Source organism: Polaromonas sp. P1_F6 (genome assembly GCF_056405695.1).
The window spans coordinates 911,942-966,714 of record NZ_JBFUBQ010000001.1 but is presented as its reverse complement, the minus strand read 5'-3'; the positions used below and the strand labels follow the sequence as shown (position 1 = coordinate 966,714).

Below are 54,773 nucleotides of genomic sequence, written 5' to 3'. Positions count from 1 at the left end.
GGCCCCACTTTGTTCTGGCTGGGTTGAACTTGAACTTTTTCGCGCCGTCGACTGCGGCCGCATCCAGCGTGGCAGAACCCGAGCTTTGACGGAGCCGCACCTCGCCCGCGCCGCCACTCGCAAGGACCTGCACCCGCAACCTGACAACGCCCTGCTCTTCAAGGCGCCTGGCATGCGCCGGATACGCAAGCCTTGGTGAATCGACCTGGCTAGCAGGCTGCACAATTTCACCCGTGCCAAACGCACAGGCTGTCAGCACCATCGGCACCAGGGAGATAAAAAAGACGCGGAAGACGCGAGATAGGTATTTCATTCGGAACAAGGTACGGGTTGCAACTGGACAAAACTCAAACGCCTGCCAGGCAGCCAAAAAGCCTCACAGATCAAGCCAGCTTAGGACCTGGCTGAAAAATACCATGGGAATCCTGCAAGCAAGACTGTTGTGCAACCCAAACCAACTGCACGCAAACCAGCCAAACGGCATGAGCAGCATCAGCAAGATGAAAGCGTCAGTCAAATAGGCGAAAGGCCGTCTCTTTCGGATCTGGATGATGAGATCGATCAGGAACGCGCCCAGCATGATGAAGGTCATGAAACCAAGAAGAATGGCGATCCCCAGGCCAGTATCTCCGTGACGCTCTTGTGTGCGTGCGTACTCGAACGCTCTTTGTGAATACAGTTGCAAAAAGAGTAGTGGCGCTATAAATGCCAGGAGCCGAATGGCTACCGGTAATGCGTAATTTCTCATTGAGGCCTGAGTTGGGATGGAGGTGGCGCTGAAGGTGGTCGGCACTCAGTGGCTGGTTATCCACCCTTGACCTGAACGTTCGACATTTTGAGCGAACCAACGGCAGACCGGGCGGGCTTATCTGTATCAGGTGTGTTTGGTCCGCACCCTACTTCACCAACCCCAGCACATCCCTGAACACCTCATGCTCAGCGGTGCGCAGCCACTCAAACGCCACCATCTCGGTCGTCACCAGCTCGGCGCCGTTGCCGGCGAGGCGGTCAAACGCCGCATCGCGGTTGCGCTCGGTGCGTGAGCTGCAGGCGTCGGTGACCACCCAGACCTCGAACTCTTCTTCGAGCAGGTCCAGCGCGGTCTGCATCAGGCAGACGTGGGCTTCGCAGCCGGCGATGACGATGGTGCTTCTGCCCTCTTCCGGTTCGGGCGCCGGCTTTTGCAGGTGTTTGGGCAGGCTGCGGGCGTTGCCGCCTGTCGGCGCCTTGCGCACGGGTGGGCGCAGCATGTCGCCCAGGCCGTCGGCCACGGCGCTGAAGAACATCTTGTCCATGATCTTGCCGCCAGCGGCTTGAATGGCAGCCTGCACTTCGGGCACGGTGGCGCCCAGGCTTTCGGGGTTTTCTTCCGTACCCCACACCGGTACATCCAGCAATTTGGCCATGCGGGCCAGCTTCACGGCGTTGGCCATGACCAGGCCGCCTTCAAAAATGGCGGGCATCAAAAGGGTCTGGTAGTCGACCAGCACAAGTTGGGAGTCGTCGGCGTCAAGCAGCATCGGGGGTCCTGGGAAATTCTGGAGGAGTTCTCGGAAAGATCAGGCCGGACTGCGCTGCAGGCGCTCCACCAGGCCGATCACATAAGCATCGAACAGCAGCGTGGCGTCCTGCCCGAACATGCGGATGCGACCGGTATGTTTGAGGAGCAGCAAGCCCATGCCATGCGCGAACAAGGCTGTATTTTCGCGCAATGCGTCCTCAGCATTCAAACCCATGGCCTTCAAGGCCGTTTCGCAGGGCCGCAAGGCGTCGTGAAGGCGGTCGTTGAGCTGCTGGTTCAGCTCGGTGCCCAGGCCGCGCGGGCGCATGCCCTGCATGAGGTAAAAACCCAGGTCCAGGTCGCGCGGGTTGGCCGCAAAAAAACCAAACCAGGCGCTGGCCTTGGCTTCCAGCACCTCAGCCGGGCCGCCCCGCGCCTCACCCGCAGACGCCACCACGCCATTGAGGCGCTCCAGGCACTCGGCCAGCAAGGCTCCGTAAATGGCTTCCTTGTTGTCAAAATAGGAATAGATGGCCCCAGCGGTGTAGCCCGCCTCCTTGGCGATCTCGCGGATGCTGGCGCCGTCGATGCCCAGGCGTTCGAAGACGGACCGGGCGGCGTCCAGCATCAGGGTTCGGCGTAAATCACTTTGGGCTTGCTGGCGGTCTATTCGGGCTTGCATCAATTGAATATAGGCGGAAAGACCACCCGCCCATGGCGCCATTTTTGGTAAAAATTAACGCTTGTTCTAAAAATTGAACATTGTTTAAATTTAAAGAATGACGCACAGGAAGCACTGATGCCCTGCAGGCGGATGACCAGCCGGTCATCGCGGTATTGGCCTGCCCCACCGCCGGGCAGGCCAGGCCAGCCGGCCCCATTAGCTATTAATTTGATAGCTTCTTGCGCTCGCCCACAAAGGGCTGGAGGCCCATTTAATTCAGATCCAGCCCCACACCGTTATTCRGGCTCGATTCCCGCAGCCTTGATGATCTTTCCCCACTTCAGCGTTTCTGCCGCCTGGAACTTGCGGAGCTCTTCCGGGTTGCTGGTGAAGATTTCAGTGCCGCTGGCCTGGTAAAACGGTGCGGCCGAAGGGCTGCGGGCCGCCTTGACCAGCATGTCGCTCAGCTTCGCCACCACGTCCGCGGGCGTGCCGGCGGGCGCGTAGGCGGCAAACCAGTAGGTCATTTCATACCCCTTGACGCCGGCCTCGGCGATGGTCGGCACCTCGGGCGCCAACGGTGAACGCTGCCGGGTGGAAACACCCAGCGCCTTGAGCTTGCCGCCCTTGACCTGCGGCAGGCCGGTCGCCATGTCGGTGATCATCATGTCGATCTGGCCGCCCAGCAGGTCCGTCACCGCGGGCGGATTGCTCTTGTACGGAATGTTCAGGATGTAGGTGCCCGTCATCTGCTTGAACTGCTCGCCCGCCACGCGGCTGGACGAGCTGCCGCTGCCAAAAGACAGCTTGCCGGGTTTCGATTTGGCCAGCGCAATGAACTCCGCCACGCTGTTGACCGGCAGTGCCGGGTTGACCACCATGATCTGGCCGCCGCGGCCCAGCGCGGTCAGCGGTGCGAAGTCCTTGACCGGGTCGTAAGGTAGCTTTTTGAACAGGTGCTCATTGGCCGACTGCGTGGTGTTGGTGGTGATGAACACGGTGTAGCCGTCGGGCTTCGCCTTGGCGGCTGCCTGGGCGCCGATGAAGCTGTTGGCGCCGGGCTTGTTGTCGACCACCACGCTGACCTTGGTGTCGTTGGTCACGGCCTGGCCGATGGCGCGTGCCAGCTGGTCGGTCGCGCTGCCGGCCGCAAACGGCACGACAAAGGTGATCGGCTTTTCGGGAAAGCCCTGCGCCTGTGCCGCCATGGGCACGGCGAGAGGCGCGATGGCCCATAGCGCGGCGATGCCGAGCATGGCGGGGCGGATGCGGCTGTGGACGAATTTTTGAGTGGCGGTTTTCATGTTGTCTCCTGATGTTGTGATGAGGCGTATCTGACGTTGTTGATCTCGTCTTGGTGTCCTGGTGTCCTGGTGAATCGGCTCCGTTAAAAAGCGTGGTCTCCTCCGGCCAACAGGCCTGCGAGCGCCGCGGGAACCTCGATGGGTAGATCCAGCAGCCAGAATGAAAGCGACTTGCCGTGCGTGTCGAGGTTGAGCGCGTCATTCACGCCACCATCCAGCACGTCGTCAAGCACAAAATTCAGCGCGCCCAGCAAGGGCAGTTCAAACCGCTGCACACAGCTGGGCTTGCGGTGGGCAAAGTGGCGCGCCACTGCGGCTTCGCTCAGTTGCTGCAAAAGAACGGGATAAAGCTCAGCGTGCCAGGCAATCACGCTGATGTTGGAACGGTTGCCTTTGTCGCCGGTTCGCCCGTGCGCGGCGCGGTACAGCGGGACCGTGATCATGGCCTGGCTCATGCGGCCTCCCCTGCGGTAGCCAGCGCTGCGGTATCGAGCATCCTGAACGACACCTTCACAGCGTCTCGGGGCACCAGGCAGGGCAAGGTGTTGAGCCTTGGTGTCAGTGTCGTGCGCACGCCGCCGCCGCCGGCTGGGCCGCAGCAGTACAGGGCGGTGACTTCCCGCGTCAGCCGCTCGGCCTCAAGGCGGTCAGTGTGTGTGGCAGCCACGCGCAGGCGTATGTCGCGCGCGTCACCGGGCGGCGTTGCGGCGAGCAGGTTGCCGGCATCGTCACCCATGACGCTGAGTGCGCCGACCAGGTCCACCCGCAGCGCCAGGGCCGGCAGGCGCCGGCGCAGCACATCGGCCGCCAGACGGGCGCGGGCCTCGGCGCGCGGGCCGGCGTAAGAGATTTCACCTTCGGCCAGCCAGCCGCCCTCATGGCAGAGGTTGACCTTCAGGCTGGGAGGCCGGGCATGGCCGCGCACACCGCTCAGCGCCACGCGGTTGGGGCCGGCTTGTTCAATCTGCGCCGTGGTGATGTCCGCCACAACGTCGGGCGTGAGGTAGGCAGCCGGGTCATGCACTTCATACAACAACTGCTCCTTGACGCTGGCAAGGTTCACCAGCCCGCCTGTGTTGGCAGCCTTGCCGATGATGCAGTTGCCGTCGGCGCTGATTTCGGCAATCGGGTAGCCGACGGCGTGCAAATCGGGAACGTCCTTGTAGCCGGGGTCTGCAAAATAGCCGCCGCAAACCTGCGCCCCGCATTCCAGCAAATGGCCGGCCATGGTGGCGCGTGCCAGCAGGTCCCAATCATCGGCACGCCAGCCAAAGTGCGACATGGCAGGCCCGACGGCCAGCGACGGATCGGCCACGCGGCCGGCCACCACAATTTGCGCGCCGGCGTCCAGCGCAGCGGCAATCGCTTCAGCGCCAATGTAGGCGTTGGCACTGACCATGCGGATGCCGTCCATCGCGCTGCCCAGCTGGGTGCGCAGCAGCTGGCGGTGCCGCTCTTCCGAGAGGTCGTCACCTTCGACCACCGCAATACGCGGTGCAGCCAAACCCAGCTCCCGGGCCATGGCCTGAATATGCCGCGCCGCGCCCATCGGGTTGGCCGCGCCGAAGTTGCTGACGATGCGGATGTTGTGCTGCAGGCAGCGCGCCAGCACGGGGCGCAGCATGTCGTCCAGCAGCGGCTCGAAGCCGGCGCCGGGGTCGGCGCGGCGGCGCAGTTGCGCCAGGGCCAGCGTGCGTTCGGCCAGCGTCTCGAAAATCAGGAAGGCCGGCCCGCCCCGCGCGATCAGGGTGTCTACCACTGGGCCGGCCGCGTCCACACGGTCACCCGAAAAGCCGGCCGCGCAACCGATCAGCAGGCTGGCGGGCGGTGTGGCGGTACGGGCGGCTGCAGCGGCGGTGGTAGAGGTCATCATGGCCAAGCGTTGAATGCCACGAATTTAAGCCCCAACCTTTTATTTGTAAAATGCAAAATTCCTATTGATTGACTTGAAAATCAGATTAATGGCTGCGTCCACTACCACCCCGAAAAATGCGGCCCGCCCGCCTGCACGCAGCCCCAACCTGTCGACGCGCCAGCTGCGGGCTTTCCTGGCGCTGGTGGAGCTGAGCAGCTTTACCCGGGCCGCGGCCGCCTGCCACCTGTCGCAGCCTGCGTTCAGCGCCCTGATCCAGACACTGGAAGCAGAGCTGAATACCCGGCTGTTTGACCGCGACACGCGCAGCGTGCAGCTGACAGCGGAGGGAAGATTGTTTGAAGCGCCGGCGCGGCAATTGCTGGGTGACTTCAGCGCCGCGGTGGGTGAACTGAGCGATCACGTCGAGCGCCGCAAGGGACGCGTGCATGTTGCGGCCCTGCCCTCCCTCGCGGCAGGCTGGCTGCCCTCCATCTTTGCGGAATTCAGGCTGGCCTGGCCCGGTATTGACCTCAACCTCAGCGACCTGCTGTCTGACGCTTGCATTGAGCTGGTGCGCAGCGGCAAAGCCGACTTCGCGCTCGCCTCGACAGGCGCCACGCACGCGGGCCTGACCACGCAGCTGCTTTGCACCGACCGTTTTCACCTGGTCTGCCGCACGGACCATCCCCTGGCCGCAGAAAAAGTATTGACGCTGAAGAAACTGGCGGCCTTCCCGTTTATCCACATGTCGCGCAACAGCAGCGTGCGACAGGCGCTGGACGCAGCGCTGCACCCGTTGCAGACCCATACGGTGCTGGAAGTAGACCAGCTGGCGACGGTGACCGGCATGGTCGAGGCTGGCATCGGCATCAGCGTGGTGCCGGCGCTCACGCTCTTTCACTTTGAGCGAAAGAACCTGCTGACGCGGCCGCTGGCCACGCCTGGCCTGTCACGAAAAATTTATGCCGTGCGCCGGCAGGAAGGCAGCCTTTCGGTGGCGGCACAGGCGCTGCACGACCTGGTCATGGAGCGCATGAAAGCGTGGCAGCCCGGGCTGCAGCAGCTCAAACATCGCAAACCCGGAAAGCCTTAGGGCTTCAGGACTTTTTAGGGCTTAGAGCGAGCCCAGATCCTGCACGGCATCCACCACCATGCTGGTGCCCAGCGCAATCAGCAAAATGTCGGTCGCGACACGCACATATTTATGGCCCGAGGGCGGAGGGCCCAGACGCACCACCACCGATGCAGGCACCGGGTAATACACCACGCCGGCAGGCAGCGGTTGCCCGATGGCATACTTTTTGGCCTGGCCGGGGGGCATGCAGCCGTTGTTTTTCTTGGCAAGGCCCGGAGGGCAATGGCCAGACTTGAATTGCTTGCCGTAGTAGTCCTGCAGCACCACACGTTGCTCGGGAACAAAATAGCCGCCTACCCTGACGTCTTCGTGTTTCTTGCCTTTGGACTTCTTGTCTTTTTTACCGCCGTGATCGTCCTGGTCTGACTGCTCCACCTGGCTGTGCTTGCCGCCCTTGTCCTTGTTCTTGCCGCCGCCGGCCCATTCGGGTTTCTCGGCAAAGCTCGCGGAGCACATCAGCGCGCCTGCCATCAAAAGTGCCAGGCTGCGGCTGGTCAGGCGCAAACCTGTTGTCGGTGTGTGTGTTGTTGTCATCGTGGTTCTCCAGTGGTTTTCAGTACAGGGCTCGCCGGACACAGGCAACAAGTGCACAGCGTCCCTTTTTCAACGGCGGCCTGCGGTTGCCGTTGACAGGGCATTCACCTGCCGCGCTGCACGCTGCGGGCACGTCCGCACGGGCGTGCCGCTACACGCAGAGCTGCACAATTCTGGCGGAGAAACACAGCATGGGGATGTAAGGAAACAAGCTGTTTCACAGTCATACGTTGTCACGTATCTGAAGGTCTGGCGTTTTCTGCCGGCCACTATTACGACAGGAGAAAAACCTTATTGCTATATTTTTTATAGCTGCTCGCGCTTGTTCCAATTGGCCTGCAGGCATTTAAGACCTGCAAAACAATCAAACCTCAAACCACCGCGCTATTTTTTCGGCTCGGCAAACTTGAGCAGGCGTGTGGCCAGCAGCGTTTCAGCCAGGAAACAGACCAGCGCGAGAAGAAAGCACACCACGCCCGACAAAAAACAGACAGTGGCAATGCGCAGGGTCGGCAACTCACTCGTCTCACCCAAAAACAGCAGGATGATGGTAGTGCCGATCAGCATGGCGCAAAAGGTCAGAAAGGCGATGCAGATGTTGACCAGCCAGCCGCGCTGGCGCAACTCGCGCAGTTCGGCATACATGCGGTGCGCGCGGGCCTCTTCCACGCCGCCGGTCTCCAGCCGGTTCTCCAGGAAACGCGCGCGGTCGATGATGCGTGCCAGCCGCCCGGCGACGGCGGCGATCATGCCCGACACCGCGGTGAGCAAAAACACCGGCGCCACTGCCAGTTGAATACCGTGGGTGACCGTCGCAAGGTCGGGCGCAAAGTTCATGCGGAGCTCCGGGGGTTCATGAAATGGGTATTGTCATGCAAACATCAGGCCATCAGGCCTGCCGGTCGCCTGCCTTGCTGACGATGCCCTACACAGATGTCGTCGCTGTCCGACATGTCCTGCCGTTGACGCTCTCCACAATGAATCAGACGGCAAGGTTGCGACCGACATCGGCGCCCTGATTTTTAGATCAAGAGCCATGCCACACCGCTCCCCCGCACACATACCAGCCAAAGGATTTCCCATGCTCCCCAACAACGAGGGACAGCGCGTCCCCGACGTCACCTTCAAAACTCGCCAGAACGACCAGTGGGTTGACGTGAAAAGCACTGACCTGTTTGCCGGCAAAAACGTCGTGGTTTTTTCGCTGCCCGGCGCCTACACGCCCACCTGCTCTTCCACCCACTTGCCGCGCTTTAATGCGCTGGCCAACACCTTCAAGGCCCATGGCATTGATGACGTGGTCTGCGTCTCGGTCAACGACGCCTTTGTGATGAACGAATGGGGCAAGGCGCAGGAGGCCGGCAATATCACCCTGATCCCGGACGGCAACGGCGACTTCACGCGGGCTATGGGCATGCTGGTTGACAAGAGTGATCTCGGCTTCGGCAAGCGCTCCTGGCGTTATTCCATGCTGGTGCGGGACGGCGTGGTCGAGAAGATGTTCATTGAACCTGAAAAGGAAGGCGACCCCTTCGAGGTTTCGGACGCCGACACCATGCTCAAGTACCTTGCACCGCAAGCCGTGGCGCCCGAGCCCATCACCCTCTTCAGCAAGCCGGGCTGCCCGTTTTGCGCGAAAGCCCGGGCCATGCTGGACGAAGCAGGTCTTAGCTATGAGGAGATCATCCTGGGCCAGGGCATCACCACCAGTACGCTGCAAGCGGTTGCAGGCGCGGGAACGGCGCCACAAGTATTCGCAGGCGGGAAAAAAATCGGCGGGTCGGAGGACCTGCAAGCCTGGTTGAAAGAGTCCCGGCCACAGCCGGAACCGCGCCAGTTTCTCAGCTAGCCGGCTGCGGCGCTTTTCGCCCTGCGCCGGGCGCGCCAGCTGACCACCGCCTCGCAGGCGTCAAAGTGCTTGAGCAGGTTCTGCTTTTGCCGTTCGAGCAGCGAACTGGCGGCAATCATCTGCGGCCATGACTCACACGCTTTTCCCACTGCTTCATTGAGCACGCCGCGCACGCGCGTTTCAAACATGCCCGTGGCGTTGCAAAAACTGCGCAAGGTCTTGGCGGTCAGCCTGGCCTGTTTTTCTCCGCCGGGCACAAAGCGCAGCGCGTGGCCCCTGCCGCCCAGGTAGGCCGCGTAGGCCACCACGTCGTAGGCCGGAGACAACTCGGGTGTGCGGCCACCCGGGTACACCACACCGAAGTTTTTGACGTGAGCGTCATAGTTTCCGAGCATTTCATTGACCATCACGCGGCGGATCAGTTCCTCTGCAGCGCCCTCGCCCACGTGCGCATCCAGGCTCATGCCTTCGCGCAAAGTCCGGGCCATGGCGGCGTAGGTTGCGGCGGGATGCGTGTATTTTTCTTCCGGCTGGATGCGCAGGATCTGCGCAAAGTCTTCGCAATGAATGTGCCCTTCAGGCCCGCGGTCAAAGCGCTTGACGGCCAGGAAATGCCGGCTTTCGCCAAGCACAAAGGGTTGCTCGGCGACGATCTCGTCCATGGGCGCCAGCCAGGCCTCACAGACGTTCACGCCGGCTGCCCGCGCAAGCCGCAGGGAAAGCTCTTCCACTTCGGGCAACAGGGCAAATTCGGCCGTGGGCAGCTTGGCGATGATGTGGGTGCCTTGCGCGTCGCGGGTGCGCGCCACGTAGCGGCCCGGCTGCTGCACCAATGCCAGCTTGGGCTGCACGCCCGACAGCGATGTCGCGTCGGGCAAGGGATCGGCCGTGACGGACATTTCGAGCGCATCGTTGTGCTGCGTCACCACCCCTGCCAGCGCGTCGGCATCAAGGTGCGCAGGGTAGGCATACACATTGCCCGGCAAGTCTGTGCCGCAGGCGGCCAGCATGTCGAAATGGTCGTTGGGTCCGCAACCGCGCAACTGCTCCAGGTGGCGGCGCAGCGGCCCTTCGGGCAGCAGGTTCTGGAAGAAGGCCGGCAGGCGCCCGCCTTCGGCATTGAAGAACGGCGTGTTCACATAACTGCGCCAGAAAATCTCCCGGCGCTGCGGGTCGTCGTCGGTAGCGGCCCAGGAGAACACCGGCGAATCGGGGTTGGACCAAAAAACCTCGTCTGGAATGAAACGTGTGAGCGCGCTGCTGCCCGTGCCGTACTGGAACAGCAGGCCGGCACGCAAGGTGCCGATATAAATATCGAGCGCCAGAACGTTCATGGATCAGGGCCTGACGTTCTTGATGTTTGCCGCAGCGAGCTGGGAAGTTTCGGCCACGATGCGGTCCACCCGCGACAAGGCCGGCGCCGGCCCTTCGGCGGCTTGCGGCTGCAGCCCTGCAGCCACCCGCTTGGGCAGGAGCAGCACCTCCAGCCCGAGCTGGTCGGCAATGGCCATCAGCGTGGTCACGCGCGGCGCCGTCTTGCCCTGAAGGACGCTGCGCACCGACAAAGGCGTCAGCCCTGTGCTTTCGGCAACGGCCTGGTAATCCAGTCCCAGGCGTTGGCGCTGGCTTTCCAGGCTGGCAGCAACTTCAGACAATGTTTTCATAGATAGAAAAATATCGTTTCTTGTTAAAACGATAGTATTTTATCTAATTAAGTCAGATCAATCAATACTAAACTAGCGTTTTATACAAAAACAATAGTTAAATATCGTCTATCAAGGACTGACTTCTTCTTTTAATTCCTGTAGCGCTGCCACATACATGGGACAGCATCCACAGCTAGTCGGCATAAACACCGGCCGCCTTGATGATGGGCCCCCACCGGGCAATTTCGTTGCCCAGAAAGCTGCGGTGCCCGGCCAGTGTGGCACGGTCATCTTCCACAACCTGTATGCCTGAGGCAATTTGCGCCTGCCTGAAGGCAGGTGTTTTCATGGCCACCCGCAGCACATCATTGAGCCGCTGCTGGATGTGCGGCGGCGTGTCCTTCGGCGCATAAAGGGCAAACCAGATGCTCAGTTCGACACCCGAAATGCCGAACCGTGCCATGGTCGGAACGGCGGCGAGCGACGTGCCGGTCAGGGGTTTGGCGGAGGTCACGGCAATTGCCTTGAGCTTGCCGGCCTGGATATGGCCGACCGTCGTAGGGGTGGGGTCACAGATCATGTCCACATGCCCGCCAAGCAGGTCTGCCACTGCGGGCGCGCTGCCACGGTAGGGCACGGTCGTAATGCTGACTTTCAATGAAGACTGGAGCAGCAAGCCGCACAGGTGCGATGACGAGCCCACACCGGCGTGCGCGAGCCTGACCTGCGGCTGCCGGGCCATCCACCGGATCAGGCTCACCAAGGAGTCCGCAGGCACCTGCGGCCGTGCAACCAGCACCAGGGGCGTATCGACCACCACCCCCAGCGGCGCGAAATCCACATCCGGCTTGAAGCCCAGGTTCCGGTAGAGCGCCGGCGAAGTCGCCATGCCGATGTGCCCCATCAGCAGCGTGTGGCCATCGGCCGGAGCCCGCATGGCGATGACCGTGCCGAGGTTGCCGCCGGCGCCGGACAGATTCTGAACAACCACAGGCTGGCGCAGCTGGGCCTGCATCGGCACGGCAAGCTCCCTGGCCAGTTTGTCCATGGGCCCCCCGGCCGCAAAGGGCACGATGAGGGTGACCGGTTTGGTGGGATAGGCCTCCTGAGCGCACGCAGACGCAGCGCAGAAGGCGAGCATGAAGGCAATGCAGATGGCTCTGGTCATAAATCCCCTCGGGTTGGTTAAACGGATACGGATTGCGTTGCCAGGCCCCCGGCGGCAGGCGGCGGCCTGCGCGATGCGTCCACCTCGCGCGCACCAAAAGACAGGTGTTCGTTCACATCAAGCAGCGCATTCACTGCGGCTTCGTCCAGCCCGCACTGCAAGCCCACCAGGGCAGCCGCTATCGATACGCCCTCCACCCTGGACTCCTGGCAGGCACGGGCAACCAGTTCATGCGCGCGGTTCAGGCCGATGCGTCTGGCCAGCGCCATCTGCACGGTCTCGGTGACGATCGCCCCGTCTGTGAGGGCGACGTTGCGCGCCATCCTTGCGGAGTCCACCACCAGCTCGTCCAGCATGGTCGTGGCCTGCACCAGAAGGGCTCCCATCAGGGAGAAGCACAGCGGCACTGCATGCAGCTCGACATACCAGGCGTCCAGCGACCTTTCGTTCTCCACGATCGCCGCGTCCAGCATCATCGGGGCCGTGTGGAACAGCATTCTCGAAAGAGCGACGACGGACGACGCCGCGACCGGATTGTTTTTCTGCGGCATGGTGCTGCTGGCGCCCCTGTCGGCGGCAAAAGCCACTTCACCGACTTCCGTGCTGGAAAGCATCAGCAGGTCCCGGCCGATCTTTCCGAGCGTCGCAGCGATCTGCGACAAAAGAAGCACCGCCTCGGCCGGGCCGTCACGCATGCAATGCCACGCAATATCCGGTTCGTTCAACCCCAGCTTCTGCATCAGGCGCCGGCGTGTTTCATGCCCCGCGCCGGAGAATGAAGCAAGCGTGCCCACAGCGCCACCCAGTTGCCCGGTGGCCACGCGCGGCACAGCCTGTGCAAGCCGGTCCATCTGCCGCAGCACGCCGGAATTCCAGACCGCAGCCTTGAAGCCGAAGGTGACGGGCAACGCATGCTGCTGATTGGTCCGGCCGGCCTGAATGGTGCGCTGGTGGGTCGTGGCCAATGAGCCCAGCGCCCCCGAAAATTGCGCCAGCGAATCGCCGATCAGTGCGAATGCCTCCTGCATCTGAAGCGCCAGTGCGCAATCCATCACGTCCTGGGTCGTTGCGCCATAGTGGACATACTGGCCCAGATCGCCGCGGCACAGGTTGACCACCTGGTTCACCAGCCCCACCATGGGCAGGCCGACAAGGCGTGTCTTCTGCTTGAGTTGCGCAAAATCGATGTTTTCGACGTGGGCAACGCGACAGATTTCATCCGCCGCATCCTGAGGAATCACACCCAGTTCAGCCTGCACGACAGCGAGTTCACGCTCGAAACGAAGGCAGCGGTCGACAAAATTCCGCTCCGAAAAGATGCCAGCGATGGCCCCGCCGTCATGCAAATCACTGAAGAGCTGGTTCATTCGTCAGGCCCTTTGCGTTGCCACAGATGTTGCTAGGTGAAACAAACTGTATCTAATATGATGTCTCTGTAAAAACGATTTGTTGTGATCCCTCCGTTCTCTTTTAGCGATGGGTTGACCATGAATGTTCTGGGCCTGAAAACGTTTGCCGCCGTCGCCAGCCAGGGCGGCATTACCTCTGCCGCGCAAACGCTGCACACCGTGCAATCCAATATCACCCAGCGCATCCGGGTGCTGGAATCGGAGCTGGGCCTGGCACTTTTCAAGCGCCACAGCCGCGGCATGGAACTGACGCGTGCGGGCCAGCGGCTGCTGCCCTATGCCAACCGCATCGTGGCGCTGATGGATGAAGCGCAGGCCGCGGCCAAAGGGGAGGAAGACGCTCCCGCCGTCCTGACAATCGGCTCGATGGAGACCACCGCTGCGGTCCGGCTGCCCTCGCTGCTCGCCGCATACCGCCGCGTGCTTCCGCAGGTGGCCATCACGCTGGAAACCGGCCCGACCGCGACACTGATCGAGGCCGTGCTCACGCGGCGCCTGGATGGTGCGTTCATCGCCGGCCCGCTCAACAACCATGCGCTGCTCAGCCTGGTCGCGTTCGAAGAAGAACTGGTGCTCGTCTCGTCTGCCAGCTGGGTGCGCTCCAGTGAGCTCGGCAGGCGCCTGGAAAACGGCGCGGCGGCGATCATGTTCAAGACCGGCTGCTCTTATCGCCAGCGGTTCGAACAGCTTCTGAGCGAGCGCGGCTGGCCCAGGTACACCCGGCTTGAAATGGGCACACTGGAAGGCATCCTGGGCTGTGTAGCCGCGGAGGTCGGCATCTCGCTGCTTCCACGGTCCATTGTCGAAAACGCTGCCAACAGGTCCGCCTTACGCTGCCATCCATCGACGGGCAAGAAATACGCCGTCAAAACACTTTTTATCCGCCGGCGCGACGAGCATCCCGGCCAAGCCTTGCAGCAATTCATGGCCTTGCTGTAAGCCGCGGCCTGGCAGGCCCTAGCCGAACTTGCGCGCTGCATCCAGCGCCAGCCCGGCACCGATGCTGCCGAAACGGTCACCCTCCACACTGCGTGCCTGCGGCAGCAATGCTGAAATTTGCTCGCGCAGCAAAGGCACCCCGCTGGAGCCACCGGTGAAAAACACGGTGTCAATGTCGTCGGCGTTGACAACCGCGTCCTTGACCAGTCCCATCACGGTACGCGCCACAGTGCCGACCAGCTCATTGATGGCCGCGTCGAAATCGGGCCGGTGCAAGGTGAGCGTCTCGCCCGGCGCAATGCGCCCCAGGTCCATGACGGTTTCGGGTGCATCGGACAGCGCAATCTTGGCCGCCTCGACCTGCATGGCCAGCCAGTGCCCTGCCCGTTCGCGCACCAGGTTCTGCAGGCGGTCCAGCTTGTCTTTCTCGATTGCGCCACGCCGGATATCGCTGATCTGCGTCCACGACTTCTTGCTGTAGGCCTGGTTGATGGTGTGCCAGGTCGCCAGATTGAAGTACTGGGCCGACGGCACCTGCAACCCGCTGTGAAGCAGGCTGCCCAGGCCCAGCGTGGGCATGACGCTGGCCAGGCTCAGGTATTTATCGAAGTCCGTGCCGCCTATGTGCACACCGCCGCTGGCCAGAATATCGTCGCGCCTGTCGGCCTTGCGGGCCCGCTCGGGCGACAGGCGCACCAGCGCAAAGTCCGACGTACCGCCGCCGATGTCGACCACCAGCACAAGCTCTTCGCGCCGGATTTGCGACTCATAGTCAAACGCCGCCGCAATCGGTTCGTACTGGAAGGCGATGTCTTTGAGGCCCACTGCATGGGCGATCTCGGCCAATGTGTTTTCGGCTTTCTTGTCTGCGGCAGCATCGTCGTCGACAAAAAACACCGGGCGACCCAGCACGGCCTGCGTGAAAGGCTGGTCGGCGGCTTTTTCAGCGCGGTGCTTGAGCTCACCGATGAACTGCGCCAACAGCACACGAAACGGCAGCGCGCGGCCGGCGACTTCGGTGTGGTCGTCGATCATCGACGTGCCGAGCAGGCTTTTGAGCGAACGCATCAGGCGGCCTTCATAGCCGGCCAGGTAGTCGGCCAGCGCCGCTCGGCCATAGCTCACATGCGCGTCCTCGGCATGAAAGAACACCACCGAGGGAAGCGTGGGTTTGCCGCCTTCCAGCGCCAGCAGCGCGGGAAGCCCGGGCCGGCTCCAGCCTGCCGTCGAGTTGGAGGTGCCGAAGTCGATCCCGCAGGCGCGGGGCGTGCTCACCGCCCGGCCGGCTTGGCGAAGCCGCTTTCGGCCCACGCCACGGCGCTGGCGCGGGTGAGCTTGAAGGACGGCGCCACGCGCACCTGCGCGAGCTGCTCGCCCGCTTCGTCGGCGGCGCTGAGCAGGCCGTGCGGGTTGTCTTCGTCCGGAATGATGTCGAGCGAAACAGTGATGCGCGCCGCATTGGCCGTCACGGTGATGCTCTGGTGCAGCGTGGCATGCAGCTGCTGCTCATGCCGGCGCACAAATTCGGAAGCGGTTTTGACCAGCGTGCTGAAGGCCGGGCCATCCAGCGGCTTGGGGTTCTTCTTGTCGCGCCCCATGGTCCACGGCCCCACCAGCGCGGGCTCGGGCTCGCCGTCCTTGATCATGGCGACAGCCCAGCCGTCGTCGTCTTCATTCTTGATGACCTTGGCCGTCCAGCCGTCGCCGCACCAAAGCCTGGGTTCCTGGATGGGCTGGGTGTCGTTGGGGGATTCATCGGCCAAGCCGGCCGGCGGGGTGTGGGAGTCAGTCAAAACGCGGTCACTCGGGTGGAGCGCCCCGGCAATGAGCCGGGGGCAAATTCAGGTCACGCACCGCCTTCAAACAACATCAAACAACACGGTGCGCAGGGGGAGCGGATTTTACAGCCCTCCCCAAACCCCTCACAACCCAAGATCGCTGAGGCCCGGATGGTCATCGGGCCGGCGCCCGAGCGGCCAATGGAACTTGCGATCGGCGGCCTTGATGGGCAGGTCGTTGATGCTGGCGTGGCGCACGGCCATCAGGCCGTTTTCGTCGAACTCCCAGTTCTCGTTGCCGTAAGAGCGAAACCAGTTGCCCGCATCGTCATGCCATTCGTACGCAAAACGCACGGCAATGCGGTTGCCGCCAAAGGCCCAGAGTTCCTTGATGAGGCGGTAGTCCAGTTCACGCACCCACTTGCGTGACAGCAGCCCTGCGATTTCTTCACGCCCCGTGACGAACTCGGCGCGGTTGCGCCATTTGCTTTGCGGCGTGTAGGCCATAGCCACGCGCTGCGGCTCACGCGTGTTCCAGCCGTCTTCAGCAGCGCGGACTTTCTGCACGGCGGTTTCAAAGGTAAAAGGGGGAAGCGGCGGCCGTGATTCCATGGGGATCTCCTGGGGTTGAACAAAATGGGCAAAAACCAGATGTAGACAGCTTTGTCTACCATGACGAAATTCTGGCACATGTAGACAAACCTGTCTACATGACGTCTACAATGGCGCCATGGATGTTTCCACCCTCCCCGCACGCGAGCGCATCCTCGTCACGGCACACGAACTTTTCTACCGTGACGGCCTGCGCGCCACCGGCATCGACCGCATCATTGCCGAGTCGGGCGTGGCCAAGCTCACCTTCTACCGACACTTTCCCAGTAAGGACGAATTGATCCGCACCTTCCTGGACTACCGGCATGAACGCTGGATGGGCTGGTTTGTCGACGCGCTGGGCCGCCATGGCGCGCAACCCGGCGGTGGGCTGGCGCCGCTGGTGCAGGCCATGGCCGAGTGGTTCGCCGACCCGGCGTTTCGCGGTTGCGCTTTCATCAACGCCGTGGCGGAAGTGGGTGGCACCCTGCCGGGCGTGGCAGACATTGCGCGCCGGCACAAGCAGGACATGCAGCAAGTCATTGCCGATTTACTGCCACACGGCGCGGGCCAAACCGAGGCGGCGCGGGCCGCCGCGCTGGCAGTGGACGGCGCCATCGTGCGGGCGCAGATGGACGGCGCCGATGCGGCGCTGGCAGGCCTGCGCCTATTGCTGGGCGGGCTGGACAGCCCGGCCGGAAAAACGGGTAGCCGCTAGGTTTTTCCAGGCCGGCGCGATTTTTCTTTGGGCCGCGATGCGAGCGCGACGCCCGCACGCTCAACCACCTTCACGGCCGGGCGTTTGCCCGACGCCACCCACTCGCCGTAAAAGTCGATCTTGCTGTCCAGCAGCTTGAGCGCCAGCTGCCATTCGGCAATCATGTCCTTGACCTGCGCGCGGTGCGCGGCCAGCAGCGCCTGCCGCTGCCTGAGTGTGCTGCTGCCCTGCTTGACCAGCGCGGTGTACTCCCGCATTTCGGCAATCGACATGCCGGTGCGCCGCAGCCGGTCCATCAGGTCCAGCCAGCTGATGTGCAGGTCGCCATAGACGCGTCGGCCGCCGGCGTCGCGCGTCACGCCGGGGATCAGGCCCTGCGCCTCATACCAGCGTATGGTGTGCACGCTGCGGCCGGTGCGTGCGGCAAGCTGCCCGATCAGAAAACTTTCAGCCATGCCCGACTGTATAACGGCTCAGGCGGCCAGCGCGGGCGCCTCCAGCACAGCGCTCACCAGGGCGGTGTCGAAGTACTCCGTCAATTCTTTCATCTGCCCGCCTTCCATGCGGCAAACATAGCAATAGCGGTTGTTGTAGGCCTTGCCGGCATGGGTGGTAACTTGCCCGCGGAACTCGATGACGACCATGTCGCCGTCGGCCATCACGCGCCCTGTGGTGCTGACATAGGGCGTGGCGAACTGGGCAAACAGCGGCCGCAGCAGCTCGGTGACGACCGCCTGCTTGCCGCGGTAGGTGCGCGACCAGGGCGTGCTGCCCTCAAGGGTCCAGCAAAAATCATCTGCCATGGCGTCGACAAATGCCTGGCCGTTGCCTTTGTCCAGTTCAGCCATGACCTCCTGCATGCGCTGGCGGTTGGCGGCTGTGATGTTGTTGGTGGATGCTGCACTCATGATGAAACTCCTTGAAGGCTTCTTCGCACGGAATGCGAAGTGGATGGAGGCCGGCAACATTGCCGGGGCCCTGAAAGGATTGGAATACCTTGAGTGCACTCAAGGTCAAGCCCCCGGGGCCGGGTGCCGGAAAATTCACCATAAAATCGGCCGCCGGCGCAATGTGGGAAAGCGCAAACAGCTATTCTTTTAATAGCAAACCTACAATGGCGCATGAACCCCAAAAAGCCTGCAACGAGTGAATGGGTCGGCAAGATGCTGGCTGTACTGAAAACCGGCAACACCCCGGCAGCGCTGGCCCAGATCAAGGCGACCACCAGCAGCAAGGACTTGCAGCAATTGCACGCCGCGCTGGAAAAAGCGCAGCTGCTCAAACAGCTCAAGCCTGTCGACATTGCGATTGCCGACCAGCTCCAGGCGCTGGCCTCACCGCGGCTGAGCCGCTCTCCCTGAACGCTTCAGGTCCGCTCCCTTTCAGGCCGGACGAATTTCAAACTGCGCGTCGCCCATGTAGCGGTTGGGGCCCAGCGCCGCCGTCACGGCGGCCAGCTCGGCTGCCTGCCATTGGTTGAAGATTTCCATTTCGTCGCCTGACAGGACATCTTCGGCCGGCGCTTCGCCATACGTCGCCACCAGTTTCATGTAGGCCGCATACACCGGCCAGACCAGGCTTTCGTCTCCCAGCTCGGTTTCCAGCGCCGTCCTGAAGCGTTGCTCGGCGGCCTGCAGTTCTTCTGCGGAGGCGTCTTCATAGGCGTAAAGCCTGAGGCGGTAGCTCACGGTTGTTTCTCTCAAGGCAAAACGGACAAGGATCAGGGTGTTTGCGGTTTCACCGGTGCAGGCATGCCCTGCGTCAGCTCGATGCGGCGCCGCAGCTTTGCCGCTTCCTGGGTGTCGCCACCCTGCTCTGCCCGGCGCAGCTGAACGCCCAGCCAGGCCAGCAGCGGCCGGCGCCAGCCTTGCACAGACGCCGTATCAATCGCCTGGGTGATCACCGCAGGACTGGCTTTACCGGCCTGCAGCAGCACGCCGGCAGCCACCAGTTTCGACAAAGGGTCGGCAATGACCGCCACAGCGCCGGCGTCGCCGGCCGCGGCACGGCGCTGCGCTTCAGGCAACAGCGCGATGCCCTGCGGCTGTACCTGACCCTTGAGGTAATCAGCGTAGGCGCGCTGGGCATCGGTGGCGTCTTCACGCAGCTTCTCAAAGCCGGTGCACGGCTCATCAAGCACCAGGCTGGCAACCCGGGTGGCGCAGTGCAGCAGCTCGGCAGTGGCTAACAGCTCGGCCCGGCCGGAGCGTGTCAGCTGGGTGCGGGCACGCCCGAGTTCGGCCATCTCGACACGGCTGTTGCCTTCCATGTAGGCGGCCACAGAGCGGTCCATCGAACCTTTGGCCTCAAGTTGCCAATCGGGCGGTTGCGGGCCGCCGGCACAGGCGGCCAGCAGCAAGGCCGAAGTCAGCGTGGCGGTATGCGTAAAGGTGTTCTTCATGGCAACTTCATTTCCGCATCGCGGGCGTCTTTGGCGAAGGGCCATTTGCGGCTGATTTCGTTGATCAACCCCTCAACCTTGCGCAGGCTGGCTTCCACGTCGGCGCGCAGCGCGCCCAGGTCGTCAGTGGCATCTTTGGCGTTGCGGGTGACGGCCTGGGCGTCCTGCAGCAATGCATCCACTTTCTTGAGGCTGGTGCGGGCCTCGCCCAGCATGGCGTTGAGCTGAACCACGGTGGCCCGGGTTTCTGGCATCAGTCCCTTGTCGCCGAACACCTGGGTGTCGGTCTTGGCGGCCAGCCCGTCGAGTTTGGTGAGTAGCGAGTTGGTGCGCTCCAGCGTGGCAGCAAACTTTTTGGCCTCTGCCTCGCTGCCCAGCAATACCGTCAAGGCGCCGCCCGGCCCGTTCAACCGCTCCGTCAACGTCTGCAGGTTGGCCAGGCTGGTGCCCACCGCACCGCCGCTTCCCGTGAGGGTGTTGAGGTTTTCAATCAGGTCCTTGGCGGCAGCGATCACTTTGGGCACTTCGCCGGCCGCATCGCCCAGCAGCACGGTACGTTCCGCGCCGTCGGGCAGCGGCGGGTCGTTCAGCAGGCCGGTGTAGGCACGGATGTTGGTGCCGCCTACCAGGCCGCGCACCAGTGTGAAGACGCTGGTGGTGCGCAGCCAGTGGGCATCCTTGGAGGCGACATCCACCAATATGCGGGCCTTGCCGTCGCTGGCCAATTCGATGCGCTTGACGCGGCCTATCGGGAAACCCGAGAAAGTCAGGTCCATGCCAACCACCACGCCTTCGGAATCCTCCGCAATGAGTACCAGGCTTTGCGTGGACTCAAACGCCCCGCGCGCATACATCACATAAAGGGCCGAGCCCACCACCAACAGCAGCATGAAGAGCAGCAGCAGCCGGGCCTTGAACTCCAGGCTGGCGATCTCCGCCGGCGAAGACTCTGCCTCGCGCGCCGGCTGGAGCGGATCCGGCCGGCCGTGCTCCGGGGATGAAGGGTCGTGGGGTGAACTCATGGTTTGTTTTGGTGTTGTTTTTGGTATTTTTTTAAGCAGGTCAATAGTAGTTGCCGACCAGCGAAGCCACTTCAATCAGCAAAATCACGGCGAACATGCGCACGAGGCCGCGCATCTCGGCACTGGTGCGCACGCTGGCTTCGCCCATGCCGTAAAGCGCCGAGGCCATGGGGATCAACGACACGGCCAGGCAGAAGAACAGGGTTTTGAGCACAAAGATCAGCGTGACGGAAGGGCTGAAGACCTGGCCGAAGAGCCGGGTGTAGGCCGCCAGGCCCGACAAGGCAAAGCCGTAGGTCGCCATATAGGCCACCACCAGCGCGACCACACAGCTGAGCGCAGCCAGCGTGATGCCGGAGAACATGCCCGCCACCACGCGCGGCAGCACCTCGCGCCGCACCGGCTCGATGCCGCGCTCGCGCATCTCGTCAAGCTCACCGCTGGCCTGCATGGCCGTGAGTTCGGCGCCATCAGGGATGGTGCAGCGCAGCGCCACAAAAAGCGCCGCCGTCAGCGGAATAAGTTCAAGCACCAGCACACGGATGACCACCTGCAACGCGTACTGCGACAAGCCGTAGCTCAGCGCAGTCACCAGCACGATACGCGTGAGCACCACGGTGACCAGCGCGCACAGCAAGGTAAAGCCCAGAAGGATGGGCGCCGTGTTGATGTAGATGTGGCGGGACAGCACCGTGCGGCTTTGCGGGCTGTAGCTGGAAGGCGAGAGGGTCAACACCAGGATGATCGCGCCCAATTTCACCAGACGCCACCATTCGATCAGCCAGTGCTGGGCGGTGCGGCGTGTTTGCGAGAGGCGGCCTTGCCAGGATGATGCTGTTGAAGCCATTGGGCCATGATACCCGCGGGCTATTGCCTGTCCATGTAGGATGGCAGGCTTTCGCCCGGTGCGGGCGCCCTCTCCTCTCTCCCTTTTCACCACCGCTTCATCATGGCCATCGACACCTGGACCGCTTACTTCCTCGCCTCAATTCTGATCGCGCTCTCACCCGGCTCGGGCGCGGTGCTGGCCATGAGCCATGGCCTGAGCTACGGCATGCAGCGCACGCGTGCCACCATCGCGGGCCTGCAGATCGGGCTGGTGGTGATTTTGCTGGTGGCCGGGGCGGGCGTGGGCTCGTTGCTGGTGGCGTCCGAGCTGGCCTTCAGCGTCGTGAAAGTGCTGGGCGCGCTCTACCTCATCTATATCGGCTGGTCGCAATGGCGGTCATCAAACGGCATCGCGGCGGAAGATGCCGGCCCGGCAGCTGATGCGAACGGCATTTCAGCGCGCAGGCGCTTTCTCACCGGGCTGCTGACCAACGTCACCAACCCCAAAGGCATCCTCTTCATGGTGGCTGTGCTGCCGCAGTTCATCAGCCCCGCCCGGCCACTGTGGCCGCAACTGCTAGTGATGGCGCTCACGACTGTGGCAGTCGACACTGTGGTGATGCACGGCTACGCGTTTGCCGCGAGCCGCTTGCAAAAGCTCTTCAGGAATGCACGTGCGGTGCGGCTGCAAAACCGGCTGTTCGGCGGCATGCTGATGGCAGTAGGTGCGGGCCTGTTTTTCGTGAAACGCAGCCACGCTGCGGTGCATTAAGCGCATGACGCTATCAAAAAGATAGCTGCTCGCGCATATCCCTAAAGGGCTGGAGCCCTAAAATCCTCAAAATAGCAGCGCATGCCCTCAAGTCGGCCGGGGCCCAGCTTGCGCCGACACAATACCTGCCAGCTTGCGCAGGGCGCTGTCGGTCTCGCTGGAAAACGGTGAACCGCAACTGATGCGCAGGAAGTGGTCAAAGCGGTTCGAGTTGGAAAACATGGAACCGGGCGCCACCCGTATGCCCTGCCGGATGGCGGTGTCAAACACCGCCTGCGCGGACGTGCCTGCCGGCAGCTCCACCCACAGCATCATGCTGCCATGGGGCACTTGCAGCCGGGTTCCGGCGGGAAAGTGCGCGGCAATCGCTTCGGCCATCTGCTCGCGCTGCACGTTGAGCATGCGGCGCAGCCGGGCCAGGTGGCGGTCGTAGGCGCTGGAGGCCATGAACTCGGCCACGGCCAGCTGGCCCAGCATGTCGTTGGCGCGGCTTTGCGCATACTTGAGCATCTTGATGCGCGCCTGCCAACGCCCGCCGGCCACCCAGCCCAGGCGCAGCCCCGGCGACAGGGTCTTGCGCAGCGACGCGCAGTAAATCACCGAGCCGCTGCGGTCCCAGGCCTTGGCTGCCTTCAGCGGAATGTCGTCAGGCCCCAATGCGCCGTAGGTGTCGTCTTCAATCAATGCCACCTGCTGGCGCTCGCACAGCGCGACCAGCTTTTCCTTTTCGCTGTCAGGCATGACGCTGCCGAGCGGATTGTGGAAATTAGGGATCACCACCACGGCGCGTATGCGGTCGTGTGTCTGGAAGGCCAAATCCAGTGCCTCCACGGAAATCCCCAGCTTCGGGCTGGTGGGAATCTCCAGCGCGCGCAGGCCCAGGCTTTCGAGGATCTGCAGCAGGCCGTGGTAGGTGGGCGACTCGACGGCGACGGTGTCGCCCGGCCGCGCCACCGCGCGCAGGGCCACGTTCAGCGATTCAATGCAGCCGTGCGTGACCAGGATGTCTTCCGCTGACAGCCGCATGCCGGCCTCCAGCGCCCGCTTGGCCAGCACGGCATTGAGCGGTGAATCGTTGAGAAAGTCGGGCGGGTTCACCAGCAGCTGCGGGTGCTTGCGCAACGCACGCGTGGCGGCGTTTTTCAGGGCCTCGGCGGGGTACATCTCGGGCGAACCATAGGTGCCTGCCAGGTTGGTGACCAGCGGGTAAACATCGCATTTGGCGACGAAATCGGACACCCGGTCGTGGATGCCGACGTACTGTGCCGGGTCCAGCCTGTGGCCGCATTCCGGCTCGCTGGGCGGCTGGATATCCATCCGGCGACGCTTGAGCACAAAGTAGCCCGAACGCGGCCGCGCCTCCAGCAGGCCTTCGTCTTCCAGCGTGTGGCAGGCCTCCACCGCCGTCGACAGGCTGACCTGGTGCAGCCGCGTCAACGCCCTGACGGACGGCATACGCTGCCCGGGCGACAAAACGCCGGACTGGATCGCCTGGCGGTAATGGCTGGAGAGCTGTAGATAGAGCGGTTGCGACAGGGATGGCGAGGGTTGCATGTCCATAAACCGAATGATCCGTGAAGGGGAAGCGGGGACACAGCCACAGATGGGGCGAAATCAGACCATAACAGATGAATAAATAGCCATCTGTACCGATACAGAAAGGACTTGTTTGGCTCTGTCGGGATAGTGTCGGTCTCTTTAACCTTGGTGTCTCCTTCCCCCGTTTTTCCAGTTCACCCACCCATGAATGGAGCCGCCATGAAAGAGCAATTCGCCCCTCGCCACCTTCACCTGGACGCCGGTGAGTCCCTGTTTTTTCACACCCAAGCGGGCAGTGCCCTGATCAGCACCTCGGGCACGCTGCTGGTGACCGCCACCCCGCGCTGGCTTGCCGAGCAGGTCTTTCGCGACAGCATGCCGCTGGAGGCGGGACAGTCGCATACCGTCACCCAGACTGGATGGATCACGGTGACCGCCCAGCACGGGGGCGCGGCATGCGTGCTGAACCAAGCCCCGGCAAAAGCCCCGGGCCAGACGGGAAGCGTGCTTTTAAGGTACTTTTCAGGAGTCGTGAAGGCCGTGCGCAGCTGGTTGCATGGCGCCGAGGCGGCATAGCCGCCGCCGGAAATAAATCGCCTCATCATTTTTTAATTGATCTCACCATGACCACTTCCGCCTGGCTGCTCTTCATCACCATCTCACTTGTCACCGCGCTCAGCCCCGGGCCGGGCATTTTGCTGGCGGTTTCCAACGCCGTGGCCTGGGGGCCGCGCAAGACGCTGTGGAGTTCAACCGGCAATGTGCTCGGCGTGTTCGCCGTTTCTACCGCGGCCATGGCGGGCCTGGGCACCTTGCTGCACACCTCGGCCTGGCTGTTCGCTGTGCTCAAGGCCGTGGGCGCCGTCTACCTCATGTACCTGGGCTGGCGGCAGTGGACCAGCAAGACCTCCATGTTCGACACGCCCTTGCCGGCCGGGACATCCTCCGGAAAGAGCAATGCCGCACTGTTCCGGCAAGGCCTGCTGGTGGCGGTGACCAACCCCAAAAGCATCCTGTTCTTCACCGCGCTGTTCCCCCAGTTCATTCATCCGGAGGCGCCGATGCTGCCGCAATTTTTCGCACTGACCAGCGCCTTCGCTGCGTGCGTGCTGGTCTCCCACTTCACCTATGTGCTGTTGGCCAAACACACCCACCAATGGTTTGGCACGCCCCGCCGGGCCCGCATTTTCAACCGTCTCTGTGGCGGTGCGTTTGGCCTGCTGGGTCTGAGCCTGCTACGGCTCAAGAGCCCTGCCTGAAACACCCGCATTACGCTCCATCCAACTACATAAAGAGGAATTCCTGCCCATGGAAGATTCACGCGACACCCGGTTCGCCGCAGTGCAGGCCGAACTCGGCTACAGCTTTGACGGTGAGATCAAGATAGGCGGCAATTACGTGCCTGTCGTGCAGCACGGCGACCAGGTCTTTGTCAGCGGGCAGATTCCGCGCGTTGGCAATACCGTGGTCGTGACCGGCCGCGTAGGCTCGGAAACGTCTGTTCTGCAGGCCCAGCTGGCGGCAAAAATCTGCGCCATGCGCGCGCTGGCGCTGCTGCGGCAAAGCCTCGGCAGCCTGGACCGCGTGAAGCACATTCTGCGCATCACGGTGTTTGTGCAGTCGGCGCAGGATTTCACCCAGCAAAGCGAAGTCGCCGATGCCGCATCTGAAGTGCTGTATGCCGTGCTGGGCCCTGCCGGGGCCCACACCCGTACGTCGGTGGGCGTTGTTCAGCTGCCCAAGAGTGCGTCGGTCGAGATCGATCTCATTGCGGTGGCCGGCTAGGCCTGCCTGCGTTCAGCCACCGGGCAGCAGGCGTATGAGCTTGCCGTTGTTGCTGTCGGTCAGCACGTAAAGCAGCCCGTCCGGCCCCTGGCGCACATCGCGAATGCGATCACCGGCTTCAGACAGCAGCTTGCTTTCGCGCACCACCTTGCCGGAGAACGGCGACGCCAGTTCGATCCGGTCCAGGTAGCCGAACTTGAGCGAACCCACAAACAGGTTGCCGCGCCAGGACTTGCCGTAACGCTCACTGGTCAGGAACGCCATGCCGGAAGGCGCGATGGACGGCACCCAGTAATGCAGCGGCTGTTGCATGCCGGCCTTTTCGGTCAGGCCTTCGCCGATTTTTCCGCCGCCGTAGTTTTCGCCGTAGGTAATGACGGGCCAGCCGTAGTTGGCCCCGGCCCTGGGAAGGTTGATTTCGTCGCCGCCCTGCGGCCCATGCTCATGCATCCAGAAGGTGCCGTCGGGCCCCAGCGTCGCGCCCTGGGCGTTGCGGTGGCCGTAGCTCCAGATTTCAGGCAAGGCCCCCGCTTTGCCGACAAAAGGGTTGTCTTGGGGAACCGAGCCGTCCTTGTTGATGCGGACAATCTTGCCGTGGTGGTTGTCCAGCTTCTGGGCGTCGTCCTTGCGGCTGAAGCGCTCACCCAGCGTGAGAAAGAGCTTGCCATCGGGCGCGCCGTTCGATGCTGCGCGGCTTTCCACGATGCGGCAGCCGAAATGCGCCGTGCTGGCCACCTTGGGCTTCTGGCTGAAGATGATCTTGACGTTCTCCAGCCGGGTGTCGTCAGCACTCAAGCTGGCGCGTGCCAGCGCCGTGCTGTTGCCGTTACCGGTGGCAGCCGGCTCGGAAAAGCAGAAATACAGCGTTCGATTACGGGCAAAGTCGCTGTCGACCAGCACGTCCAGCAAGCCACCCTGCCCGCCGGCGGCAATCTCTGGCAGGCCCGCCACCGGCGCGCCCAGCTTGCCGCCCGGCCCAACGACTCGCAGGCGGCCGGGGCGCTCCGTGACCAGAAAACGCTCGCCCGGCAAAAAAGCCACGCCCCAGGGGTTCTCCAGGCCCGCCGCCACGGTTTCAGGACGAACACTCTGAGCCTGGGCGGGTTGAAACAGCGTGCTGGCCGCTATTAAAGATATAGCAGCTTGCGCCCGTTGGTATTGGTTTAAAGCCATATTTCACCCTAAAAAAAGCCCCCGAAAGCACATTGATCGGCCCATTCACGCCCATTTGACCGGGAAAACCGCCTTTTGATCATGTCCAAGCGGGGGCCAAGGCGGTGTAAAACATGGCATACAGGGGTAATAAATCGGGTAATCCCCTACAAATTCGTTACAAATCAATGGCTTGTCAACGTTATCAAGAAACAACATGAGTTGACGTAGGACTAATCCGTCAAGTATGCTTGGCGCCATGCGAATGATTGCCCCTGCCCTCGTCATAGCCTCTGCCGCCCTGCTGGCAGCCGGCGCACATGCGGCACCCGGCAATTCAGGCGGCGACAACGACATGGACAAACTGCTCGCCGACAAGGGCCTGCTGACCCAGATTGACAACGTCCGCCACAGTGTCACCAACAAGGCGTCCGAGCTGGTCGTCAACGCCATGGGCTTCCTGGGCGTGCCCTACAAGCGCGGCGGCAACACCGTTGAAACCGGGTTTGACTGCAGCGGTTTTGTACGCGCCATTTACGAACAAAGCGTCGGGCTGCTGCTGCCCCGCCGCGCCGAGCAACAAGCCGCCGCCACCCAGCGCATCGACAAAACCGAATTGCAACCTGGCGACCTGGTGTTTTTCAACACCATGAAGCGCGCTTTCAGCCATGTCGGCATTTATGTCGGCGACGGCAAGTTCATCCACTCGCCCAAGCCCGGCGCTGAAGTGCGCGTCGAAAGCATGGGCGTGAGCTACTGGCAGCGCCGCTTTGACGGCGCCCGCCGCGTGCAGCCGTCCAATGGGGTGGCACAAGAGGCCACACCCCGCGCGGCCGTATTGCCCGCCCGCCCGCAGCAGCCGCAAGCCACCGCGCCGGACAAGCCATCCGTTCAGGCGGCAGCCCCGCAGATGTCGGCTGCGCGGCAGGCTGAGCTGCTGATGCAGCAGGACCAATACCGGAATTAAATCGAAATCAAGGGTGCAGGCGTCGCATCGGCGCCAATCTTCGGGTCAAGCTCAGGCCCTGCACCCAGCCCGGCAATTCACCGGCCAATCCTCATTCCTTCTCTTTTCCATTGCCTGGTGACATGTCCAGCTCCACGGCCTGGCCGTTGTCGATGGCATCGCCTGCTTTGGCAGGGGTGCTCGAAACCAGAGAAGTCGTACCTTCACCGGCCAGCGCCAGTTGAAGCGTCGGCGTAGCTGCCCCTGCACTGTCAGCCCCGGCCCCGGCGTTGTCAGCCACGTTATTGCCGGCCGGAATCACGCGGTTATTTTCCGCATTGGATGAAAGTTGCTGGTTGCCCTGCGGCTTGCCGTTGACATTAACGAGGCCGCTGCCCGAATTGGTCACCTGCCCGAAGCTGCCGCTAACGCTGCCTTTTGGCGAATCAATGCTCACCTGGGCGGATGTGCCGGAAATTTGCACCTCGGTGACGGCCTCCACGGCCATGATGGGCGCGACCACGTTGGCCACCACGGTGTCGCCAGCCAGCGATGCCGAGTTGCTGGCAGTGACCACGACATTCACGTCGCCCTGCGCCTGCACCACCACATTGTTACCGGAGATGTTGCCGCTGACGTTGCCGGTGCTGCTGCTGATCTGCACATTGCCCTGGCTGGTGGTGGTGCCGCTTACGTCGCCCTGAGCCTGCACCACCACGTTGTTGCCGGTGATGTTGCCGCTGATGTCGCCGGTACTGCTGCTGATCTGCACATTGCCCTGGCTGGTGGTGGTGCCGCTTACGTCGCCTACGGCGGCCACCGCCACTTCGCTGGCGGTGACGTTGGCCGAAACGTCGCCGCCGCTGGTGACCTGGACGGCACCCAGGCTGATGGTGGAGCCGCTCACGTCGCCGCCGGCGTTCAGGGTGTTGGACTGTGCAGCGTCCTGCCCGCGCAGCGTGTGGTTGCTCAGGGCAACATTGCCGAGTGCGTCAATGCCGTAGCCTTTCACCCACAAGGTGCTGTCCAGGCTGAAGTCACTGGCCACAACCTCAAACCGGCCGAGCGCGTTGGTTTCCGTGCCGCCCGTCACCATGTGCACATTGCCGCGGGTGCTGCCCGAGCCTGCGACGAGCCGCAGCGCGCGGGCTGCGCTGCCGGCGTTTTGCACATCGCCGTTGAGCGTAATGTTGGCGCCCAGGGTTGCCAGCGTTGTGTCGCCCAGCAGGTTCACCGGGGCATTGAACAGGATGCCACCCGCACCGTCAACCGTGACGTTGCCACTGATGCCGGAGCCGCCCGCGCCGGCATTGAGCGTCAGGCCGTGCAGGGTCGAGCCGCCGAAGTACAGGTTGTAGGGGTTGTTTACCACCACGTCCTCGGCGTAGGTACCGGCGCCTACGCGGATATTGGCACCGGTTGCCGCATTGCCCATGGCCGTCCCGATGGATAGCGCCTGTGTCCCGCCGCCCAGCAGATTGCCGATGCCCACCTGGAAGTCCTGTGTGGCCTGCGCGCCGTTCCAGCCCTGAACGTAGCTGGAGCCCGCGTTACCCAGATTGACGGCATAGTCCAGGGCGTTTTGCTGCGAGGCCTGCAGCCAGGTGTACTGGTAGCTGTTGTCTGCTGTACCGGCATTGCGTACGGCAAAGTCAAAGCCCGCGATGCTGAGTGCGCCAAAGTTGCGGCTCGCTGATTCATCCTGCATGTACACCGGATTGCGTTCGGTAAAACTGTTGCTGTTCGCCACCGTGATGTTGTTCACCTGCTGGTTGTAATGACGGTTGGCCTGGTAAAGCGCCAGGCCGCCCCAGGCGTTGTTGCGGGTGGTCGAATTGCTGACGGTGACGTTGGCGCTGTCGGTCAGCTGTATGCCGGCGCCCTGCGTCGTGCCGGTGTTGTTGCCCACCGGCGCACCGTCGGCCGTCACACGGTCTATCAGCGCGCCGTCAACGCCATTGAGGTCCAGCTCGGCCCGGCCCGCGCCGCGGCTGGTGACATTGCTGATGGAGAAGTTGCGCAGCCGCGCTGATGCGTCTCCGACGGGCGCTACCTTGATGCCGTAGGACCCGGCTACGTTGGCACTCGGGCCGTAGAGCGTGAAGTCCTTGAGTGACACGTTGTCGGCGGTCACGTTGATGCCGTAACCACTGACGTCGTGTGCGTCAATCACGGTCGATCCCTGGCCCGAACCGGCCAGCGTGACGCTACGGTCGACCACCAGCGTGGAGGGCTGCACATAAGTGCCGCCGCCCACATTGACCGTGCCGCCGGCAACCACGGCATTGACGCCTCTCTGGATGCTGCCGCTGGCCTGCGTGACGTAGACATTGCCGTCCGTCCAGGTCACCAGGCCTCGCCCGGTGGTATCGAGTGCATGGGTCACGCGGTCTTCGATGGCAAAACCGTCGGCCGCACCGTCGAAGACGGCGCCGCGAGCATCAACCGCAACAGCGTCCACCGAGATGTCCTGCCCGTTGTTCTTGAACTGGGTGCCGCCGCCGATGGCGACCGTGGGCTGGCCGCCATGGCCATTGCTCATGGTTTCAAAGCGTATGCCTGTCCGGCTGGAACCCTCGATGCTGCCGCCGGAGATGTTGACGCTTTGCAAGCTGGCCGGTGCGGCCATGTAGTCGGCGCTGTCACCGGCGATGCCGCGTGTTTTGATGACCACCGCCGCAGCCGTCGGATCACCCGAACTCGCGCCAGAATTTTTGACCGTCACGTTGTCAAAATTGATCGCATTGAAGTTGTCGTATTTCAGGTTGATGTCGATGCCGGCGCCATAACGTTTATGCAGCGATGAAGATGCAGGCGCCCCATAGTTGCCGGCATTCAAGACGGTGACGTTCCTGAGAGTCAGGTTGTTCGCGGTTTCAAGATAAAAGCCCTTGAAGCTGGGGCCGTCCACCGTGACGTTCTCAAACAATGCATTCTCAAAAGAGCCCGTGGCCACCGGAGCGCCACCGACCATCTGGTAACCGTTGTAGGTCTGCACACCGATCTGTCCGCCGGTGATGGTGCTGTTGAGCATGCGGAAGTTGTCGGCCCGGGTCGTGGTGCCGTTGCGCATGCCGAAGGTGTTGTTGTTGAAAGCCACGCGATTGACGGTCACGTCGTTGGATGTACCGTTGATGCGCAAGCCGTACAGGTAGTCGGCAATCGACAGGTCGGAGAGCGTCACGTTGGAAGCATTGTTGATAGTGACCGCGTCGCCGGTGCCAGCCGAGGCGGACTGCAGCACCGTCTGCCCCACCCCCGCGCCGTCCAGCGTCAGCGACTTGGTGATGCTGACGCTGCCGCTGTAGCTACCGGCCGCCACGTTCACCGTGCCGCCCGTGACCACGGCATCCACGCCGCCCTGGATGCTTCCCAGCGGGGTGAGTACGCTGCCCTGTGCGCCCGAAGAGCCCGTGGTAGCCACCGTCACGTGCGTGCGGTTGGACGAGGTGTACGCCTGGTCCTGCACGGACCAGCCGCCATTGGCCGCGCTCAGGTCCAGCAGAGATTGCTGCTGTGACAGGGTAGGAGCGGCAGCGATGGGCGTGCTGTTGGAGACAGGGTTGGGATTCGATCCAACCATGTGCCCGTTCAGGTGCAGGTTCAGGCCCCACTCGTTGCCCACCGGGCCCTGGCTGTTGCCGGCCATGCCAATGCCGCTGCCGTCGGTGTACTGCACAGAGATGGCGCTCTTGGTATTTTCAATCCGGTTGCCTGTCACACTGCCCGTGTTGCGCCCGTCGATCAGGATGCCGTTGCGCACATCATGGATGTTGTTGTTGCTGATCGTGAAACCGGTGACGCCATTGGCCACGGCAATGCCGCGGCTGATGTTGGAACCCCACGCATAACTTGTGTAGGGCTGGTTAACCGGCCCGGCGATCTCCATCCCGGTCACCGTCACATTGTTGGCGGTAATGCTGATGCCGTTGACCTGCCCGGCATCGGGCACCACGATTTTTGCGCCATCCAGGCCTGTCAGTGTCAGGTTGGCCTTGTTCAGGGTGACCTGCTCGGCATAAGCGCCTCCGTGAACATCTACAGAGCCCCCCGCTCCTGGTGTGCCGGTCTTTGAAATGTTGACGGCGTCCTGGATACGTGCCCCGCTGTACACATCGACCTGGCCTGCATTGCCGCTGACCTGGGTTGCGTCCAGTGCCGACTTCAGCACCACCGTATGGCCGTTGACAACGATGGCATTGCTGGCTTGCTGAATGCCCTCCAGGTTGATGACGCCGGACAGCAGATTGGCGGCATCGCCCACGCCCAGCAAGAGGGTCGCGCCGTTCAGGCTGGCATGGTTCATATTGGACACGCTCAAACCCGTTGCACCGCCCGGTATGGCGAACTCATACAGCCCGCTGTTGAGCGACACCGTGGTGACCGTGGCGGCGGTCGATCCGGCCAGGGCAATCGTGCCGCCGGTGGCGGTGATGCTGCCGTGGTTGGTGACCGACGGCGCGACCAAAGCCACCAGGCCGGCATTTTGCGCGGTGATGCTGCCATGGTTGGTGATACTGCCGACGGCCCCGGTGATCTGTGCGCCGCCGGTGTTGATGAAGTTGTTGACGTCAATGTTGCCCGTGGTGGCAATGAGCGAGCCCACATTGATCACGGCGTTTTGCCCGAACATCACACCATTGGGGTTCATCAGCATCACTGTTCCGTTGGCCGAAAGGCTGCCCAGTATTTGGGAAGGGCTGGCGTCGCCTGTCACGCGGTTCAGCATGGCCGAGCTTGCGTTGGGCTGGTTGATCTGCACCATCTTTCCGGGGTTGATGTCGAACGAGCCCCAGTTAACCACGGCGCGGTCGGTTCCCTGGTTGATGGTGAGCTGGTTGCCCGACACCGAGCCTGAGGCCGTGCCGGAAAACACCGTGCCGTTCTGGGGAAGGCCTGCGCCACCGGCGATGTCAACCGGCCAGCCTGGCGGCGAGAACAGCATGGCGACCGCCGCCGGAAGGGCTTTCAGCGCAAAAGATCGCCGGCGCCGGACGGCAGGAAAAATACGCGGGGGGTTCAGCTTAGCGTTCATGGATCACCTCTTGAGGCAAAGAAAAGTCATTGAACAAATCATCAAAAGCGCACCAGCAGCGTGCCCAGTAGCCGGGGGTCTTTTCCGTGGGGCTGATAACTCGCGATGGGTTTGGTCAGGGGCCAGGCGATCTCGACCGCAGCCACCACGTTCCTTGGAAGGAAGAGGCGAGTCCCCAGCCCTGCCGATGCCAGGCTCTGGCTGTTGGGCATGCCCACACAAGTACAGCCCACCGTCCAGACCTTGCCGATGTCATAAAAGGCAAAGAGCTGCCATGACCTGAAGCCCGCGAAGTCCGAGGAACCGGAATAACGAGGTTCGGCGCGAAACGCCAGCCCGCGCTCGCCCACCAGTTCAGCAGGCTCGTAGGCCCGCCCAAACCGCCGGCCGCCCACCGCATACTGCTCGGACGAAAGCAGGGGGGTGTTGGCCCACTGCCCGCTCAGGCCCAGCGTAAGTGCAAGGTTCGAAGCAAGGGGCTGGGTACGCTCGTAATCGAAGGTAAGTTTGTTGAACACCCCTTTGGCCCCTGCCCGGCTTTTGAGCGGATCGGATTCCCGGGTGCCACCCAGTCCCTGGCTGAAATCCACATCCAGCGAGTTCTGCCCGCCCAGGCGGTCAAGCACCCGCCACCCAAGCCCCAGGCGCAGCACACGGAGATGGTCTTCAATCACCCGGGTGCCCAGCACGTCGGTTTGCACGTCGGTGTGCTCATACGTTGCCCGTGCAGTCACGCTCTCATTGCGGGTTCGAAGCAGCGGATACGCAGCAGAGACCGTCATCGTGTCCGCGTTGCCACGCATATCAAACGGCGTCAGGATGTCGCCTGGACGTGTGCGAGCCCTGGACACGGCAGCGGACAGTTTGAGACCCTCTGTCGTGACTACCTGGCTATAGGAAATTTGTGCATAGGCCAGCTCGGAGTTGCCGCTGCTCATGCCCCGAAAGCGCCACTGGTCGTTGACGCCCAGCAACTGGTTGATGTTCACTTCCACGCCGATCTCGGCGGGGCCGAGGTATTTCGACCCATAGTTGTCGGCGGCAGCGAAGCCCTCGACTTTCTTCACGCTGGCGATCAGTGTGAGGTCAGCCGCACCCGGCGCATGCGCAGGGGCCAGCACGCTGCGCAACTCGACACCCGGAAAATCATTGGCGATCAGGAGGTAGCGCTCAAGCACGGGGCCCTGAATGGGCCGCGACGCCCTGATCTTCTCGCCGATGGCTGCGAGCTGCTCCTTCACATGGGCACTGACATCGTCCCCTGCCTGAATGTTCACCTTGTCGATGTAGCCCTCAACCACACGCAGGGTGAGCGTACCGTCGGCGAGAGACTGCGGCGGCACCACCACCAATGACAGGATGTAGCCTGCGTTACGGTACATCGCGGTGAGCGAAGACGCGAGTTGCAGAATCTCGCTGCCGGTAATCTCCCGTCCGGTATAGCTGTCCGCATTCGCCTGAAGAATGCCACCGGGCAGCACGGTACTGCTTTCAATATCAATGCGCCTGAGCGTGACCTTAATGGCCCTGAGTGATTCAGGCAAAGGCCCTGTTGGCTCGGTCCTGATTTCCGGAGGTGCCGCTGAGGCGCCGGGCTCAGGCTGGAAATCAAAGCGCTCGCGAACCCGGCCGGGGTCAATGGTGGATGGCGCCTGCTGCGCCAGCGCAGTTGTCGCAATGACCATGAGCACAGAAAAAGCACCAGTCCACATCCTGTGCACGCCCACATGATCGATACGCTTCATCGCCAGCCCCGTTGAAAATCAAGGTTTCCGAAGTGCCTGCAGGTGTTGTGATTCGACACTTGCGGGCTGTATTTTTTGTGAACTAATTCACGGTAACCAATTGTGAAACCTGATACAAGGGAGAAAAAGTGATTAATTACCAACAGTCTTATGTAATGATTTCGCCCCAATTTTTTCAAAAAGGGCTTTTCTGCACACATTACGCGGCCCTATTGGTTACATTTAGAGCCAGAAAGACATACATTCAGTTACCTTTGACTTACTGAAAATCTTTCTTGCCGGTGAAGAATTCCCCAGGAAATCCAGGTACGTTGTGTAAAGTTTTGCCGCAGGTCCCCGATACCGCGCACGGATGGCATTGCCGGAACGACAAGCGCCGCCATTCGGACCGTCGAACGGCGATGACAACAGATCACAGCGGCAATGACTCCTGGGTCTATTTGCGGATCGCCAACGCCTGCTTGGCCCTGGCCACCTTGGCGCCTTGCGCTATAAGCTGAAGAGCAACACAAAGAAGCCGCAGGAAGACGCGTTGAAAATCCACATCTACACCGACATCGACACCTTGTTTGGCAACGCTTCGCGCTTGTGGATGGACGTTTTGGTGAAGGCAGGCCATGACGTGGAGTTCATTGACCTGGGCACCAGCACCGACGCGCCGTTGCCCGATGTCGGCCACTGCGACGTCAACCTGCTGATTGCCGGAATTTATGCACTGCCCCGTTTTTCCGTGCAGGGCCTGCCGCGCAACGGCAAGCACGTGCTGTGGATGTTTGATCCATTGACAAAGAATGCACTGGCTACCGTACATCGGTACAAGACCGATCTTTTCGACGCCATCGCACCCGGCTTGCACGCTGTGCTGGCGATGGATTCCTCCATAGCACGCTACCTCGCACAGCATTTCCCGGCACTTGCCACTTGCCAGCTGCCCTATATGGTGGCCGGCAAACATGTGCGAACGCCCCTTCCTGAAGCGCAGAGAACCCGCGACATCATCATGCTGGGCGGCGACACGCCCCGGCGGCGGGATGCCGAGCAATACTTCGCCGGCACGGCGCCCACCCTGAAGGCCGAATTCGTCTGGAGCGGCCTGTGGGGCGCCGCGCGCGACGCCTGCCGCGCCGGTGCGCGCATCAACCTGAACATCCATGCCGATCCGGAACACACGTACTTCGACCAGTTCCGGACATTCGAAAGCTGGGCGGCCGGCACGGCCGTCGTTTCCGACATCTTTGAAGGCGCTGAAGATTTCGGCATCGAGCCAGGCGTTCATCTGGTCATGGCAGACCTCAAGGACATGCCCCTGGCATGCGCCGACCTGCTGGCAGACGTACCCCGCCGCCAGGCCATGGTGCAGGCGTCGCAGCAACTGCTGCGTGAACGGTTTTCTTCCGCAGCCTGGCAAAGCCGCATGCTCGCCATGCTTGAAAACGTTGCCTGAGCATGGCGGAGATCTCGCGGCAGGAACTGCTCGCGCTGCGGCAGGCCAGCCAGCGCCTTGTTGCAACCGCCCCGCCTGGGGCCTCAAATTTCAAACGAACCGATCAGGCCGTGCAGTGGTTTGGCGCCGTGCAGGCACAGGAATATGCCCACGCCCGATGGGCAGTTGGCTCGCGCTTCACAACCGCTGCGGCCATCACCGACGCGTCGATTGAACAGGCACTGGCTCAACGCAAGGTGGTCCGCAGCTGGGTCCTGCGCGGCACGCTGCACCTGGTGGCGGCCGCCGACCTGCGCTGGCTGGTGGCCCTGGCCGCGCCGGCTTTGCTGACCCGCACCGCGGCAGCCTACCGTGAGGTCCAGCTGGATGAGGCAGCCTTCCGCAAAATCCTTCCGGCCATCCGGCGGTGCCTGGAAGGTGGCCAGCAGCTCACACGCCTGGAACTTTTTGCTGCACTCGCGCAGCATCGCGTCAACACTGAAGGCCATCGCGGAGGGCGCATCCTGTACCGCGCGGCCCAGGTCGGGCTGATTTGCCTGGGCGATCCGCGCGGCAAGCAGGCCACCTACACACTGCTCGATGAATGGCTGCCTCCCGGACCCGAAGCCGGCAAGGAGCTGCTTCGCGAGGACGCACTCAAACAACTGGCGCAGCGCTACTTCGCCAGCCATGGCCCCGCCACGCTGGCCGATTTTTCCTGGTGGTCAGGGCTGGCCGCCGGCGAAGTCAGGGCGGCGCTGGAGATGGCCGAAACCGGCCTGGCACAGGCACTGTTTGACGGGAACACCGTGTGGTGGTCCAAACGCACGCCTTTACCGCCGGCTGGCAAGCCCGCGCTTGAATTACTCGCCGGCTTCGACGAATACGTGCTGGGCTATACGGACCGCAAAGCCATCATCGACAGCGAACACGCCGGCAAGCTCATGACGCCCAATGGCCTGTTTCGCCCGGCGCTGCTGGTCGGCGGGCGCGTGGCCGGCACCTGGCAGGCAGAAATAAAAAAAGGCGCTGTCAGCATCAGCACCGCATCTTTCGCCCCACTGCCGCGCGGCAGCGTTGGCGCACTGCGGCTTGCCGCTCAACGCTACGCGGCTTTCACCGGCCTGCCGCTGGCAGAAGTTCGCTGACGAAAAGCGCCGGTCTCACAAGGGTTTACCCGGCCGAACTTTATTGCCAGGCGCAAGTCAGCACATTACTCGGGTATAGCATTGCCGGGTGCATTTGACATGCACCAGCGCTACTATCCCCCAGTCATCCGGCCCATCCTTCCTTCAAATATTGAGGAGCGCATCCATGGCAAAACTGAACGTCAACGGTACCGTGCGTGAGTTTGAAGTGGAGGACGACACACCGCTGCTGTGGGTCATCCGCGAACAGCTTGGGCTCACCGGCACCAAATACGGCTGTGGCATCGCGGCCTGCGGCGCCTGCACCGTGCACATCGATGGCGTGCCTACACGCAGTTGCGTGCGGCCCGTCTCGACGGTGAGTGCGACCGAAAAAATCGTAACCATTGAAGGTTTGTCGCCGGACGGCTCGCACCCCATACAAAAGGCCTGGGTTGCGCTGGACGTTCCGCAATGCGGCTATTGCCAGTGCGGCATGGTGATGACGGCAGCAGCGCTGCTCAAGGCCAAACCGAACCCGACGGATACCGATATCAATGAGGCGATGACCAACATCTGCCGCTGCGGCACCTACAACCGCATCCGCGCCGCCATCAAGGTTGTTGCCGCAGGTGGTAATACAAAAAGCGCGGCGCTCGCCATTCAGCACACCGACGGGAGCACGACATGAGCGCCACCCCCCTGCCCTCCGCAAACTCTCTGCGTCTCTCGCGCCGACGCTTCCTGGCCTCGGGTGCCTCGGCCGGCCTCATCGTCGGTTTTCACATTCCGTTCGCCGGCACGGCGACTGCCCAGGGCGCAGCCTCGCCGGAGATCAACGCCTGGGTTGTGGTGCGCCCCGACGACACGGTGGTCATCCGCATCGCGCGCTCTGAAATGGGCCAGGGCAGCCTGACCGGGCTCGCGCAACTTGTAGCCGAAGAGCTGGAATGCAACTGGGCCAAAGTCACCACCGAATACCCGACACCCGGCCAGAACCTGGCGCGTAACCGGGCCTGGGGCAACTTCTCTACCGGCGGCAGCCGCGGCATCCGCGAATCGCACGACTATGTGCGCAAAGGCGGAGCCACCGCCCGCATGATGCTGGTGCAGGCCGCAGCCGATGAATGGAAGGTGCCGGCGGCCGAATGCACCGCGGCCAGCAGCGTGATCACCCACACGCCATCGGGCCGCAAAACCACCTACGGCAAAGTGGCGATTGCGGCAGCCAAAGTGGCGCCGCCCGCCGAGGTCAAGCTGAAGGACCCGAAAGACTGGAAGCTCGTGGGCAAGCGACTGGCGCGCCTGGACACAATGGACAAAGTCACCGGCAAGCAGGTGTACGGCGCAGACCTGAAACTGCCCGGCATGCTCAACGCGGCCATCAAGGACTGCCCGGTGTTCGGCGGCAAGGTCAAAAGCTTCAATGCCGCCGCAGTTGAGAAACGCCCCGGCGTGAAGAAGGTGCTGGCAGTCGGAGACAGTGCGGTGGCCGTCGTGGCCGACACCTGGTGGCGCGCCAAGACCGCACTCGACGCGCTGCCCATTGAATGGGACAACGGCCCCAACGCTTCAAATTCCAGTGCCGGCGTGGCCCAGATGCTCAAGGCCGGGCTGGACGCGCCCGACGCAGCCGTCGGCAATCAGAACGGCGACGCCAAAGCAGCGCTGGCCTCAGCGGCCAGGCGCATCGAAGCGGTGTATTCCTACCCACACCAGAACCACGCGACCATGGAGCCCATGAATGCGACGGCACGCTGGACGCCCGAGCGCTGCGAAGTCTGGACGCCCACGCAAAACGGTGAAGCGGCTCTGGCGGCCACCTCTGAAGCGGCAGGCCTGCCGGCCGGCAAATGCGAGGTCTACAAGATTCACCTGGGCGGCGGCTTCGGGCGGCGCGGCGCGGTGCACGACTGGGTACGCCAGGCGGTGGACATTGCCAAACAAATGCCGGGTGTGCCGGTCAAGCTGCTGTGGTCGCGCGAGGAAGACATGCTGCATGGGCGCTACCACCCGGTTACGCAGTGCAAGCTGCAGGCCGGGCTGGACGCGCAGGGCAACGTCACCGCGTTGCACATGCGCATTTCAGGCCAGTCCATCCTGGCCGGCGTGGCGCCGCAAAACGTGCGCAACGGACTCGACCCGGTGCAGTTTCAGGGCCTCAACGCACCGGGGCCTGAAGCCTCCATTGGCTACAGCTTCCCCAACCTGCTGATCGACCATGCAATGCGCAACCCCAGTGTGCCGCCCGGCTTCTGGCGCGGCGTGAACCTGAACCAGAACACGATTTACCTCGAATCGTTCATCGACGAAATCGCGGTTGCCACCAGGCAGGACCCGCTGGCCTTGCGGCGCAAGCTGATGACGAACCACCCCAAGCACCTGGCCGTGCTCAATGCCGTGGCCGAACGCGTCAAGTGGAACGTGCCCCCGCCCGACGTCGGCGGCCAGAAGGTCTACCGGGGCCTGGCACAAACCATGGGTTTCGGCAGCTACGTGGCGGCCTGCGCCGAGGTATCGGTGAGCAGCGACGGCGTGCTCAAGGTCCACCGCATCGTGGCCGCCACCGACCCGGGCTATGCGGTCAATCCGCAGCAGATCGAGGCGCAGGTCGAAGGCTCCTTTGCTTACGGCCTGTCAGCAGCGCTGTTCGGCGAATGCACACAAAAAGACGGACGCATGGAGCAGGACAACTTCAGCACCTACCCCGTCGTACAGATGCAGCACATGCCGGCGGTGGAAACCATCATTGTCGCCTCGGGCGGCTTCTGGGGCGGCGTCGGTGAACCGACGATCGCGGTCGCCGCGCCTGCAGTGCTCAACGCCGTGTTCGCGGCGACGGGTAAACGCATACGCGACCTGCCGCTGAAGAACCACGATCTCAAGAAGGCATGAACTGGCATGGCGCCATCGCCGGCGGGGTGATGATGCTGGCGCCCTGGACCAGCTTCGCGCAACAATCCGTCCCGGCGCTGCAGGTTGTTGGCGACGCGATACCCCAGGCACTGACGGTCACGCCCGGCGACCCGGCACGCGGCCGCGCCATCGTCGCGAGCCGCCAACACGGCCTGTGCCTGCTCTGCCACACCGGGCCCATTCCCGAAGAGCGCTTCCAGGGCAACCTGGCGCCCGACCTGGCGGGCGCGGGCGCACGTTGGAACGAAGGGCAGCTGCGCCTGCGCATTGCCGACGCGCAACGCCTGAACCCGGCCAGCATCATGCCCGCCTACTACCGCAACGACGGCCTCGTGCGCGTGGGTACGGCCTGGCAGGGCAAGCCCATCATGAACGCCCAGCAAATTGAAGACGTGGTGGCCTTTCTGCTCACACTGAAGTGAACTCATGACCACAGCAGGCCGTTTTATTTCTTTTAATCGGCGCCAGATTCTGGCGGGCGCGGCCAGCATGGGCCTGGGCGTCGTTTTGCGTCCCGCAGCGGCGCAGGCCGGTGAGCTGGCGGCAGCGGTGGCGGCCTATGCCCAAAGCGCTCCGGTACGAGCGGGCAAAGTCAAGCTTGACATAGCCGAGTTGGTCGACAACGGCAATGTGGTGCCCATCACCGTCACGGTGGACAGCCCCATGACGGCGGCCGACCACGTGAAAAGCATTGCCGTCTTCAACGAGAAAAACCCCCAGCGCGATGTGGCCCGCTTCACGCTAGGGCCTCGCTCCGGCAAGGCCAGCGTGACCACGCGCATCCGGCTCGCCACTTCGCAGCAGCTTGTGGCAGTGGCGCTGATGAGCGACGGCAGCTACTGGTCGCACACCGTCAATGTCATCGTGACCCTGGCGGCTTGTATTGAAGGCGATCCCTGATGGCACGCACACTCATCAATGCCCCAACTACCGCCAGACGCGGTGAAGTCATCGAGATACGCGCGACCATAGGCCACCCGATGGAAACCGGCTTTCGCGCCGGCGAGGACGGCAAGATCCTGCCGCGCAACATCATCAAGACCTTCAGCTGCCGCTACAACGGCGAACTGGTCTTCAGCGCCGAGCTGTTTTCGGCCGTCTCGGCCAATCCCTACCTCGCCTTCCATACCGTGGCCACCGAGAGCGGTACGCTGGTGCTTCGCTGGGAAGGCGACAACGGTTTTGCGCAGACTGAAAGCATCAACCTGGCCGTCACGGGATGACGCGCATCCCCGCGGGCCTTTTGTCTTTCCTGCTGGCATGCCATGCCGGCGCACAGACCGCGCCGCCAAAAGACCTTCGCCGTTCAGGCTTTGAGGACATGAGCGCATCCACCCAGGCCATGCAGAAAGACGATGCGCTGAATCCCGGCATGTTGTGGGTCAAGGACGGCGAAGCGCTGTGGAAACAGCCAACAGGTGCCAACGGAAAGGCGTGCATCAGCTGCCACACAACGCCGGACAGCATGCGCGGCGTGTCGGCGCGATACCCGGCGTTTGACATTCAACTCGGCCGGCCCATCACCTTGAGCCAGCGCATCAACCAGTGCCGCCAGCATCACCAGCAGGCCGCGCCACTTCGTCCGGAGAGCCAGGATCTGCTGAGCCTGGAAAGCTATGTGGCGCTGCAGTCGCGCGGCCTGCCAATATTACCGCCCGATGATGCCCGGCTGGAGCCTTTCCGCCAGCGTGGGCAGCAGCTTTTCGCGCAGCGCATGGGCCAGCTCAACCTGTCCTGCGCGCAGTGCCATGACGGTTTGGCCGGCAGGCGTCTGGCCAGCAGCCTGATTCCCGAGGCACATCCCACGGGCTACCCGGTGTACCGTCTCGAATGGCAGGCGCTGGGTTCGCTGCAGCGCCGCATCCGCGGCTGCATGAGCGGGGTGCGTGCCGAGCCGTTTGCCTATGGCGCGCAGGAGCTGGTGGAACTGGAGCTTTACCTGAATGCCCGTGCAAAAGGCATGGCAATGGAGACGCCGGGCGTGCGGCCGTGATTTGAGCGGCAGTACTGCGGATGCTATCAATTACATAGCGTATTGAGCAAATCCGGCGAGGGGCTGCTGCGCTTTTTACCATCTCAAAACCGGACCGTCCCGTTCGGGTCAGTGCCGGCTTTCCGTCACATGAGGCTTATCCCGTCACACGACCTGGGCCGGGAGGCACCTCCTGGTGCCAGCGTCGGGGCACAAAGAAAACCCGGCTCCAAAGCGCGAATGCCTGAACAGTCGAATTGGCACACAAGTTGCTGATCGCCAGATGTCATCAGCCGCTTCCCCGCTTCCCCGCTTTCAATCGTGTTGATGGTTGCCAATGCAGCCTTCAGCCCTTCAGGAGCATTCCATGAAACGTCGTCACGCCCTGGCCGCCGGCATCTCTGCCCTGACCGCTCCAGCATGGACAAGCGCCCAAAGCGCCTGGCCTTCGCGTGGGCCGATCAGACTGGTCGCGCAATTCCCACCAGGCGGTCTGGTTGATACCGTGTCACGCATGATGGCGCCACACCTGTCGCAGGCGCTGGGCCAGACCGTCCTGGTGGAAAACCGCGCGGGTGCGGGTGGCTTGATCGGCACCGACTACGTGTCCAAGCAGCCCGCCGACGGCTACACCCTGCTGGTCAGCCATGCGTCGGTGCACATCTATGCCACAGCCACCCGCAAAGTCATGCCCTTTGACCCGGTGAATGATTTTTCTCACATGGGCATGCTGGTCGAAGCGCCCATGGTGCTGCTGGTGCGTGCACAGTCGCCCTTCCAGACCCTGGAGCAATACCTGACGGCCGCCAGGACCCGGCCTGTGCGTTATGGCTCATCGGGCATCGGTTCTGCCAATCACCTGTTTGGCGAAATGCTCAAGATTGAAGGCAAGGCGCCCCAACACGACCACATCCCCTACCAAGGCAGCGCGCCGGCCATGCAAGACCTGCTGGGCGGGCAGATCGACAGCCTGCTCGATCCCATCACCACCAACGTGGCCCAACTCAAGGCGGGGTCCCTGCGCGCGCTGGCTGTCTCTACCCCGAGCCGCCTGCCAGCGCTTCCCAACATTCCGACCTTTGCCGAGCTCGGCTTTCCCAGGCTGACGGGTTCCCAGTGGCTGGGGCTGTCAGCGCCCAAAGGCCTGCCTGGGCCCATTCTTGCGCGGCTGACGGCACTGATCCCTGAAATTCTCGCCAAACCGGACATCGCAGCCAGACTGGAAGAAATCCAGACCCTGCCGCGCAGAATGCGGTGGTCGGCGCAGAGTTCGTTCAGTTGATCAATTCGCAGATCGACACCTGGCGCAGCGTGGCCAAGCTGGCCAACGTCGAGGTGATAACATGATTTTTCCGGCAACGACAGCCGCAGGAGCATCCTGATTGAGCAGCACTCACACCTTTTCCAGCGACACGGCAAGCGCTGCCGACGTGGTCAATGAGTTCCTCCGGCTCATCATGCTTCCTGACCCGGTGGCCGCCAGCCGGTTCACCGCACCCGGCATGAAGATTCTTTTCACCGGAGGCCGGGCCATGAGCGCCCCCGCTGAGTGCACCAAATTTAATGCATCGCGCTACAAATGGGTGAAAAAAAGGATTGAGCGCACCGAAACGGTTGCCGCTGGCTCAAACGGTGCCGTGCCCGACGAAGCGGTGGTCTACAGCCTGGGAACCCTGTACGGAGAATGGCCTGACGGAACGCCTTTCGAAGGCAACCGCTATGTGGACCGCTATGTCGTCAAAAGCGGGCTGATCACACACATGGACGTGTGGAACGACAGCGCCGAATGGCTGCTGGTGCGGGCAGGCCTGGCTGTGCTGTGATCAGCTGATGGCGGCAAGCTACAGCGGCGCCCTGCCGACGCACAATCGCTTTGACTACCAGGCGATCAACCAGCGCAAACCTTATCGCTGGCCCAACGGTGCTGGTCTGGCTGTCTACCTGGGTTTCAACATCGAGCACTTTGCCTTCGGCGAGGGCATGGGTGCCACCATCGGCCCGGCCAGCCCGCAGCCGGATGTCCTGAACTACAGCTGGCGCGAGTACGGAAACCGCGTGGGCAGCTGGCGCTGCCTCGAGCTGTTTGACAGCCTGGGCCTGCCGGCGGCCGCCCTGATCAACACCGCACTGTATGACCACTGCCCCGAGCTGGTGGCTGCCTGCGTAGCGCGCGGCGATGAACTGGTCGGCCATGGCCACACCAACGCCGAACGCCAGGCCGCCATGAGTGAAGCGGACGAAAGCAGCCTGCTGGTGCAGTGCCGCACACGCATGCAACAGGAGAGCGGCCAGTCCCCCGCCGGGTGGCTTTCACCGTGGATTTCGGAAAGCCTGCATACCCCTGACCTGCTCGCTGAAAGCGGCTATGGCTACACCCTGAACTGGTGCCACGACGACCAGCCGCTGCCAATGCGCACCCGCAGCGGAAAGGCTTTGTGGGCTGTGCCTTACCCGCAGGAACTCAATGACATCCCGATGATCATTGCGCGTCAGATGGACGGCAAAGACTTTGCGCAGCTGATCATCGATCAGCTTGATGAGATGCTGGAGCAATCGCAGGCCAGCGGTTCAGCACCACTGGTGATGGGCATTGCACTGCACCCCTACATCGTCGGCCAGCCTTACCGCCTGCGCCACCTGCGGCGCGCGCTTCAGCATGTCGCCTCCGCACGTGACCGGGGCCAGGTCTGGATGAGCACGCCGGGCGATATCTTCCGGCACGCCGTACAGATGGCCGCGTGAGCGGCCCCTGAAAGAGGCGCTCGTGTGCATGCCGGAGCGCGGGCAGAGGCTTTTGCTTATTACGCGCAGGAGCTGGTGGAGCTTGAGCTGAATGTCCGCGCGAAAGGCACAGCGCTGGAGTCGCCCGGTGTACGGCCTGAGGTTCACGCAAAGCGAGTTAGCTATTAAATTGATAGCAGTTTGCGCACTATTTACAGGCCTTTCACCCAACTCTCCCTTCAACATTTCGGGTATTCAATCCCTGCCGCAGCACTGCCCCGCATTTGCCGGGACCGCCGGACCGAAAGCTTCCGGCATGCAACCGTGGTTATCATCCGCATCGGGGTGGGGGTTCGACATAAAAAAAGGGGCAGGCGCCATGTTCTACTGGATTTACGACATACCCAACTGGATGCTGGCGCTGCTTTTTTGCGCCGTCTGCCTGGCCTACACGTGGGGTGGCCTGCTTCTGCTGCGGCCGCTGGTGCGCAAGTGGGTGGGCCCGCAGCCGGACGCCAATGAATTTGTCAGCTACTTTCTTTCGGCTTATGGGGTGTTCTATGGGCTGATGCTGGGCCTGATCGCGGTTGCCACCTACCAGAACTTCGCGGATGCAGAAAAAGCCGTGGGCAAGGAGGCCACCGCCATTGCGGCGCTGTACCGTGATCTGTCGAACTATCCGGAGCCTGCGCGCGCCACCCTGGAGGGCCAGATGAGGGACTACGTACGCTTTCTGATCGTCGAAGCCTGGCCCGAGCAGCGGCAAGGACGGCTGCATGCTGGCGGCACCACGCGCGTTTCAGACCTTCATCAAAAGCTGCTGTCATTTGCCCCTGCCAACCGGACCCAGGAAATCCTGCATGCCGAAACACTGCGGCAATTCAACAGCTTTCTGGAGGCCCGGTATGCGCGCCTGCAGAGCGTCAGCACCTCCCTCTCGGGTGTGCTGTGGTGGGTGGTATGTCTGGGTGCGGCGCTGAACTTTTCGCTGCTGTGGCTGTTTTCCATGGACCGGCTGGCGCTACACCTTGTGCTGTCGGGCATCCTGGCGACTTTTGTCGGCTTGATGCTGTTTTTCATCGCCGCGATGGATAACCCCTTCCGCGGCGAAGAGAGCGTTTCGCCGGACGCCCTGAAGCTGATTCAGGAACGGCTCATGCCGTCCCCGCGCTAGAGCCGCGCGCCGGCGGCAAATTCGTACAACTGCGGTGCGCCGCTTCCGCGGCCCTCGCAGCCGTCAGGTCGACCAGTTGATCTGCTCAAACAGGCGCATGAGTCTCGCCTGCCGCGCCAGGCTGAATTGCCCGACCCAACCGATCCGGCCCAGCAGGTGCGAGCGAAAGTCGGCAAGCCGGTTTTTATTTTGCGACGCCGGCCCGTGCAACACGCTTTGATGCAAACACGCTTTAAGCCGATCGAAATCATCACGCGGCACGTTCGGGTGAACGTTGACCACAACTCCGCTCACGCGCTGCCGCTGATGCCGCGGCAGGCAACGCGTCTTGTCCGGATGGAGGGTAAAGCCTTCATCGCGAACGATCTCTGCAACCCAGGCGTGCAAGGCGCGAAACTGCCGTCGCAGCGACTCGGGGCCTGAAAATACCAGGTCATCGGCGTAGCGCGTATAGCTCGCGCCGAACACCCAGGCCAATCCCTCAAGCCGCAAATCGAGATTGAAAGCGCAGAGGTTGGCCAGCGCCGGGGAGGTGGGCGCGCCTTGCGGCAAATGCGCGGAACCAAGGCGCTTGGCACCCATCCAGTCAAGCCCGCCATCGTCGCGCAGACGCTCGATCACCATCCCCGCCGTACGGTGTGTGCAGAGCGCGGTGAGACTTCGCGCCACACCTTCGGGGTAACCCAGCGTGCGCCAGACGGCATTGACCTGGGCTGCCCCTACGCTGCCAAAGAAATCCTGCAAGTCAAAACGGATGACCACGGCTTGCCCGACGTGAGCTGCCGCATGGGTTTTGACTGAGCGGCCGACGGTAAAGCCGTGCGCGGCTTCATGCACCGGCACCTGACTGAGCAGCGTATGCAGGATGTGACGTTGCACACGCTTGAGTTCTGCCTTGGGCGTCTCCAGCAAACGCAGGCCACCTGTCTGCTTGGGCTGCAGGCCGTAACGGTAATGCTCGACAACTGCCGGCGTCGCCGGGGCCAGCCAGCGCAGTTGCTCGCGGGAGAGCTGGAGCCAGCGCGCCAGATCGGCATCCGTAGGGATGTCGGGCAAGACGCAAGCTTCCAGCCCCAACGGCCGGGGGCGCATCACCGCCGGTCGCAGGATCAACCGGCGAATGCGCGGTGGCCTTTCCGGCTCGGGGTCATCCCGGTCATCATCCGGTTGCGAGGCTTGCGGCTCCCTGGAGTCATTGGGCTCCCCGTCTTCGTCTTCGTCGTCGCCCTCCTCCCGAAAGGCCAGATCAAAGGCATGCGATGCCTCCATCCGCCGTGCCAGCGAAGTGACGTCAAATTTTTGCCAGGTGATGGCCGACAACAGAGACAGCGGTTCAAGCAGTTCCCGAAGCCACGCGGGGCGTTGCCCGATGGCCGCGGCAGCCCTGGCCTGAAGAGCTCGCAAGGTGGTGCCGCCCGCCTTGTCCGCGTCGGCGAGCAGTGCGCGAGCCAGGCCGCGTGCAATCAAATGTCGGAAGCTGGCTTCGCGCATGGAATTGGGTTGACGCCGGCATCCCAACCAGCAGGTCATGCGTGAGCTGGGTGCGCAGAATGCGCAGTCCGCTCACGCGCCGAAATCGCAAAGTACAAAAAAACCATGGGGGTACCCCATGGCGCGGACAGGCAGCAACGAATCGCGTCCCGCTCGCAACACTTGGAATGCTGGCGTCGTCGAAATTCTAATGGCTTGCCCTTGACAACGAGTTGTTGTCCAGCGCTGTGAAGGCGCCAAAACAACAGGGAATGCTTTTGGTATACGTCTACACGGCCCGCGCATGTCAAAAAAAATGTCCACCAAGAGGGCGAACTTCGCTATCAATTCAATAGCTGCTTGCGCTTATCTGGAAAGGGCTAGAGGCACTTTTCCCTTGAAGATCGGTGATACGCCGCACCAACGCATGCAAGGCGTCAGCTACACGCAGGCCTTGGGTTGGGCAAGGCTCTCTCAGGACTGCGTTCAAACTCAACCCATAAAAAAAACCGCGCAACCCTTGCGGTGTCTGCGCGGCCGGCTACTGACTTTAGTAGCGCCTCTGGCAACTTTTCAGCGTTACTTTCGCGTTGGCGGCAAATCGGTGCAACTGCCGTGCGCCACTTCCGCCGCCATGCCGATACTTTCGCCCAGCGTTGGGTGCGGGTGTATGGTCTTGCCGATGTCGACGGCGTCCGCACCCATCTCGATGGCCAGTGCGATCTCGCCGATCATGTCGCCGGCATGCGTGCCGACAATGCCGCCGCCCAGGATCCTGCCGTGGCCATGCGCTTCGGGACTGTCGTCAAACAGCAGCTTGGTGAAGCCTTCGTCGCGGCCGTTGGCGATGGCGCGTCCGGACGCTGTCCAGGGGAACAGGCCCTTCTTGACCTTGATGCCTTCGGCCTTGGCCTGGTCTTCGGTGAGGCCGACCCATGCGACTTCGGGGTCGGTGTAAGCCACGCTGGGGATCACGCGGGCGTTAAAGGCGGCGCTGGCCAGTTCCTTGTTGCCTTGCAGTTCACCCGCAATGACTTCGGCAGCCACATGCGCTTCGTGCACGGCCTTGTGCGCCAGCATGGGCTGGCCCACGATGTCGCCGATGGCGAAGATGTGCGGCACGTTGGTGCGCATCTGGATGTCGACCGGAATGAAGCCGCGGTCGGAGACTGTGATTCCGGCTTTTTCGGCAGCCAGCTTCTTGCCATTGGGTGTCCGGCCCACGGCTTGCAACACCAGGTCATAGGTCTGCGGGGCCGGGGCGCTGCCGCCAGCTTCCGCGGACTCAAACGTGACTTCGATGCCTGCCTTGGTTGCCTTGGCGCCCACCGTTTTGGTTTTGAGCATGATGTTGTCAAAACGCGGCGCGTTCATTTTTTGCCAGACCTTGACGAGGTCGCGGTCGGCACCCTGCATCAGGCCGTCCATCATTTCGACCACGTCCAGGCGTGCGCCCAGTGTGGAATACACCGTGCCCATCTCGAGGCCGATGATGCCGCCGCCCAGGATCAGCATGCGCTTTGGCACCTCTTTGAGTGCCAGCGCGCCGGTGCTGTCCACCACGCGGGGATCGTTTGGCATGAAAGGCAGGCGTACAGCTTGCGAACCAGCGGCAATAATGCAGTTCTTGAACGCAATGGTCTGGCTCTTGCCGGTTTTCTCCTGGCCTTCGGCGCCGCTGGTTTCTTCAACCTGCAGGTGATGGGCACCGACGAACTGGCCCAGGCCACGCACGACGGTGACCTTGCGCATCTTGGCCATGGCCGTCAGCCCGCCGGTGAGCTTGCCGACGACCTTTTCCTTGTGGGTGCGTAATTTGTTGATGTCGAGCTTGGGTTCGCCAAAACTCACGCCCAGGCTGTCGAAATGCTTGACCTCGTCCATCACGGCGGCCACATGCAGCAAGGCTTTGGAAGGAATGCAGCCGACATTCAGGCAGACGCCACCCAGCGTGGCGTAACGCTCTACCAGCACAACCTTCAGGCCCAGATCGGCGGCACGGAAGGCGGCGGAATAGCCGCCGGGGCCGGCGCCCAGCACAAGCACGTCGCAGTCCAGGTCGGCCGAACCGGTGAAGCTGGCGGCAACCGGGGCAGATGCGGCGGCAGGGCTCGCTACAGTTTTAGGAGCTGCTTGCGCAGGTGCTGCGGGCGCTGCAGCCTGTTTTTGTGCCGCATCTGTGGCGGTCGCAGCGGCAGCACCGGTGCTTTCCAGCGTCAGCACGACGGAGCCTTGCTTGACCTTGTCGCCCACCTTGACCTTGATGTCCTTGACCACGCCGGCCGACGAAGACGGGATTTCCATCGAGGCCTTGTCGCTTTCAACGGTGATCAGGCTCTGTTCGGCCTTGATGGTGTCGCCGGGCTTGACCAGCACTTCAATGACGGACACTTCGTCGAAGTCGCCGATGTCCGGTACCTTGATGTCGATCACAGGGGATGCACTCATTTGGAGGCTTTCAATTTAAGGGTGAATATGTCGACGGGCCCGGCGGAGTTCTTGTCGAACTCGCAACCCGCGTTCAGGCCGGCCATGGCCACTTCGCGCGCGGTCTTGGCCTTGTCCCAGGCGGCATGCATGGCGCCGAGCGCAAAGCTGCGGCCTGAGCCAATGCCCCAGAATTCCTTGAACTCAAAGACTTCACGGTAGCTGTAGAGGCCGTAAATGCCGCTGGCATTGGCAATGACCACGGTGAACTGGCTGGACTCGTAGGGATCGTTGTCGTCTTCCTTGGTCTGCAGGAAAAACGTTTCCTTCAGCATGGGATGCAGCTTGACGAAGGTGTCGAACACCTCGTCGCGCGAACCCAACTTGAGCTGCTCTTTGGGCAAGGCCGCCATGGCCTTGCGCAGCACCGGAAAATGCGCCACCGTACCGGCCATGCCCACGTAACTCATGCCGGCAGGCGTGTCGACCTTGAAGATCTTGCTGTTGGCTTCAAACCGGTGGCCCAGGCTGGTGTCGCCGAAGGTCACCAACGTGTCGGCAGCGATGGCAACCTGCCCCGCCTTTTTGACGACTACAAGTGTTGTCATGGTTCCGCCCCGTTTAGAGGAGGACGCGGCGGAAGTCGGCGAGGATTTGGCCCAGGTAAGCGTTAAAGCGCGCAGCGCCTGCGCCGTCGATCACCCGGTGATCCCAGGCCAAAGACATCGGCAGCATCAGGCGCGGCTGGAAGGCCTTGCCGTCCCAGACCGGCTCCATCTGGCTCTTGGACACGCCGAGGATGGCGACTTCCGGCGCGTTGATGATGGGGGTGAAGTAACGCCCGCCGATGCCGCCCAGTGAAGAGATGGTGAAGCTGGCGCCCTGCATTTCGGCTGGCGTCAATTTACCGTCACGCGCCTTCTTGGCCAGCTCGCCCATTTCCTGGCTGATCTGCAGCACGCCTTTTTTGTCGGCGTCTTTCAGCACGGGAACGACCAGCCCGTTGGGCGTGTCGGCAGCAAAACCGATGTGGTAATACTGCTTGTAGACGATCTGGTCGCCGTCGAGCGAGGCATTGAACTCGGGGTATTTCTTCAGGGCCGCAACACTGGCCTTGATCAGGAAAGCCAGCATGGTGACTTTGAGGCCCGCCTTTTCGTTTTCCTTGTTGGTCGAAACGCGGAAGGCTTCCAGTTCGGTGATGTCGGCATCGTCATGGTTGGTGACGTGCGGGATCATCACGTAGTTGCGCAACAGGTTGGCACCGCTGATCTTCTTGATGCGCGACATGTCTTTGCGCTCGACCGGGCCGAACTTGGTGAAGTCGACTTTGGGCCATGGCAGCAAATCGAGCCCTGCGCCGCCGCCCGAAGATGCGGGCGCTTTGGCGGCCTGCGCCTGGGTGCGAACGCTGCCGTCCATCACCGATTTGGTGAAGCCCTGGATGTCGTCTTGCGTGATGCGGCCTTTGGGGCCGGTGCCTTTGACTTCTGCCAGCGGCACGCCGAGCTCGCGTGCGAATTTGCGCACCGAGGGTGAGGCATGCGGCAGGTTGCCCTGCGGTGCGGTGGTGGGGTTGTGGGCCGGCTGGCTCGCTGGAGCAGATGACGTTGCCGGCGCAGGGGCAACAGCAGATGCTGCGGCAGGCGCTGCAGCGGGGGCTGGCGCGGGCGCAGGCGATGCGCTCACAGCCGCAGAACCTTCCAGGATGGCCAGCAGGTCGCCGATGTTGACGACGTCGCCCATCTTGACCTTGAGTTCTTTCAGCACACCTGCGGCAGACGACGGGATTTCCATCGAGGCCTTGTCGGATTCCACCGTGATCAGCGACTGCTCGGCCTTGATGGTGTCGCCGGGTTTGACCAGGACTTCAATGACAGACACGTCCTTGAAGTCGCCGATATCGGGCACACGGACTTCCACCGGACCGGAAGCAGCAGGGGCCGCTACAGGTGCAGGTGCCGACGCCGCTACAGATTTGCTAGCTGCTTGCGCAGGCGCAGCGGGCGCTGCAGCCGGTTTTTCTGTTGAAGCCGGAGCGGCTTCGGCGCCGGACACTTCCAGCGTCAGGACCACGGAGCCCTGCTTGACCTTGTCGTCGAGCTTGACCTTKAGCTCCTTCACCACACCCGCGTGGCTGGAGGGGATTTCCATGGAGGCCTTGTCGGACTCCACGGTGATCAGCGACTGCTCCGCCTTCACGGTATCGCCGGGCTTGACCATCAGCTCAATCACCGTCACTTCGTCGAAATCCCCGATATCAGGAACTTGAATGTCTACCACTGCCATATTCTTGTCTCCGGTTGCTACAGGTGCTACGTCAGGGTTTTAACTCAAGCGTAAAGCGGATTGATCTTGTCGGCGTTGATGCCGTACTTTTTGATGGCCTCGGCGACCTTGGCCGCCGGCACGGTGCCCTCTTCGCTGAGCGCCTTGAGCGCCGCCACGACGATGTAGTGGCGGTTGATCTCGAAGTGCTCACGCAGCTTGCTGCGGAAGTCACTGCGGCCAAACCCGTCGGTGCCCAGCACCTTGTAGGTACGGCCCTTGGGTACGAAGGAGCGAATCTGCTCGGCATAGGCCTTCATGTAGTCGGTGGATGCGACCACTGGGCCGGTGTGCTTTTCGAGCTGCTCGGCCACAAACGGCACACGCTGTTTGTCGGTCGGATGCAGCAGGTTCCAGCGTTCGCAGTCCTGGCCGTCACGGGCCAGTTCGTTGAAGCTCGGGCAGCTCCACACGTTGGCGGCAACGCCCCACTCTTTTTCAAGCAGCTCCTGCGCGGCAATGGACTCGCGCAGGATGGTGCCGGAGCCGAGCAGTTGCACGCGCGGCGTGAGCTTGGCGCCCTCTTTGCAGAGGTACATGCCCTTGATGATCTGCTCTTCGGTGCCGGGCTTGAGGCCGGGCATCGCATAGTTTTCGTTCAGCAGCGTGAGGTAGAAATACACGTTGTCCTGCTTTTCGACCATGCGCTTGAGGCCATGGTGCAGGATGACGCCGACTTCATGCGCAAAGGTCGGGTCGTAGCTGATGCAGTTGGGGATGGTGCCGGCCAGGATGTGGCTGTGGCCGTCTTCGTGCTGCAGGCCTTCGCCATTCAGCGTGGTGCGGCCCGAGGTGCCGCCCAGCAGGAAACCGCGCGCCTGCATGTCGCCGGCCGCCCAGGCCAGGTCGCCGACACGCTGGAAGCCGAACATCGAGTAGTACACATAGAACGGGATCATGATCCGGTTGTTGGTGCTGTACGAGGTGGCGGCTGCGATCCAGCTGCTCATGCCACCGGCTTCGTTGATGCCTTCCTGCAGGATCTGGCCTTGCTTGTCTTCCTTGTAGTACATGACCTGGTCTTTATCGACCGGCGTGTATTGCTGGCCGTCAGGGTTGTAGATACCGATCTGGCGGAACAGGCCTTCCATGCCGAAGGTGCGGGCTTCATCTACCAGGATGGGCACCACGCGCGGGCCCAGGGCCTGGTCGCGCAGCAGTTGCGTGAGAAAACGCACATAAGCCTGCGTGGTCGAAATTTCGCGGCCTTCGGCCGTGGGTTCGATCACCGACTTGAAGGTCTCCAGGGCCGGCACGGTGAACTGCTCGTCGGCCTTGACGCGACGATGCGGCAGGTAGCCGCCAAGGGCCTTGCGGCGCTCGTGCAGGTAACGCATCTCGGGCGTGTCGTCGGCCGGCTTGTAAAACGGGATGTCGGCGAGCTGGCTGTCGGGAATCGGGATATTGAAGCGGTCGCGGAAAGCCTTGATGTCTTCGTCGGCCAGTTTTTTGGTCTGGTGGACGTTGTTCTTGCCTTCACCAATCTTGCCCATGCCGAAGCCCTTGACCGTCTTGATCAGCAGGACGGTGGGTTGGCCCTCGTGCTTGACGGCCGCGTGGAATGCCGCATAGACCTTTTGCGAGTCGTGGCCGCCGCGGCGCAGGTTCCAGATGTCGTCGTCGCTCATCTTGGCGACCATCTCGAGCGTGCGTGGGTCCTTGCCGAAGAAATGCTTGCGGACGAAGGCGCCGTCGTTGGCCTTCATGGCCTGGTAGTCGCCGTCCACCGTGTCCATCATGACCTTGCGCAGCGCGCCATCCTTGTCGCGGGCCAGCAGCGGATCCCAGTTGCTGCCCCAGATGAGCTTGATGACGTTCCAGCCGGCACCGCGGAACTCACCTTCGAGCTCCTGGATGATCTTGCCATTGCCGCGCACAGGGCCGTCGAGGCGCTGCAGGTTGCAGTTGATGACAAAGACGAGGTTGTCGAGCTTTTCGCGCGCAGCCAGGCCGATGGCGCCCATGGATTCGACCTCATCCATCTCGCCGTCGCCGCAGAAGACCCAGACCTTGCGGTTTTCGGTGTTGGCAATGCCTCGGGCGTGCAGGTATTTGAGGAAACGCGCCTGGTAAATCGCCATCAGTGGGCCGAGGCCCATGGAGACGGTGGGGAACTGCCAGAACTCGGGCATGAGCTTGGGATGCGGGTAGCTGGACAGGCCCTTGCCGTCGACCTCTTGACGGAAGTTGAGCAGCTGCTCTTCGGTCAGGCGGCCTTCAAGGTAAGCGCGGGCATAGACACCTGGCGATACATGGCCCTGGATGTAAAGGCAGTCACCGCCGTGCTCTTTACCCGGTTCAGCGCTCTCGGCGTGCCAGAAATGGTTGAAGCCGGCGCCGAACAGGCTGGCCAGCGAGGCGAAGGAGCCGATGTGGCCACCCAGGTCGCCGCCATCAGCGGGGTGCAGGCGGTTGGCCTTGACGACCATGGCCATGGCGTTCCAGCGCATGTAGGCGCGAAGGCGTTCTTCAATCTCGAGGTTGCCGGGGGAACGCTCTTCGTGGTCGGTTTCAATGGTGTTGACATAGCCCGTATTGGCCGAAAAAGGCATGTCGATGCTTTTCTGGCGGGCGTGCTCAAGGAGTTGCTCGAGCAGAAAGTGGGCGCGCTCGGGACCTTCACTTTCGATGACGGCGGACAGGGCGTCCATCCATTCGCGGGTTTCCTGGGTGTCCTTGTCCAGCGCGTCGTTGGCGGCAGCGCGCAAGTTGTCGCCCGCTTGGTTCGGAATGGCAGCCATTTTTTGTCTCCTGAGTAGCCTGATAAAGCTTTGTTAATCCGCAATACAGCCTCTTGTCGGGCTGTGCGCGGAGCCTGTGTCCAATTGCGCCTAAGCGTGTTTTAAACGCAAATTAGATTCAAGCGTCTAGTTTCTCACAATATTTGTTAAATTTCAAA

54 protein-coding genes (1 of these 54 cut by a window edge) are annotated in these 54,773 nt (G+C 62.5%); 23 read left to right on the top strand and 31 right to left on the bottom strand.

What is annotated here, in order from left to right; genetic code table 11:
• The 7 genes from AC1DY9_RS04415 to AC1DY9_RS04385 all read right to left on the bottom strand — a co-directional run.
• Positions 1 to 313 carry the 5' portion of an energy transducer TonB gene (locus AC1DY9_RS04415; RefSeq protein ID WP_477665888.1) on the bottom strand. It extends 50 nt beyond the left edge of the window, so the window shows 313 of its 363 coding nt (coding positions 1-313); it begins with the start codon at positions 311 to 313; the stop codon falls past the left edge of the window.
• Positions 314 to 376: 63 nt separating this feature from the next.
• Entirely contained in the window at positions 377 to 793 is a 417-nt protein-coding gene (locus AC1DY9_RS04410) for a hypothetical protein (protein ID WP_457280626.1), read from the bottom strand.
• A gap of 103 nt (positions 794 to 896) precedes the next feature.
• Positions 897 to 1,520 carry an isochorismatase family protein gene (locus AC1DY9_RS04405; protein ID WP_457280625.1) on the bottom strand — a complete coding sequence of 208 codons (624 nt, stop codon included), beginning with the start codon at positions 1,518 to 1,520 and terminating at the stop codon, positions 897 to 899.
• Positions 1,521 to 1,559: 39 nt separating this feature from the next.
• Positions 1,560 to 2,183 (bottom strand): TetR/AcrR family transcriptional regulator, encoded by a 624-nt coding sequence (locus tag AC1DY9_RS04400; RefSeq protein WP_457280624.1) that lies wholly within the window; start codon positions 2,181 to 2,183, stop codon positions 1,560 to 1,562.
• A 278-nt stretch (positions 2,184 to 2,461) separates the two neighbouring features.
• A complete protein-coding gene (locus AC1DY9_RS04395) occupies positions 2,462 to 3,469 on the bottom strand; it encodes a Bug family tripartite tricarboxylate transporter substrate binding protein (RefSeq protein ID WP_457280623.1) in 1,008 nt (335 codons plus the stop codon).
• Positions 3,470 to 3,552: 83 nt separating this feature from the next.
• Positions 3,553 to 3,924 (bottom strand): AtuA-related protein, encoded by a 372-nt coding sequence (locus AC1DY9_RS04390; protein ID WP_457280622.1) that lies wholly within the window; start codon positions 3,922 to 3,924, stop codon positions 3,553 to 3,555.
• The gene (locus tag AC1DY9_RS04385) at positions 3,921 to 5,339 is read right to left on the bottom strand and encodes an acyclic terpene utilization AtuA family protein (RefSeq protein ID WP_457280621.1); all 1,419 of its coding nucleotides are present in this window, start codon (positions 5,337 to 5,339) and stop codon (positions 3,921 to 3,923) included. Before AC1DY9_RS04385 ends, AC1DY9_RS04390 begins: the two co-directional genes overlap by 4 nt.
• Positions 5,340 to 5,430: 91 nt before the next feature.
• On the opposite strand from AC1DY9_RS04385, the gene AC1DY9_RS04380 reads away from it, so the two are divergent.
• Positions 5,431 to 6,417 (top strand): LysR family transcriptional regulator, encoded by a 987-nt coding sequence (locus tag AC1DY9_RS04380; RefSeq protein WP_457280620.1) that lies wholly within the window; start codon positions 5,431 to 5,433, stop codon positions 6,415 to 6,417.
• 21 nt (positions 6,418 to 6,438) lie between these two features.
• Here the strand turns inward: AC1DY9_RS04380 and AC1DY9_RS04375 are convergent, their stop codons facing one another.
• A complete protein-coding gene (locus AC1DY9_RS04375; protein ID WP_457280619.1) occupies positions 6,439 to 6,993 on the bottom strand; it encodes a hypothetical protein in 555 nt (184 codons plus the stop codon).
• A gap of 384 nt (positions 6,994 to 7,377) precedes the next feature.
• Entirely contained in the window at positions 7,378 to 7,830 is a 453-nt protein-coding gene (locus AC1DY9_RS04370; RefSeq protein WP_457280618.1) for a DUF2721 domain-containing protein, read from the bottom strand.
• 244 nt (positions 7,831 to 8,074) lie between these two features.
• Here AC1DY9_RS04370 and AC1DY9_RS04365 point away from each other — a divergent pair, with 244 nt between their 5' ends.
• On the top strand, positions 8,075 to 8,842 hold the full coding sequence (locus AC1DY9_RS04365) for a glutathione peroxidase (RefSeq protein WP_477665887.1): 768 nt from the start codon (positions 8,075 to 8,077) through the stop codon (positions 8,840 to 8,842).
• On the opposite strand, the gene AC1DY9_RS04360 is transcribed toward AC1DY9_RS04365, so the two are convergent.
• From AC1DY9_RS04360 to AC1DY9_RS04345, 4 genes are all read right to left on the bottom strand, one after another.
• Entirely contained in the window at positions 8,839 to 10,176 is a 1,338-nt protein-coding gene (locus AC1DY9_RS04360) for a type II toxin-antitoxin system HipA family toxin (protein WP_477665886.1), read from the bottom strand. The two genes, AC1DY9_RS04365 and AC1DY9_RS04360, sit on opposite strands and share 4 nt — an antisense overlap.
• Before the next feature lie 3 nt (positions 10,177 to 10,179).
• Positions 10,180 to 10,506, bottom strand: a complete 327-nt coding sequence (locus tag AC1DY9_RS04355) for a helix-turn-helix domain-containing protein (RefSeq protein ID WP_477665885.1) — start codon at positions 10,504 to 10,506, stop codon at positions 10,180 to 10,182.
• Positions 10,507 to 10,681: 175 nt separating this feature from the next.
• A complete protein-coding gene (locus AC1DY9_RS04350; protein WP_477665884.1) occupies positions 10,682 to 11,656 on the bottom strand; it encodes a tripartite tricarboxylate transporter substrate-binding protein in 975 nt (324 codons plus the stop codon).
• A gap of 17 nt (positions 11,657 to 11,673) precedes the next feature.
• On the bottom strand, positions 11,674 to 13,023 hold the full coding sequence (locus AC1DY9_RS04345; protein ID WP_477665883.1) for a class-II fumarase/aspartase family protein: 1,350 nt from the start codon (positions 13,021 to 13,023) through the stop codon (positions 11,674 to 11,676).
• A 120-nt stretch (positions 13,024 to 13,143) separates the two neighbouring features.
• Between AC1DY9_RS04345 and AC1DY9_RS04340 the strand changes: the two genes are divergently transcribed.
• Positions 13,144 to 14,004, top strand: a complete 861-nt coding sequence (locus AC1DY9_RS04340) for a LysR substrate-binding domain-containing protein (protein WP_477665882.1) — start codon at positions 13,144 to 13,146, stop codon at positions 14,002 to 14,004.
• An 18-nt stretch (positions 14,005 to 14,022) separates the two neighbouring features.
• Here the strand turns inward: AC1DY9_RS04340 and AC1DY9_RS04335 are convergent, their stop codons facing one another.
• The 3 genes from AC1DY9_RS04335 to AC1DY9_RS04325 all read right to left on the bottom strand — a co-directional run bounded on the left by AC1DY9_RS04335 (position 14,023) and on the right by AC1DY9_RS04325 (position 16,394).
• A complete protein-coding gene (locus tag AC1DY9_RS04335; protein ID WP_477665881.1) occupies positions 14,023 to 15,279 on the bottom strand; it encodes an Hsp70 family protein in 1,257 nt (418 codons plus the stop codon).
• Positions 15,276 to 15,797 (bottom strand): hypothetical protein, encoded by a 522-nt coding sequence (locus AC1DY9_RS04330; RefSeq protein ID WP_477665880.1) that lies wholly within the window; start codon positions 15,795 to 15,797, stop codon positions 15,276 to 15,278. Before AC1DY9_RS04330 ends, AC1DY9_RS04335 begins: the two co-directional genes overlap by 4 nt.
• A gap of 129 nt (positions 15,798 to 15,926) precedes the next feature.
• The gene (locus AC1DY9_RS04325) at positions 15,927 to 16,394 is read right to left on the bottom strand and encodes a nuclear transport factor 2 family protein (protein ID WP_477665879.1); all 468 of its coding nucleotides are present in this window, start codon (positions 16,392 to 16,394) and stop codon (positions 15,927 to 15,929) included.
• A gap of 118 nt (positions 16,395 to 16,512) precedes the next feature.
• Between AC1DY9_RS04325 and AC1DY9_RS04320 the strand changes: the two genes are divergently transcribed.
• The gene (locus AC1DY9_RS04320; protein ID WP_477665878.1) at positions 16,513 to 17,091 is read left to right on the top strand and encodes a TetR/AcrR family transcriptional regulator; all 579 of its coding nucleotides are present in this window, start codon (positions 16,513 to 16,515) and stop codon (positions 17,089 to 17,091) included.
• Here AC1DY9_RS04320 and AC1DY9_RS04315 read toward each other — a convergent pair.
• Both AC1DY9_RS04315 and AC1DY9_RS04310 read right to left on the bottom strand, forming a co-directional pair.
• A complete protein-coding gene (locus AC1DY9_RS04315; RefSeq protein ID WP_477665877.1) occupies positions 17,088 to 17,546 on the bottom strand; it encodes a MerR family transcriptional regulator in 459 nt (152 codons plus the stop codon). The genes AC1DY9_RS04320 and AC1DY9_RS04315 overlap by 4 nt on opposite strands.
• Positions 17,547 to 17,564: 18 nt before the next feature.
• Positions 17,565 to 17,999 (bottom strand): nuclear transport factor 2 family protein, encoded by a 435-nt coding sequence (locus AC1DY9_RS04310; RefSeq protein WP_477665876.1) that lies wholly within the window; start codon positions 17,997 to 17,999, stop codon positions 17,565 to 17,567.
• Here AC1DY9_RS04310 and AC1DY9_RS04305 point away from each other — a divergent pair.
• Together AC1DY9_RS04305 and AC1DY9_RS04300 are read left to right on the top strand one after the other, a co-directional pair.
• Positions 17,998 to 18,192, top strand: a complete 195-nt coding sequence (locus tag AC1DY9_RS04305) for a hypothetical protein (RefSeq protein WP_477665875.1) — start codon at positions 17,998 to 18,000, stop codon at positions 18,190 to 18,192. The genes AC1DY9_RS04310 and AC1DY9_RS04305 overlap by 2 nt on opposite strands.
• A gap of 20 nt (positions 18,193 to 18,212) precedes the next feature.
• Complete coding sequence (locus AC1DY9_RS04300) at positions 18,213 to 18,452, top strand: hypothetical protein (protein ID WP_477658292.1); 240 nt, start codon at positions 18,213 to 18,215, stop codon at positions 18,450 to 18,452.
• Between the two features lie 21 nt (positions 18,453 to 18,473).
• Here the strand turns inward: AC1DY9_RS04300 and AC1DY9_RS04295 are convergent, their stop codons facing one another.
• The 4 genes from AC1DY9_RS04295 to AC1DY9_RS04280 are packed head-to-tail and all read right to left on the bottom strand — an operon-like array spanning position 18,474 to position 21,361.
• Entirely contained in the window at positions 18,474 to 18,779 is a 306-nt protein-coding gene (locus tag AC1DY9_RS04295) for a hypothetical protein (RefSeq protein ID WP_477665874.1), read from the bottom strand.
• Between the two features lie 32 nt (positions 18,780 to 18,811).
• Complete coding sequence (locus tag AC1DY9_RS04290) at positions 18,812 to 19,492, bottom strand: hypothetical protein (protein WP_477665873.1); 681 nt, start codon at positions 19,490 to 19,492, stop codon at positions 18,812 to 18,814.
• Entirely contained in the window at positions 19,489 to 20,514 is a 1,026-nt protein-coding gene (locus AC1DY9_RS04285; RefSeq protein ID WP_457280602.1) for an MlaD family protein, read from the bottom strand. Before AC1DY9_RS04285 ends, AC1DY9_RS04290 begins: the two co-directional genes overlap by 4 nt.
• A 40-nt stretch (positions 20,515 to 20,554) precedes the next feature.
• Positions 20,555 to 21,361 carry an MlaE family ABC transporter permease gene (locus AC1DY9_RS04280; protein WP_457280601.1) on the bottom strand — a complete coding sequence of 269 codons (807 nt, stop codon included), beginning with the start codon at positions 21,359 to 21,361 and terminating at the stop codon, positions 20,555 to 20,557.
• A 102-nt stretch (positions 21,362 to 21,463) separates the two neighbouring features.
• Here AC1DY9_RS04280 and AC1DY9_RS04275 point away from each other — a divergent pair, with 102 nt between their 5' ends.
• Positions 21,464 to 22,114 carry a LysE family transporter gene (locus AC1DY9_RS04275; RefSeq protein WP_477665872.1) on the top strand — a complete coding sequence of 217 codons (651 nt, stop codon included), beginning with the start codon at positions 21,464 to 21,466 and terminating at the stop codon, positions 22,112 to 22,114.
• 87 nt (positions 22,115 to 22,201) lie between these two features.
• Here the strand turns inward: AC1DY9_RS04275 and AC1DY9_RS04270 are convergent, their stop codons facing one another.
• Positions 22,202 to 23,674 carry an aminotransferase-like domain-containing protein gene (locus AC1DY9_RS04270; RefSeq protein WP_477665871.1) on the bottom strand — a complete coding sequence of 491 codons (1,473 nt, stop codon included), beginning with the start codon at positions 23,672 to 23,674 and terminating at the stop codon, positions 22,202 to 22,204.
• A 198-nt stretch (positions 23,675 to 23,872) separates the two neighbouring features.
• Between AC1DY9_RS04270 and AC1DY9_RS04265 the strand changes: the two genes are divergently transcribed.
• From AC1DY9_RS04265 to AC1DY9_RS04255, 3 genes are read left to right on the top strand one after another with little or no spacing between them, the layout of a single operon-like run.
• Entirely contained in the window at positions 23,873 to 24,229 is a 357-nt protein-coding gene (locus tag AC1DY9_RS04265; protein WP_477665870.1) for a hypothetical protein, read from the top strand.
• Positions 24,230 to 24,276: 47 nt separating this feature from the next.
• A complete protein-coding gene (locus AC1DY9_RS04260) occupies positions 24,277 to 24,912 on the top strand; it encodes a LysE family translocator (RefSeq protein WP_457280597.1) in 636 nt (211 codons plus the stop codon).
• 49 nt (positions 24,913 to 24,961) lie between these two features.
• The gene (locus AC1DY9_RS04255; protein ID WP_477665869.1) at positions 24,962 to 25,438 is read left to right on the top strand and encodes a RidA family protein; all 477 of its coding nucleotides are present in this window, start codon (positions 24,962 to 24,964) and stop codon (positions 25,436 to 25,438) included.
• Positions 25,439 to 25,450: 12 nt separating this feature from the next.
• On the opposite strand, the gene AC1DY9_RS04250 is transcribed toward AC1DY9_RS04255, so the two are convergent.
• Positions 25,451 to 26,611: a PQQ-dependent sugar dehydrogenase gene (locus tag AC1DY9_RS04250; RefSeq protein WP_457280595.1), complete on the bottom strand. Its 1,161-nt coding sequence runs from the start codon at positions 26,609 to 26,611 to the stop codon at positions 25,451 to 25,453.
• 244 nt (positions 26,612 to 26,855) lie between these two features.
• On the opposite strand from AC1DY9_RS04250, the gene AC1DY9_RS04245 reads away from it, so the two are divergent.
• Complete coding sequence (locus AC1DY9_RS04245) at positions 26,856 to 27,557, top strand: C40 family peptidase (RefSeq protein WP_477665868.1); 702 nt, start codon at positions 26,856 to 26,858, stop codon at positions 27,555 to 27,557.
• Positions 27,558 to 27,648: 91 nt separating this feature from the next.
• Here the strand turns inward: AC1DY9_RS04245 and AC1DY9_RS04240 are convergent, their stop codons facing one another.
• Together AC1DY9_RS04240 and AC1DY9_RS04235 are read right to left on the bottom strand one after the other, a co-directional pair.
• Positions 27,649 to 32,571, bottom strand: coding sequence for a beta strand repeat-containing protein (locus AC1DY9_RS04240; protein ID WP_477665867.1), 4,923 nt, complete (start codon positions 32,569 to 32,571; stop codon positions 27,649 to 27,651).
• Between the two features lie 41 nt (positions 32,572 to 32,612).
• Positions 32,613 to 34,316, bottom strand: coding sequence for a ShlB/FhaC/HecB family hemolysin secretion/activation protein (locus tag AC1DY9_RS04235; RefSeq protein WP_457280593.1), 1,704 nt, complete (start codon positions 34,314 to 34,316; stop codon positions 32,613 to 32,615).
• 532 nt (positions 34,317 to 34,848) lie between these two features.
• Here AC1DY9_RS04235 and AC1DY9_RS04230 point away from each other — a divergent pair.
• The 12 genes from AC1DY9_RS04230 (at position 34,849) to AC1DY9_RS04175 (ending at position 45,649) form a co-directional block, all read left to right on the top strand.
• A complete protein-coding gene (locus tag AC1DY9_RS04230; protein ID WP_457280592.1) occupies positions 34,849 to 35,760 on the top strand; it encodes a glycosyltransferase family protein in 912 nt (303 codons plus the stop codon).
• A gap of 2 nt (positions 35,761 to 35,762) precedes the next feature.
• Entirely contained in the window at positions 35,763 to 36,887 is a 1,125-nt protein-coding gene (locus tag AC1DY9_RS04225; protein WP_477665866.1) for a winged helix DNA-binding domain-containing protein, read from the top strand.
• 166 nt (positions 36,888 to 37,053) lie between these two features.
• On the top strand, positions 37,054 to 37,557 hold the full coding sequence (locus tag AC1DY9_RS04220) for a (2Fe-2S)-binding protein (RefSeq protein WP_477665865.1): 504 nt from the start codon (positions 37,054 to 37,056) through the stop codon (positions 37,555 to 37,557).
• Positions 37,554 to 39,761: a xanthine dehydrogenase family protein molybdopterin-binding subunit gene (locus tag AC1DY9_RS04215; protein WP_477665864.1), complete on the top strand. Its 2,208-nt coding sequence runs from the start codon at positions 37,554 to 37,556 to the stop codon at positions 39,759 to 39,761. The genes AC1DY9_RS04220 and AC1DY9_RS04215 overlap by 4 nt, the downstream gene beginning before the upstream one ends.
• Positions 39,758 to 40,204 carry a sulfur oxidation c-type cytochrome SoxX gene (gene soxX / locus AC1DY9_RS04210; RefSeq protein ID WP_457280588.1) on the top strand — a complete coding sequence of 149 codons (447 nt, stop codon included), beginning with the start codon at positions 39,758 to 39,760 and terminating at the stop codon, positions 40,202 to 40,204. The genes AC1DY9_RS04215 and soxX overlap by 4 nt, the downstream gene beginning before the upstream one ends.
• Positions 40,205 to 40,208: 4 nt before the next feature.
• Positions 40,209 to 40,682 carry a SoxY-related AACIE arm protein gene (locus tag AC1DY9_RS04205; RefSeq protein WP_457280587.1) on the top strand — a complete coding sequence of 158 codons (474 nt, stop codon included), beginning with the start codon at positions 40,209 to 40,211 and terminating at the stop codon, positions 40,680 to 40,682.
• Positions 40,682 to 41,005 carry a thiosulfate oxidation carrier complex protein SoxZ gene (gene soxZ, locus AC1DY9_RS04200; protein WP_457280586.1) on the top strand — a complete coding sequence of 108 codons (324 nt, stop codon included), beginning with the start codon at positions 40,682 to 40,684 and terminating at the stop codon, positions 41,003 to 41,005. The genes AC1DY9_RS04205 and soxZ overlap by 1 nt, the downstream gene beginning before the upstream one ends.
• Positions 41,002 to 41,775, top strand: a complete 774-nt coding sequence (gene soxA, locus AC1DY9_RS04195; protein WP_457280585.1) for a sulfur oxidation c-type cytochrome SoxA — start codon at positions 41,002 to 41,004, stop codon at positions 41,773 to 41,775. The genes soxZ and soxA overlap by 4 nt, the downstream gene beginning before the upstream one ends.
• Before the next feature lie 346 nt (positions 41,776 to 42,121).
• A complete protein-coding gene (locus tag AC1DY9_RS04190; RefSeq protein ID WP_477665863.1) occupies positions 42,122 to 43,036 on the top strand; it encodes a Bug family tripartite tricarboxylate transporter substrate binding protein in 915 nt (304 codons plus the stop codon).
• A 175-nt stretch (positions 43,037 to 43,211) separates the two neighbouring features.
• Positions 43,212 to 43,577, top strand: coding sequence for a nuclear transport factor 2 family protein (locus AC1DY9_RS04185; protein WP_457280981.1), 366 nt, complete (start codon positions 43,212 to 43,214; stop codon positions 43,575 to 43,577).
• Positions 43,578 to 43,584: 7 nt separating this feature from the next.
• Positions 43,585 to 44,496: a polysaccharide deacetylase family protein gene (locus tag AC1DY9_RS04180; RefSeq protein ID WP_457280583.1), complete on the top strand. Its 912-nt coding sequence runs from the start codon at positions 43,585 to 43,587 to the stop codon at positions 44,494 to 44,496.
• 358 nt (positions 44,497 to 44,854) lie between these two features.
• Positions 44,855 to 45,649 carry a bestrophin-like domain gene (locus AC1DY9_RS04175; protein ID WP_457280582.1) on the top strand — a complete coding sequence of 265 codons (795 nt, stop codon included), beginning with the start codon at positions 44,855 to 44,857 and terminating at the stop codon, positions 45,647 to 45,649.
• 63 nt (positions 45,650 to 45,712) lie between these two features.
• Here AC1DY9_RS04175 and AC1DY9_RS04170 read toward each other — a convergent pair whose 3' ends face one another.
• The 5 genes from AC1DY9_RS04170 to aceE form a co-directional block, all read right to left on the bottom strand.
• A complete protein-coding gene (locus tag AC1DY9_RS04170; RefSeq protein WP_457280581.1) occupies positions 45,713 to 47,140 on the bottom strand; it encodes a reverse transcriptase family protein in 1,428 nt (475 codons plus the stop codon).
• Between the two features lie 558 nt (positions 47,141 to 47,698).
• Positions 47,699 to 49,567 (bottom strand): dihydrolipoyl dehydrogenase, encoded by a 1,869-nt coding sequence (gene lpdA / locus AC1DY9_RS04165; RefSeq protein WP_477665862.1) that lies wholly within the window; start codon positions 49,565 to 49,567, stop codon positions 47,699 to 47,701.
• Positions 49,564 to 50,154, bottom strand: coding sequence for an Ntn hydrolase family protein (locus tag AC1DY9_RS04160; RefSeq protein WP_457280579.1), 591 nt, complete (start codon positions 50,152 to 50,154; stop codon positions 49,564 to 49,566). Before AC1DY9_RS04160 ends, lpdA begins: the two co-directional genes overlap by 4 nt.
• Positions 50,155 to 50,167: 13 nt before the next feature.
• Complete coding sequence (gene aceF / locus AC1DY9_RS04155; RefSeq protein WP_477665861.1) at positions 50,168 to 51,835, bottom strand: dihydrolipoyllysine-residue acetyltransferase; 1,668 nt, start codon at positions 51,833 to 51,835, stop codon at positions 50,168 to 50,170.
• A 44-nt stretch (positions 51,836 to 51,879) separates the two neighbouring features.
• Positions 51,880 to 54,615 (bottom strand): pyruvate dehydrogenase (acetyl-transferring), homodimeric type, encoded by a 2,736-nt coding sequence (gene aceE, locus AC1DY9_RS04150; protein ID WP_477665860.1) that lies wholly within the window; start codon positions 54,613 to 54,615, stop codon positions 51,880 to 51,882.
• Positions 54,616 to 54,773 lie beyond the last annotated feature (158 nt).

Excerpts from the sequence above, each read along its gene's own strand:
- soxZ (WP_457280586.1), top strand. The coding sequence starts at position 40,682 with ATGGCACGCACACTCATCAATGCCCCAACTACCGCCAGACGCGGTGAA.
- AC1DY9_RS04250 (WP_457280595.1), bottom strand. The coding sequence starts at position 26,611 with ATGGCTTTAAACCAATACCAACGGGCGCAAGCTGCTATATCTTTAATA.
- AC1DY9_RS04190 (WP_477665863.1), top strand. The coding sequence starts at position 42,122 with ATGAAACGTCGTCACGCCCTGGCCGCCGGCATCTCTGCCCTGACCGCT.
- lpdA (WP_477665862.1), bottom strand. The coding sequence starts at position 49,567 with ATGAGTGCATCCCCTGTGATCGACATCAAGGTACCGGACATCGGCGAC.
- soxX (WP_457280588.1), top strand. The coding sequence starts at position 39,758 with ATGAACTGGCATGGCGCCATCGCCGGCGGGGTGATGATGCTGGCGCCC.
- AC1DY9_RS04215 (WP_477665864.1), top strand. The coding sequence starts at position 37,554 with ATGAGCGCCACCCCCCTGCCCTCCGCAAACTCTCTGCGTCTCTCGCGC.
- AC1DY9_RS04300 (WP_477658292.1), top strand. The coding sequence starts at position 18,213 with ATGAACCCCAAAAAGCCTGCAACGAGTGAATGGGTCGGCAAGATGCTG.
- AC1DY9_RS04205 (WP_457280587.1), top strand. The coding sequence starts at position 40,209 with ATGACCACAGCAGGCCGTTTTATTTCTTTTAATCGGCGCCAGATTCTG.
- AC1DY9_RS04245 (WP_477665868.1), top strand. The coding sequence starts at position 26,856 with ATGATTGCCCCTGCCCTCGTCATAGCCTCTGCCGCCCTGCTGGCAGCC.
- AC1DY9_RS04255 (WP_477665869.1), top strand. The coding sequence starts at position 24,962 with ATGGAAGATTCACGCGACACCCGGTTCGCCGCAGTGCAGGCCGAACTC.
- AC1DY9_RS04280 (WP_457280601.1), bottom strand. The coding sequence starts at position 21,361 with ATGGCTTCAACAGCATCATCCTGGCAAGGCCGCCTCTCGCAAACACGC.
- AC1DY9_RS04175 (WP_457280582.1), top strand. The coding sequence starts at position 44,855 with ATGTTCTACTGGATTTACGACATACCCAACTGGATGCTGGCGCTGCTT.
- AC1DY9_RS04235 (WP_457280593.1), bottom strand. The coding sequence starts at position 34,316 with ATGAAGCGTATCGATCATGTGGGCGTGCACAGGATGTGGACTGGTGCT.
- AC1DY9_RS04180 (WP_457280583.1), top strand. The coding sequence starts at position 43,585 with ATGGCGGCAAGCTACAGCGGCGCCCTGCCGACGCACAATCGCTTTGAC.
- AC1DY9_RS04160 (WP_457280579.1), bottom strand. The coding sequence starts at position 50,154 with ATGACAACACTTGTAGTCGTCAAAAAGGCGGGGCAGGTTGCCATCGCT.
- AC1DY9_RS04315 (WP_477665877.1), bottom strand. The coding sequence starts at position 17,546 with ATGGCTGAAAGTTTTCTGATCGGGCAGCTTGCCGCACGCACCGGCCGC.
- AC1DY9_RS04360 (WP_477665886.1), bottom strand. The coding sequence starts at position 10,176 with ATGAACGTTCTGGCGCTCGATATTTATATCGGCACCTTGCGTGCCGGC.
- AC1DY9_RS04365 (WP_477665887.1), top strand. The coding sequence starts at position 8,075 with ATGCTCCCCAACAACGAGGGACAGCGCGTCCCCGACGTCACCTTCAAA.
- AC1DY9_RS04390 (WP_457280622.1), bottom strand. The coding sequence starts at position 3,924 with ATGAGCCAGGCCATGATCACGGTCCCGCTGTACCGCGCCGCGCACGGG.
- AC1DY9_RS04240 (WP_477665867.1), bottom strand. The coding sequence starts at position 32,571 with ATGAACGCTAAGCTGAACCCCCCGCGTATTTTTCCTGCCGTCCGGCGC.
- AC1DY9_RS04370 (WP_457280618.1), bottom strand. The coding sequence starts at position 7,830 with ATGAACTTTGCGCCCGACCTTGCGACGGTCACCCACGGTATTCAACTG.
- AC1DY9_RS04290 (WP_477665873.1), bottom strand. The coding sequence starts at position 19,492 with ATGAAGAACACCTTTACGCATACCGCCACGCTGACTTCGGCCTTGCTG.
- AC1DY9_RS04350 (WP_477665884.1), bottom strand. The coding sequence starts at position 11,656 with ATGACCAGAGCCATCTGCATTGCCTTCATGCTCGCCTTCTGCGCTGCG.
- AC1DY9_RS04285 (WP_457280602.1), bottom strand. The coding sequence starts at position 20,514 with ATGAGTTCACCCCACGACCCTTCATCCCCGGAGCACGGCCGGCCGGAT.
- AC1DY9_RS04355 (WP_477665885.1), bottom strand. The coding sequence starts at position 10,506 with ATGAAAACATTGTCTGAAGTTGCTGCCAGCCTGGAAAGCCAGCGCCAA.
- aceE (WP_477665860.1), bottom strand. The coding sequence starts at position 54,615 with ATGGCTGCCATTCCGAACCAAGCGGGCGACAACTTGCGCGCTGCCGCC.
- AC1DY9_RS04400 (WP_457280624.1), bottom strand. The coding sequence starts at position 2,183 with ATGCAAGCCCGAATAGACCGCCAGCAAGCCCAAAGTGATTTACGCCGA.
- soxA (WP_457280585.1), top strand. The coding sequence starts at position 41,002 with ATGACGCGCATCCCCGCGGGCCTTTTGTCTTTCCTGCTGGCATGCCAT.
- AC1DY9_RS04375 (WP_457280619.1), bottom strand. The coding sequence starts at position 6,993 with ATGACAACAACACACACACCGACAACAGGTTTGCGCCTGACCAGCCGC.
- AC1DY9_RS04320 (WP_477665878.1), top strand. The coding sequence starts at position 16,513 with ATGGATGTTTCCACCCTCCCCGCACGCGAGCGCATCCTCGTCACGGCA.
- AC1DY9_RS04345 (WP_477665883.1), bottom strand. The coding sequence starts at position 13,023 with ATGAACCAGCTCTTCAGTGATTTGCATGACGGCGGGGCCATCGCTGGC.
- AC1DY9_RS04325 (WP_477665879.1), bottom strand. The coding sequence starts at position 16,394 with ATGGAATCACGGCCGCCGCTTCCCCCTTTTACCTTTGAAACCGCCGTG.
- AC1DY9_RS04385 (WP_457280621.1), bottom strand. The coding sequence starts at position 5,339 with ATGACCTCTACCACCGCCGCTGCAGCCGCCCGTACCGCCACACCGCCC.
- AC1DY9_RS04185 (WP_457280981.1), top strand. The coding sequence starts at position 43,212 with ATGCTTCCTGACCCGGTGGCCGCCAGCCGGTTCACCGCACCCGGCATG.
- AC1DY9_RS04305 (WP_477665875.1), top strand. The coding sequence starts at position 17,998 with ATGATGAAACTCCTTGAAGGCTTCTTCGCACGGAATGCGAAGTGGATG.
- AC1DY9_RS04310 (WP_477665876.1), bottom strand. The coding sequence starts at position 17,999 with ATGAGTGCAGCATCCACCAACAACATCACAGCCGCCAACCGCCAGCGC.
- AC1DY9_RS04340 (WP_477665882.1), top strand. The coding sequence starts at position 13,144 with ATGAATGTTCTGGGCCTGAAAACGTTTGCCGCCGTCGCCAGCCAGGGC.
- AC1DY9_RS04260 (WP_457280597.1), top strand. The coding sequence starts at position 24,277 with ATGACCACTTCCGCCTGGCTGCTCTTCATCACCATCTCACTTGTCACC.
- AC1DY9_RS04380 (WP_457280620.1), top strand. The coding sequence starts at position 5,431 with ATGGCTGCGTCCACTACCACCCCGAAAAATGCGGCCCGCCCGCCTGCA.
- AC1DY9_RS04265 (WP_477665870.1), top strand. The coding sequence starts at position 23,873 with ATGAAAGAGCAATTCGCCCCTCGCCACCTTCACCTGGACGCCGGTGAG.
- AC1DY9_RS04225 (WP_477665866.1), top strand. The coding sequence starts at position 35,763 with ATGGCGGAGATCTCGCGGCAGGAACTGCTCGCGCTGCGGCAGGCCAGC.
- AC1DY9_RS04405 (WP_457280625.1), bottom strand. The coding sequence starts at position 1,520 with ATGCTGCTTGACGCCGACGACTCCCAACTTGTGCTGGTCGACTACCAG.
- AC1DY9_RS04220 (WP_477665865.1), top strand. The coding sequence starts at position 37,054 with ATGGCAAAACTGAACGTCAACGGTACCGTGCGTGAGTTTGAAGTGGAG.
- AC1DY9_RS04275 (WP_477665872.1), top strand. The coding sequence starts at position 21,464 with ATGGCCATCGACACCTGGACCGCTTACTTCCTCGCCTCAATTCTGATC.
- AC1DY9_RS04170 (WP_457280581.1), bottom strand. The coding sequence starts at position 47,140 with ATGCGCGAAGCCAGCTTCCGACATTTGATTGCACGCGGCCTGGCTCGC.
- AC1DY9_RS04270 (WP_477665871.1), bottom strand. The coding sequence starts at position 23,674 with ATGGACATGCAACCCTCGCCATCCCTGTCGCAACCGCTCTATCTACAG.